General features: G+C 67.9%; 55 protein-coding genes and 1 pseudogene (2 of these 56 running past the window's edge). 30 read left to right on the forward strand and 26 right to left on the reverse strand.

The features are described 5' to 3' along the window. The 8 genes in view from nuoF to nuoN are tightly spaced (at most 16 nt apart) and all read left to right on the forward strand, a layout consistent with a single transcriptional unit that may run on beyond the window. A protein-coding gene (nuoF, locus tag H0264_RS23995) for an NADH-quinone oxidoreductase subunit NuoF (protein WP_181579630.1) crosses the window boundary here: on the forward strand, window positions 1-341 show its 3' end. The gene continues 997 nt to the left of window position 1, outside the view; the window shows 341 of its 1,338 coding nt (coding positions 998-1,338); its start codon lies off the left edge, out of view; its stop codon occupies window positions 339-341. Beyond that, entirely contained in the window at window positions 338-2,806 is a 2,469-nt protein-coding gene (locus H0264_RS24000) for an NADH-quinone oxidoreductase subunit G (protein WP_181579631.1), read from the forward strand. The genes nuoF and H0264_RS24000 overlap by 4 nt, the downstream gene beginning before the upstream one ends. Before the next feature lie 16 nt (window positions 2,807-2,822). Beyond that, complete coding sequence (gene nuoH, locus H0264_RS24005; RefSeq protein ID WP_420832106.1) at window positions 2,823-4,619, forward strand: NADH-quinone oxidoreductase subunit NuoH; 1,797 nt, start codon at window positions 2,823-2,825, stop codon at window positions 4,617-4,619. Further along, the gene (locus H0264_RS24010; RefSeq protein WP_181579633.1) at window positions 4,616-5,461 is read left to right on the forward strand and encodes an NADH-quinone oxidoreductase subunit J; all 846 of its coding nucleotides are present in this window, start codon (window positions 4,616-4,618) and stop codon (window positions 5,459-5,461) included. Before nuoH ends, H0264_RS24010 begins: the two co-directional genes overlap by 4 nt. Window positions 5,462-5,463: 2 nt before the next feature. Next, on the forward strand, window positions 5,464-5,763 hold the full coding sequence (nuoK, locus tag H0264_RS24015; protein WP_067538598.1) for an NADH-quinone oxidoreductase subunit NuoK: 300 nt from the start codon (window positions 5,464-5,466) through the stop codon (window positions 5,761-5,763). A 1-nt stretch (window position 5,764) separates the two neighbouring features. After that, a complete protein-coding gene (nuoL, locus tag H0264_RS24020; protein WP_181579634.1) occupies window positions 5,765-7,654 on the forward strand; it encodes an NADH-quinone oxidoreductase subunit L in 1,890 nt (629 codons plus the stop codon). Then, window positions 7,651-9,261, forward strand: a complete 1,611-nt coding sequence (locus tag H0264_RS24025) for an NADH-quinone oxidoreductase subunit M (RefSeq protein ID WP_181579635.1) — start codon at window positions 7,651-7,653, stop codon at window positions 9,259-9,261. The genes nuoL and H0264_RS24025 overlap by 4 nt, the downstream gene beginning before the upstream one ends. Beyond that, window positions 9,258-10,889 carry an NADH-quinone oxidoreductase subunit NuoN gene (gene nuoN, locus H0264_RS24030; RefSeq protein ID WP_181579636.1) on the forward strand — a complete coding sequence of 544 codons (1,632 nt, stop codon included), beginning with the start codon at window positions 9,258-9,260 and terminating at the stop codon, window positions 10,887-10,889. The genes H0264_RS24025 and nuoN overlap by 4 nt, the downstream gene beginning before the upstream one ends. Before the next feature lie 77 nt (window positions 10,890-10,966). Here the strand turns inward: nuoN and H0264_RS24035 are convergent, their stop codons facing one another. Further along, window positions 10,967-11,617 carry a TetR/AcrR family transcriptional regulator gene (locus H0264_RS24035; protein ID WP_181579637.1) on the reverse strand — a complete coding sequence of 217 codons (651 nt, stop codon included), beginning with the start codon at window positions 11,615-11,617 and terminating at the stop codon, window positions 10,967-10,969. 186 nt (window positions 11,618-11,803) lie between these two features. Here H0264_RS24035 and H0264_RS24040 point away from each other — a divergent pair, with 186 nt between their 5' ends. Both H0264_RS24040 and H0264_RS24045 read left to right on the forward strand, forming a co-directional pair. Further along, window positions 11,804-12,949 (forward strand): esterase/lipase family protein, encoded by a 1,146-nt coding sequence (locus H0264_RS24040; RefSeq protein WP_181579638.1) that lies wholly within the window; start codon window positions 11,804-11,806, stop codon window positions 12,947-12,949. Between the two features lie 47 nt (window positions 12,950-12,996). Then, window positions 12,997-13,911, forward strand: coding sequence for an NAD-dependent epimerase/dehydratase family protein (locus H0264_RS24045; protein ID WP_181579639.1), 915 nt, complete (start codon window positions 12,997-12,999; stop codon window positions 13,909-13,911). Window positions 13,912-13,921: 10 nt separating this feature from the next. Here the strand turns inward: H0264_RS24045 and H0264_RS24050 are convergent, their stop codons facing one another. Beyond that, a complete protein-coding gene (locus H0264_RS24050; RefSeq protein WP_181579640.1) occupies window positions 13,922-14,374 on the reverse strand; it encodes an SRPBCC domain-containing protein in 453 nt (150 codons plus the stop codon). A 156-nt stretch (window positions 14,375-14,530) separates the two neighbouring features. On the opposite strand from H0264_RS24050, the gene H0264_RS24055 reads away from it, so the two are divergent. After that, window positions 14,531-15,124, forward strand: a complete 594-nt coding sequence (locus H0264_RS24055) for a TetR/AcrR family transcriptional regulator (protein ID WP_181579641.1) — start codon at window positions 14,531-14,533, stop codon at window positions 15,122-15,124. A 73-nt stretch (window positions 15,125-15,197) separates the two neighbouring features. Here H0264_RS24055 and H0264_RS24060 read toward each other — a convergent pair whose 3' ends face one another. Next, window positions 15,198-16,418, reverse strand: a complete 1,221-nt coding sequence (locus H0264_RS24060; protein ID WP_244975926.1) for a helix-turn-helix domain-containing protein — start codon at window positions 16,416-16,418, stop codon at window positions 15,198-15,200. A gap of 163 nt (window positions 16,419-16,581) precedes the next feature. Here H0264_RS24060 and H0264_RS24065 point away from each other — a divergent pair, with 163 nt between their 5' ends. Then, window positions 16,582-16,911, forward strand: coding sequence for a hypothetical protein (locus tag H0264_RS24065; protein WP_181579642.1), 330 nt, complete (start codon window positions 16,582-16,584; stop codon window positions 16,909-16,911). Window positions 16,912-16,964: 53 nt separating this feature from the next. Continuing rightward, window positions 16,965-17,822, forward strand: coding sequence for an SMP-30/gluconolactonase/LRE family protein (locus H0264_RS24070; protein WP_181579643.1), 858 nt, complete (start codon window positions 16,965-16,967; stop codon window positions 17,820-17,822). Window positions 17,823-17,827: 5 nt separating this feature from the next. Here the strand turns inward: H0264_RS24070 and H0264_RS24075 are convergent, their stop codons facing one another. Beyond that, entirely contained in the window at window positions 17,828-18,655 is an 828-nt protein-coding gene (locus H0264_RS24075; protein ID WP_181579644.1) for an alpha/beta fold hydrolase, read from the reverse strand. 317 nt (window positions 18,656-18,972) lie between these two features. On the opposite strand from H0264_RS24075, the gene H0264_RS24080 reads away from it, so the two are divergent. Next, window positions 18,973-19,284 (forward strand): DUF6907 domain-containing protein, encoded by a 312-nt coding sequence (locus H0264_RS24080; protein ID WP_181579645.1) that lies wholly within the window; start codon window positions 18,973-18,975, stop codon window positions 19,282-19,284. A gap of 246 nt (window positions 19,285-19,530) precedes the next feature. After that, window positions 19,531-20,364, forward strand: coding sequence for an NAD(P)H-binding protein (locus tag H0264_RS24085; protein WP_181579646.1), 834 nt, complete (start codon window positions 19,531-19,533; stop codon window positions 20,362-20,364). Here the strand turns inward: H0264_RS24085 and H0264_RS24090 are convergent. From H0264_RS24090 to H0264_RS24105, 4 genes are all read right to left on the reverse strand, one after another. After that, window positions 20,319-21,518 (reverse strand): DUF418 domain-containing protein, encoded by a 1,200-nt coding sequence (locus H0264_RS24090; protein ID WP_181579647.1) that lies wholly within the window; start codon window positions 21,516-21,518, stop codon window positions 20,319-20,321. The two genes, H0264_RS24085 and H0264_RS24090, sit on opposite strands and share 46 nt — an antisense overlap. A 246-nt stretch (window positions 21,519-21,764) precedes the next feature. After that, the gene (locus tag H0264_RS24095) at window positions 21,765-22,049 is read right to left on the reverse strand and encodes a hypothetical protein (protein ID WP_181579648.1); all 285 of its coding nucleotides are present in this window, start codon (window positions 22,047-22,049) and stop codon (window positions 21,765-21,767) included. Between the two features lie 5 nt (window positions 22,050-22,054). Next, on the reverse strand, window positions 22,055-22,705 hold the full coding sequence (locus H0264_RS24100; RefSeq protein ID WP_220139829.1) for a hypothetical protein: 651 nt from the start codon (window positions 22,703-22,705) through the stop codon (window positions 22,055-22,057). A 17-nt stretch (window positions 22,706-22,722) separates the two neighbouring features. Then, window positions 22,723-22,941 carry a hypothetical protein gene (locus H0264_RS24105; RefSeq protein ID WP_181579650.1) on the reverse strand — a complete coding sequence of 73 codons (219 nt, stop codon included), beginning with the start codon at window positions 22,939-22,941 and terminating at the stop codon, window positions 22,723-22,725. Between the two features lie 76 nt (window positions 22,942-23,017). Between H0264_RS24105 and H0264_RS24110 the strand changes: the two genes are divergently transcribed. Next, window positions 23,018-23,638, forward strand: coding sequence for an alpha/beta hydrolase (locus H0264_RS24110; protein WP_181579651.1), 621 nt, complete (start codon window positions 23,018-23,020; stop codon window positions 23,636-23,638). Between the two features lie 3 nt (window positions 23,639-23,641). Here the strand turns inward: H0264_RS24110 and narI are convergent, their stop codons facing one another. The 7 genes and pseudogenes from narI to H0264_RS24145 form a co-directional block, all read right to left on the reverse strand. Continuing rightward, entirely contained in the window at window positions 23,642-24,373 is a 732-nt protein-coding gene (gene narI, locus H0264_RS24115) for a respiratory nitrate reductase subunit gamma (protein ID WP_420832107.1), read from the reverse strand. A gap of 8 nt (window positions 24,374-24,381) precedes the next feature. Next, on the reverse strand, window positions 24,382-25,038 hold the full coding sequence (narJ, locus tag H0264_RS24120) for a nitrate reductase molybdenum cofactor assembly chaperone (protein ID WP_181579653.1): 657 nt from the start codon (window positions 25,036-25,038) through the stop codon (window positions 24,382-24,384). Then, window positions 25,035-26,699, reverse strand: a complete 1,665-nt coding sequence (narH, locus tag H0264_RS24125; protein WP_181579654.1) for a nitrate reductase subunit beta — start codon at window positions 26,697-26,699, stop codon at window positions 25,035-25,037. The genes narJ and narH overlap by 4 nt, the downstream gene beginning before the upstream one ends. After that, complete coding sequence (locus H0264_RS24130) at window positions 26,696-30,382, reverse strand: nitrate reductase subunit alpha (protein WP_220139830.1); 3,687 nt, start codon at window positions 30,380-30,382, stop codon at window positions 26,696-26,698. The genes narH and H0264_RS24130 overlap by 4 nt, the downstream gene beginning before the upstream one ends. A gap of 153 nt (window positions 30,383-30,535) precedes the next feature. Continuing rightward, a complete protein-coding gene (locus H0264_RS24135) occupies window positions 30,536-31,099 on the reverse strand; it encodes a DUF308 domain-containing protein (RefSeq protein WP_181579656.1) in 564 nt (187 codons plus the stop codon). A 99-nt stretch (window positions 31,100-31,198) separates the two neighbouring features. After that, window positions 31,199-32,415 (reverse strand): annotated as a pseudogene (locus H0264_RS24140) (MFS transporter). 157 nt (window positions 32,416-32,572) lie between these two features. Next, on the reverse strand, window positions 32,573-33,352 hold the full coding sequence (locus H0264_RS24145; RefSeq protein ID WP_244976281.1) for a DUF4253 domain-containing protein: 780 nt from the start codon (window positions 33,350-33,352) through the stop codon (window positions 32,573-32,575). A gap of 236 nt (window positions 33,353-33,588) precedes the next feature. On the opposite strand from H0264_RS24145, the gene H0264_RS24150 reads away from it, so the two are divergent. Continuing rightward, window positions 33,589-34,080, forward strand: a complete 492-nt coding sequence (locus H0264_RS24150; RefSeq protein WP_420832108.1) for a peptidoglycan DD-metalloendopeptidase family protein — start codon at window positions 33,589-33,591, stop codon at window positions 34,078-34,080. A gap of 40 nt (window positions 34,081-34,120) precedes the next feature. Here the strand turns inward: H0264_RS24150 and H0264_RS24155 are convergent, their stop codons facing one another. Beyond that, window positions 34,121-34,522, reverse strand: coding sequence for a nuclear transport factor 2 family protein (locus tag H0264_RS24155; RefSeq protein ID WP_181579659.1), 402 nt, complete (start codon window positions 34,520-34,522; stop codon window positions 34,121-34,123). 133 nt (window positions 34,523-34,655) lie between these two features. Here H0264_RS24155 and H0264_RS24160 point away from each other — a divergent pair, with 133 nt between their 5' ends. The 3 genes from H0264_RS24160 to H0264_RS24170 all read left to right on the forward strand — a co-directional run bounded on the left by H0264_RS24160 (window position 34,656) and on the right by H0264_RS24170 (window position 37,388). Beyond that, on the forward strand, window positions 34,656-35,276 hold the full coding sequence (locus H0264_RS24160) for a TetR/AcrR family transcriptional regulator (protein WP_181579660.1): 621 nt from the start codon (window positions 34,656-34,658) through the stop codon (window positions 35,274-35,276). 85 nt (window positions 35,277-35,361) lie between these two features. Then, window positions 35,362-36,006, forward strand: a complete 645-nt coding sequence (locus H0264_RS24165) for a maleylpyruvate isomerase family mycothiol-dependent enzyme (protein WP_181579661.1) — start codon at window positions 35,362-35,364, stop codon at window positions 36,004-36,006. A 485-nt stretch (window positions 36,007-36,491) separates the two neighbouring features. Continuing rightward, window positions 36,492-37,388, forward strand: coding sequence for a ketopantoate reductase family protein (locus H0264_RS24170; protein WP_181579662.1), 897 nt, complete (start codon window positions 36,492-36,494; stop codon window positions 37,386-37,388). A 56-nt stretch (window positions 37,389-37,444) separates the two neighbouring features. Here the strand turns inward: H0264_RS24170 and H0264_RS24175 are convergent, their stop codons facing one another. Continuing rightward, window positions 37,445-38,581: an epoxide hydrolase family protein gene (locus tag H0264_RS24175; RefSeq protein ID WP_181579663.1), complete on the reverse strand. Its 1,137-nt coding sequence runs from the start codon at window positions 38,579-38,581 to the stop codon at window positions 37,445-37,447. 61 nt (window positions 38,582-38,642) lie between these two features. Here H0264_RS24175 and H0264_RS24180 point away from each other — a divergent pair, with 61 nt between their 5' ends. The 4 genes from H0264_RS24180 to H0264_RS24195 all read left to right on the forward strand — a co-directional run bounded on the left by H0264_RS24180 (window position 38,643) and on the right by H0264_RS24195 (window position 42,335). Continuing rightward, on the forward strand, window positions 38,643-39,602 hold the full coding sequence (locus H0264_RS24180; RefSeq protein WP_181579664.1) for a helix-turn-helix transcriptional regulator: 960 nt from the start codon (window positions 38,643-38,645) through the stop codon (window positions 39,600-39,602). 99 nt (window positions 39,603-39,701) lie between these two features. Beyond that, on the forward strand, window positions 39,702-41,039 hold the full coding sequence (locus tag H0264_RS24185) for a cytochrome P450 (RefSeq protein ID WP_276514558.1): 1,338 nt from the start codon (window positions 39,702-39,704) through the stop codon (window positions 41,037-41,039). A gap of 66 nt (window positions 41,040-41,105) precedes the next feature. Then, window positions 41,106-41,495, forward strand: coding sequence for a hypothetical protein (locus tag H0264_RS24190; RefSeq protein WP_181579666.1), 390 nt, complete (start codon window positions 41,106-41,108; stop codon window positions 41,493-41,495). A 12-nt stretch (window positions 41,496-41,507) separates the two neighbouring features. Beyond that, window positions 41,508-42,335, forward strand: coding sequence for a class I SAM-dependent methyltransferase (locus tag H0264_RS24195; RefSeq protein ID WP_181579667.1), 828 nt, complete (start codon window positions 41,508-41,510; stop codon window positions 42,333-42,335). Here H0264_RS24195 and H0264_RS24200 read toward each other — a convergent pair. Continuing rightward, window positions 42,313-43,185 carry a beta-keto acid cleavage family enzyme gene (locus tag H0264_RS24200; RefSeq protein ID WP_276514511.1) on the reverse strand — a complete coding sequence of 291 codons (873 nt, stop codon included), beginning with the start codon at window positions 43,183-43,185 and terminating at the stop codon, window positions 42,313-42,315. The genes H0264_RS24195 and H0264_RS24200 overlap by 23 nt on opposite strands. A 286-nt stretch (window positions 43,186-43,471) precedes the next feature. After that, window positions 43,472-45,031 carry an FAD-dependent monooxygenase gene (locus tag H0264_RS24205; protein ID WP_181579669.1) on the reverse strand — a complete coding sequence of 520 codons (1,560 nt, stop codon included), beginning with the start codon at window positions 45,029-45,031 and terminating at the stop codon, window positions 43,472-43,474. A 74-nt stretch (window positions 45,032-45,105) separates the two neighbouring features. Here H0264_RS24205 and H0264_RS24210 point away from each other — a divergent pair, with 74 nt between their 5' ends. Beyond that, window positions 45,106-45,756, forward strand: coding sequence for a TetR/AcrR family transcriptional regulator (locus H0264_RS24210; protein WP_181579670.1), 651 nt, complete (start codon window positions 45,106-45,108; stop codon window positions 45,754-45,756). Window positions 45,757-45,921: 165 nt separating this feature from the next. Continuing rightward, window positions 45,922-46,995, forward strand: coding sequence for an esterase-like activity of phytase family protein (locus H0264_RS24215; RefSeq protein ID WP_244975927.1), 1,074 nt, complete (start codon window positions 45,922-45,924; stop codon window positions 46,993-46,995). Here the strand turns inward: H0264_RS24215 and H0264_RS24220 are convergent. After that, a complete protein-coding gene (locus H0264_RS24220) occupies window positions 46,973-47,398 on the reverse strand; it encodes a MerR family transcriptional regulator (protein ID WP_181579671.1) in 426 nt (141 codons plus the stop codon). The genes H0264_RS24215 and H0264_RS24220 overlap by 23 nt on opposite strands. A gap of 101 nt (window positions 47,399-47,499) precedes the next feature. Between H0264_RS24220 and H0264_RS24225 the strand changes: the two genes are divergently transcribed. Genes H0264_RS24225 through H0264_RS24235 form a run of 3 tightly spaced genes read left to right on the forward strand, consistent with a single transcriptional unit; the run spans window position 47,500 to window position 49,514 of the window. Continuing rightward, a complete protein-coding gene (locus tag H0264_RS24225) occupies window positions 47,500-48,483 on the forward strand; it encodes an MBL fold metallo-hydrolase (RefSeq protein ID WP_181579672.1) in 984 nt (327 codons plus the stop codon). Continuing rightward, a complete protein-coding gene (locus H0264_RS24230; protein ID WP_244975928.1) occupies window positions 48,483-48,854 on the forward strand; it encodes a DUF4913 domain-containing protein in 372 nt (123 codons plus the stop codon). The genes H0264_RS24225 and H0264_RS24230 overlap by 1 nt, the downstream gene beginning before the upstream one ends. Window positions 48,855-48,905: 51 nt before the next feature. Continuing rightward, window positions 48,906-49,514: a GNAT family N-acetyltransferase gene (locus H0264_RS24235; protein WP_181579673.1), complete on the forward strand. Its 609-nt coding sequence runs from the start codon at window positions 48,906-48,908 to the stop codon at window positions 49,512-49,514. Between the two features lie 3 nt (window positions 49,515-49,517). Here H0264_RS24235 and H0264_RS24240 read toward each other — a convergent pair whose 3' ends face one another. Next, the gene (locus H0264_RS24240) at window positions 49,518-50,897 is read right to left on the reverse strand and encodes an FAD-binding oxidoreductase (protein ID WP_181579674.1); all 1,380 of its coding nucleotides are present in this window, start codon (window positions 50,895-50,897) and stop codon (window positions 49,518-49,520) included. Between the two features lie 87 nt (window positions 50,898-50,984). On the opposite strand from H0264_RS24240, the gene H0264_RS24245 reads away from it, so the two are divergent. Further along, on the forward strand, window positions 50,985-52,049 hold the full coding sequence (locus H0264_RS24245; protein ID WP_181579675.1) for a helix-turn-helix transcriptional regulator: 1,065 nt from the start codon (window positions 50,985-50,987) through the stop codon (window positions 52,047-52,049). Window positions 52,050-52,118: 69 nt separating this feature from the next. On the opposite strand, the gene H0264_RS24250 is transcribed toward H0264_RS24245, so the two are convergent. The 5 genes from H0264_RS24250 to H0264_RS24270 all read right to left on the reverse strand — a co-directional run. Beyond that, window positions 52,119-52,922 (reverse strand): SAM-dependent methyltransferase, encoded by an 804-nt coding sequence (locus tag H0264_RS24250; RefSeq protein WP_220139831.1) that lies wholly within the window; start codon window positions 52,920-52,922, stop codon window positions 52,119-52,121. Between the two features lie 427 nt (window positions 52,923-53,349). Continuing rightward, window positions 53,350-54,216, reverse strand: coding sequence for a coiled-coil domain-containing protein (locus H0264_RS24255; protein ID WP_244975929.1), 867 nt, complete (start codon window positions 54,214-54,216; stop codon window positions 53,350-53,352). Between the two features lie 925 nt (window positions 54,217-55,141). Further along, window positions 55,142-55,468 carry an LppU/SCO3897 family protein gene (locus H0264_RS24260; RefSeq protein ID WP_181579677.1) on the reverse strand — a complete coding sequence of 109 codons (327 nt, stop codon included), beginning with the start codon at window positions 55,466-55,468 and terminating at the stop codon, window positions 55,142-55,144. Window positions 55,469-55,588: 120 nt separating this feature from the next. Then, window positions 55,589-56,014 (reverse strand): tautomerase family protein, encoded by a 426-nt coding sequence (locus H0264_RS24265; RefSeq protein ID WP_181579678.1) that lies wholly within the window; start codon window positions 56,012-56,014, stop codon window positions 55,589-55,591. A gap of 23 nt (window positions 56,015-56,037) precedes the next feature. Next, window positions 56,038-56,289: the 3' portion of an SDR family oxidoreductase gene (locus H0264_RS24270; RefSeq protein ID WP_181579679.1), read on the reverse strand. It continues 447 nt past the right edge of the window; the window shows 252 of its 699 coding nt (coding positions 448-699); its start codon lies beyond the right edge, outside the window; it ends in the stop codon at window positions 56,038-56,040.

Consider the following 56,289-nt stretch of genomic DNA (forward strand, 5'->3'; position numbering starts at 1 on the left):
ACGACACCACCTGCGTGGTGCGTGCCGTGCTGCGCTGGACCGAGTTCTACGCCCACGAATCCTGCGGCAAATGCACCCCCTGCCGCGAAGGCACCTACTGGCTCGTCCAACTGCTCGAGCGGCTCGAGAACGGCCAGGGCCACTTCACCGACCTCGACAAACTCGCCGACATCGCCGACAACATCAACGGCAAATCGTTCTGCGCCCTCGGCGACGGCGCGGCCAGCCCGATCTTCTCCTCCCTGAAGTACTTCCGTGACGAGTACGCCGACCACATCACCGGCGGCGCCTGCCCGTTCGACCCGGCCCGATCCACCCTCTGGGCTGAAGGAGAGCGATGACCAGCACAGTCAGCTCCAGCACCAGCGGCGGCCTCACCCCGGCCGAGCTGGTCAGCGTCACCATCGACGGCACCACGGTCTCGGTGCCGCCGGGCACCCTGCTCATCCGCGCCGCCGAACTCATCGGCATCCAGATCCCGCGCTTCTGCGACCATCCGCTGCTCGACCCGGTCGGCGCGTGCAGACAGTGCCTGGTCGAAGTGGAGGGGCAGCGCAAACCCGTCGCCTCCTGCACCATGACCGTCGCCGACGGCATGGTCGTCAACACCCAGCTCACCTCACCCGCCGCCGAAAAGGCGCAAGAGGGCGTGATGGAGCTGCTGCTCATCAACCACCCCCTGGACTGCCCGGTCTGCGACAAGGGCGGGGAATGCCCGCTGCAGAACCAGGCCATGTCCAACGGGCGCGCCGAATCCCGCTTCGACGGGGTGAAACGCACCTACCCGAAACCGATTCCGCTGTCCTCGGCCATCCTGCTCGACCGGGAACGGTGCGTGCTGTGCGCGCGCTGCACCCGGTTCTCCCAGCAGGTCGCCGGTGACCCGTTCATCGAGTTGATGGATCGCGGCGCGCTCCAGCAGGTCGGCATCGCGGCCGGGGAACCCCTGGATTCGTACTTCTCCGGCAATACCGTGCAGATCTGCCCGGTGGGCGCGCTCACCGGCAGCACCTACCGATTCCGGGCGCGGCCATTCGATCTCGTATCCAGCCCGGCCGTGTGCGAGCACTGCGCCTCCGGATGCGCGCAGCGCACCGACCATCGGCGCGGGAAGGTCATGCGCCGGCTCGCCGGTGACGACCCGCAGGTCAACGAGGAATGGAACTGCGACAAGGGACGATTCGCCTTCGCCTACGCCACCGAACGCGACCGGCTCACCACCCCGCTGGTGCGCAGCTGGAACGGGCAGTTGCAGCCCGCCTCCTGGTCCGAGGCCATCGCCGCCGCGGCCCGCGGGCTGGCCGCCGCACGCGGTAATGCCGGTGTGCTCGTCGGCGGACGCGTCACCCTCGAGGACGCCTACGCCTACTCGAAGTTCGCGCGAGTCGCATTGGACACCAACGATATCGACTTCCGGGCGCGTGATCACTCGGCCGAGGAAGCCGACTTCCTGGCCGCCCGCGTCGCCGGACAGGGCATCACCGTCGACTACGCGGCCCTGGAACGCGCACCCATCGTGCTGCTTGCCGGATTCGAAGCCGAAGAGGAATCGCCGATCATCTACCTGCGGCTGCGTAAAGCCGCGCGCAAGAACGGGATCGGGATTCTGTCGCTCGCGCCCTACGAGACGCGCGGCCTGCAACGAATGAACGGCACCCTGGTGCCCACCGCACCCGGCGCCGAACCGCACGTGCTCGAAGCCCTGCGCACCGGCGACACCAATGCCGCCGCACTGGATCCGGCCTGGCTCGCCGACATCAACGCCCTGCTGCGCTCGCCCGGCGCGATCATTCTCGTGGGTGAACGGCTCGGCGGCATCCCCGGTGGTTTGTCCGCCGCCGCACGCCTGGCCGACGACACCGGGGCAGCGCTGGCCTGGGTGCCGCGTCGGGCCGGGGAACGCGGCGCGCTCGAGGCCGGCGCCCTGCCCGGGTTGCTGCCCGGTGGGCGCGTCGTCACCGATTCCGTTGCCCGCCACCAGGTTCGCGACGCCTGGGGTGTCGAGGAACTGCCCGCCGAACCCGGCCGCGACACCGCCGCCATCCTCGCCGCCGCACCCACCCTCGGGGCCATCCTCGTCGGCGGCGTCGAAGTCGGCGACCTGCCCGACCCGCACGCCGCGCTCACCGCCATCGACGCCGCCAGCTTCGTCGTCTCGATGGAACTGCGGCGCAGCGACATCAGCGACCGCGCCGACGTCGTGTTCCCCGTCGCCTCCGCCATGGAGAAGACCGGCACCTTCCTCACCTGGGAAGGCCGCCACCGCCAATTCGACGCCGCCCTGCGCGATTCCACCGTCCGCCGCGAACCCGCACCGCTGGCCGAATACCGGGTCCTCGACGCCATCGCCCACGAAATGGGTGTGCGCCTGGGCCTGCCGGACGCCGCCAGCGCCCGCGCCGAACTCGCCGACCTCGGCGTATGGGACGGACCGGCCGTGCCGACACCCCAGCACCGCCCGCACCCTATCGCGCAACCCGCCTCCGGCACCGCGGTGCTCTCGGCCTGGCGCATGCTCATCGACCGCGGCCGCGGCCAGGACGGCGAACCCAACCTCGCCGGCACCGCCCGCACCCCCGTGGTGCGCCTGTCCCCGGCCACCGCCGCCGAAATCGGCGCCACCACAGGCGATCCCGTCACCGTCGGCAACGACCACGGCCACATCACCCTGCCGCTGGTCATCACCGAGATGCCCGACCGCGTGGTGTGGCTGCCCATGAATTCCCCCGGCTCCGATGTGCTGGTGCAACTGGGCACCACACCGGGCCACATCGTGCGCATCCGACGGGAGGACCACCGTGAGTGACCTGGCCCTGCAACTCCTGGCCGCCCAGCCCGGAGACTACGGCGGGCTCGGCGTATTCGGGCGCGACCCGTGGTGGCTGATCCTCGTCAAATCGATCGGCATCTTCGTGTTCCTGCTGCTGACCCCCATGCTGGCCGTCTACGCGGAACGAAAGATCGTGGCGTTCATGCAGATGCGCGTCGGCCCCAACCGGGTCGGGCCGCGCGGCACCCTGCAATCCATCGCCGACGGCGTGAAGATGCTGCTCAAAGAGGACATCATCCCCGCCATCGTCGACAAGCCCATCTTCATTCTGGCGCCGATCATTTCGCTCATCCCGGCCGTCATGGCCTTCGCGGTCATCCCGTTCGGGCCCGAAGTGTCCATGTTCGGGGTGCGGACACCGTTGCAGCTCACCGACATGCCCGTGGGTGTGCTCTACATCCTGGCCATGGCCTCGGTCGGCGTGTACGGCATCGTGCTCGCGGGCTGGGCGTCCGGGTCCACCTACCCGCTGCTGGGTGGACTGCGCTCCACCGCCCAGGTCATCTCCTACGAGATCGCCATGGCCCTGTGCTTCGCGGCGGTGTTCCTGCTCTCGGGCACCATGGCCACCTCCGGCATCGTCGAAGCCCAGTACGGCACCTGGTACGTCTTCCTGCTGCTGCCCTCGTTCCTCATCTACGCGGTCTCCATGGTCGGTGAAACCAACCGTGCGCCTTTCGATTTGCCCGAGGCCGAAGGTGAGCTGGTCGGCGGTTTCCACACCGAATACTCCTCGCTCAAATTCGCCATGTTCATGATGGCCGAGTACATCAATATGGCGACCGTGTCGGCGCTGGCCACCACACTGTTCTTCGGCGGCTGGCACGCGCCGTTCCCGATCAGCCTGTGGGCGGGCGCCAACTCCGGCTGGTGGCCCATGCTGTGGTTCACCGCCAAGGTGTGGCTGTTCCTGTTCGTATTCATCTGGCTGCGCGGCACCCTGCCGCGACTGCGCTACGACCAGTTCATGAACCTGGGCTGGAAGCTGCTCATCCCGGTCTCCCTCGCCTGGGTCATGTTCGTGGCCACGCTGCGGGTGCTCGAGAACGAGGGCTACCACGTGCAGACCCCGGGCATGGTCATCGGCGGCATCGTGGTCGCACTGCTGTTGCTGGGCATGGTGATTCGCGCCGGGCACGCCGGAGACGACCGTACCAAGGCCGCCCCCGACGCCACCGCGACCACCATGTACTCCGACTTCCCGGTCCCGCCCATGCCCACCGAACCGGCCAAGGCGAGCGCGAAACCGGGACTGCTGGAGCCGCTCGGCGGATTCTTCGTCACCTTCATGACGATGTTCAAAAAGCCCAACACCGAGCTCTACCCCGAGGTGAAAACCCCCACCGCGCCGCGCTATCACGGCCGGCACCAACTCAACCGGCATCCCGACGGGCTGGAAAAGTGCATCGGCTGCGAGCTGTGCGCATGGGCCTGCCCCGCCGACGCCATCTACGTCGAAGGCGCCGACAACACCGAGGAAGCCCGCTTCTCGCCCGGCGAACGCTACGGGCGCGTCTACCAGATCAACTACCTGCGCTGCATCGGCTGCGGCCTGTGCATCGAAGCCTGCCCCACCCGGGCGCTGACCATGACCAACGAATACGAACTGGCCGACGACAATCGCGCCGACCTCATCTACGAAAAGCAGGACCTGCTCGCCGACCTCCAAGCCGGCATGCTCGCCCCGCCGCACGCCATGTACCCCGGCGCGGACGAAGGCTCCTACTACCGCGGTGAAGTCCCCGGCGCGACAACCGAGTTGGCCGCATCGGAAGGCGGGCAGCGATGATCGACCATCTCGCCCAACAGGGCCAGCAACTCATCACCCACACCGGCACCGGCGAAGCCGTCCAATTCTGGATCCTCGCCGTCGTCGCCGTCGCCGGAGCACTCGGCATGGTGTGCGCCCGCAAAGCCGTGCACTCGGCCCTGTGCCTGGCCGCCACCATGATCACCCTGTCGGCGTTCTACATCGCCCAGAGCGCCCTGTTCCTGGGCATCGTGCAGATCGTCGTCTACACCGGCGCGGTCATGATGCTGTTCCTGTTCGTGCTCATGCTCGTCGGCGTCGACTCCGCCGAATCATTGAAGGAGACCCTGCGCGGGCATCGGCTCGCGGTGCTCATCGTCGGCATCGGCTTCGGCATGCTGCTCATCGCCGCCATCGCGCGCGGCATGAGCGCCGACAGCGTCGCCGACACCGGCGGCATCGGGCTCGGCGGCGACAACACCGTCGCCGCCCTGGCCGAACTGATCTTCGTGCGCTACGTGTGGGCATTCGAACTGACCGGGGCGCTGCTCATCACCGCCACCATCGGCGCCATGGTGCTCGCCCACCGCGAACGCTTCGGCCCGCCCACCGATCAGCGCGAACAGTCCAAACAGCGCTTCCGGGAAGGGAAACGGGTCACCCCGCTGCCCACCCCCGGCGTGTACGCCCGCCACAACGCCGTCGACACCCCCGCCCGGCTGCCCGACGGCTCCTTCGAGGAACTGTCGGTCTCCACCATCCTGCGGCACCGGCGCAACCGCGCCCACGAACAAGCCGCGGTGCTGTCGGTCGGCAACGGAAACAGCAACGGGCACAACGGCAACGGCAAGACCGGCGACCACTCTCACGAGGAAGGCTAGCGGTGAACCCGGACAACTATCTGTATCTCTCGGCGCTGCTGTTCACCATCGGCGCGGCCGGTGTGCTGGTGCGCCGCAACGCCATCGTGGTGTTCATGTGCATCGAGCTCATGCTCAACGCGGTCAATCTCGCCTTCGTCACCTTCGCCCGCCTGCACGGCAACCTCGACGGGCAGGTGTTCGCCTTCTTCACCATGGTCGTGGCCGCCGCCGAAGTCGTGGTCGGACTCGCCATCATCATGACCATCTTCCGTGCCCGCCGCTCGACCTCGGTCGACGACGCCAACCTGCTGCGGTACTGACATGGATACCGCACAGATGATGCTGTGGCTGCTGCCGGCCCTGCCGCTGGGTGGGGCCGTATTCCTGCTGCTGGCAGGACGATTCAGCGATGCGTGGGGACACCTCGTCGGTGTCGTGATGGCCCTGGCCTCCTTCGGGGTGGCAGCGTGGGCGTTCTTCGACATGCTCGACCGCGCCGACGGCGAACGCGCGGTGAGCCATTCACTGTTCAGCTGGGTGCCCGTCACCGGACTGCAGGTGGACTTCGCGCTGCAACTCGACCAGCTGTCGATGTGCTTCGCGCTGCTGATCACCGGCGTCGGATCGCTCATCCACATCTATTCGGTCGGCTACATGGCCCACGATCCGGGACGGCGGCGCTTCTTCGCCTACCTGAACCTGTTCCTCGCGGCCATGCTGGTGCTCGTGCTCGCCGGGAACTACCTGGTGCTCTACCTGGGCTGGGAAGCCGTCGGCCTGGCCTCCTACCTGCTCATCGGGTTCTGGTACCAGAAGCCTTCGGCGGCAACGGCAGCCAAGAAAGCCTTCATCGTCAACCGGGTCGGCGACATGGGATTGGCCATCGCGCTCATGGTCATGTTCGCCACCTTCGGCAGCATCGACTTCGCCACCGTGTTCGGGGCGGCCGGCGCGGCAGGCGAAGGGACGCTCACCGCGATCGGGTTGCTGCTGCTGTTGGGTGCGTGCGGCAAGTCCGCGCAGGTGCCGCTGCAATCCTGGCTCGGCGACGCCATGGAGGGTCCGACGCCGGTGTCGGCGCTCATCCACGCCGCCACCATGGTCACCGCCGGTGTGTACCTGATCGCGCGCTCGAACCCGATCTTCGATCTGGCGCCCGGTGCACAGGCCGCCGTGATGGCAGTCGGTGCAATCACTTTGCTGTTCGGTGCGATCATCGGCTGCGCCAAGGACGACATCAAGAAGGCGCTGGCCGCCTCGACCATGAGCCAGATCGGGTACATGATCCTGGCCGCCGGACTCGGCCCCGTCGGCTACGCCGCGGCCATCATGCACCTGCTCACCCACGGGTTCTTCAAGGCCGGACTGTTCCTCGGCGCCGGCTCGGTCATGCACGCCATGGACGACGAAACCGATATGCGACGCTACGGCGGGCTGCGCAAACTGCTGCCCATCACCTACGTCACCTTCGGCTTCGGCTACCTCGCCATCCTCGGCGTGCCGCCGTTCGCGGGCTTCTTCTCCAAGGACCGCATCATCGAAGCCGCCTTCGCACACGGCGGATTCGCCGGCATCATCACCGGATTGGCGGCGTTGGTCGGCGCCGGTATCACCGCCTTCTACATGACCCGCGTCATGATCCTCACCTTCTTCGGTGAGAAGCGGTGGAAGGACGGCGTGCACCCGCACGAGGCTCCCGCCTCCATGACCGGCCCGATGATCCTGCTGGCCTTCGGTTCCCTGGCCTCGGGCGCCCTGCTCGCCTGGGGCAGCGCCCTGCAGAACTGGCTGGAACCGGTCGTCGGCTACCACCACGCCGAACCCGTCATCCCGGTGTGGGCGGTCACCTTCTTCGCCCTCGCCGTCGTCGCGGCCGGAGTCTGGGTCGCCTACGACCAGTACGCCAAACAGGCCATCCCCGAAACCGCGCCCGCCGCAACACCTCTCATCGAAGCCGCCCGCCGCGACCTCTACGGCGACGCGGTCAACGAGGCCGCGTTCATGCGCCCCGGCCAGCACCTGACCCGCTCGCTGGTGTTCGTCGACAACCGCGGCATCGACGGCCTGGTCAACACCACCGCCGCCGTCATCGGCGGCCTGTCCGCCCGAATCCGCCGCGTGCAAAGCGGATTCGTACGCTCCTACGCCCTGTCCATGTTCACCGGCGCGGCCCTGGTGGCCGCCGCCCTGCTGGCGGTGAGGTTGCTTTGAACGACTTTCCCTGGCTGACAACGCTGTGGGCGGTTCCGCTCGGCGGAGCGCTACTGGCACTGCTGTTCCCGGCCCGCTGGCGCACCGCGGTGCGGGCCTGGGCGCTGATCGTGTCCCTCGGGACACTCGGGGTGGGGATCTGGCTGGCCTCGCAGTTCTCGCCCAAGGGTGAGCACTATCAGTTCATCGAATCGCACCAGTGGATACCGGCTTTCGGGGCGGGGTACACCCTCGGGCTCGACGGGATCGCGCTGGTGCTGGTGCTGCTCACCGCCGGGCTGATTCCGCTGCTGCTGCTTGCCGGATGGCGCGATGACCGGGAAGTCGGGTCGGGGCCGCGGGTGGTGCACTACTACGTGGCACTGACCTTGGTGGTCGAGGCCATGGTGCTGATCTCGTTCGTGGCCTTGGACATTCTGCTGTTCTACGTGTTCTTCGAGGTCATGCTCATTCCGATGTATTTCCTCATCGGCGGGTTCGGGCCGCGCGGCGAGGACGCGGCGCTGCGGGCGCAGCGGTCGCGGGCGGCGGTGAAATTCCTGCTGTACAACCTGTTCGGCGGGTTGATCATGCTCGCGGCGGTCATCGGACTGTATGTGCTGACCGCGCGCGAGAAGCTCGGGCCGAACGGGGGCGGCACCTTCGACTTCCGCACCGTCATGGAGGCCGCCAACTCCGGGCAGCTCGGCGCCGGGCCGGTGGTGTTGAACGCGCTGTTCCTCGGATTCATGTTCGCGTTCGCGGTGAAAGCGCCGCTGTGGCCGCTGCACACCTGGCTGCCCGATGCCGCCGTGGCCGCGACACCGGCCAGCGCGGTGCTCATGATGGCCATCGTCGACAAGGTCGGCACCTTCGGCATGCTGCGCTACTGCCTGCTGCTGTTCCCCACGGCCGCAGCCGATTACGCGGCGGTCATCTGCGTGCTCGCGGTCATCGGGATCATCTACGGGGCGCTGCTGGCCATCGGGCAGACCGATGTCATGCGCCTGATCGCCTACACCTCGATCTCGCACTTCGGGTTCATCATTCTCGGCATCTTCGCACTCACCACCCAGGGCGGGACCGGGGCGACGCTGTACATGGTCAACCACGGCATCTCCACCGCGGCCCTGTTCCTCATCGCGGGATTCCTGGTCTCGCGCCGGGGAACCCGGCTCATCGCCGACTACGGCGGGGTGCAGAAGGTCGCGCCGATCCTGGCGGGCACGTTCTTCATCGCCGGTCTGGCCACCCTGTCGCTGCCGGGCCTGGCACCGTTCATCAGCGAATTCCTCGTGCTGATCGGCACCTTCACCCGCTACCCGGTCGCAGCGATTCTCGCCTCCACGGCTTTGGTGCTGGCGGCGCTGTACGTGCTGTGGATGTACCAGCGGATGATGACCGGTCCGGTGAAGTCGGGCAACGAACGCATCTACGATCTGCTGCCGCGCGAACTGCTGGTGGTGGTGCCGCTGCTCGGGGCGCTGCTGTTCCTGGGCTTCTACCCCAAACCCGTGCTCGACGCGGTGGATCCGGCCGTCACCCACACCCTCACCACCATCGGACAGCATGATCCGGCGCCGGCGGTCAAGCCGGAGGCCTCGCCCACAGGAGGTACGCACAAGTGAGCGGCACACCCCTGATCCTCGCTGCGGCCACCGTGCCCGCACCCTCCATCGAATACCGGCAACTCTCGCCCATGCTCATCGTGTTCGGCGTCGCGGTGGTCATGGTGCTGGTGGAAGCGTTCGCGCCCAGGCGATCCCGATACCCGCTGCACCTGATCCTCGGGCTCGGCGGACTCGGGGTCGCGCTCGGCGCGGTCATCGGATTGCGCGGCATCAACAACACCGTCGTCGTCGGCGCGGTCGCCATCGACGGGGTGACCCTGTTCCTGCAGGGCACCATTCTCGTGGTGTCCATCCTCGGACTGCTGTTCATCGCCGAACGCCGCGCCGACCGCATGCCCATGCGGCGCGAAGGACCCGGCACCTGGAGCCTGGCCGCCGCCGAAGGCGAAACCCCGCGCGGGGTGGACGCGTTCACCCCGCAGGCCGCCTCCATGCCCGGCAGCTCCGACGAACGCGCCGCCGCCCGAGCCGGAATCGCCACCACCGAGGTCTTCCCGCTCACGATGTTCGCGGTCGCCGGGCTCATGCTGTTCCCGGCCTCCAACGACCTGCTGACCATGTTCATCGCGTTGGAAGTGCTGTCGCTGCCGCTGTATCTGCTGTGCGGGCTCGCCCGGCGACGCCGGCTGCTGTCACAGGAAGCGGCGCTGAAGTACTTCCTGCTCGGCGCGTTCTCCTCGGCGTTCTTCCTCTACGGCATGGCACTGCTGTACGGGTACGCGGGCAGCATCCGGCTGTCCGGCATCGCCGATGCCGTTGCGCGCGACCAGAGTTCCTCGCACACCCTGGCCATCCTCGGGGTCGCCATGCTCGCCGTCGGCCTGCTGTTCAAGATCGGTGCGGTGCCGTTCCAATCCTGGGTGCCCGACGTCTACCAGGGCGCACCCACCCCGATCACCGCGTGGATGGCCGCCGCCACCAAGATCGCGGCAGTCGGTGCACTGTTGCGCGTGCTGTACATCGCCGTGCCCGGCCTGCGCGACGACTGGCGTCCGGTGCTGGCCGCCATCGCCATCGCCACCATGGTCGTCGGCGCGGTCCTGGCCATCACCCAGACCGACATGAAACGCATGCTCGCCTATTCCTCGGTCGCCCACGCCGGTTTCATCCTCACCGCCCTCGTGGCCGCCAACACCGCCGGTGTCTCCTCGGTCCTGTTCTACCTGGCCGTCTACGGCTTCGGCACCCTCGGCGCGTTCGCCGTGGTCAGCCTGGTCCGCGACGAACACGGCGACGAGGCGACAACCCTGTCCGCCTGGGCCGGCATGGGCCGGCGCTCCCCCTGGCTGGCCACCATCTTCTCCCTGTTCCTGCTCTCCTTCGCCGGCATCCCCCTCACCAGCGGCTTCATCGCCAAATTCGCGGTCTTCGAGGCCGCATCCTCCGGCGGCGCAACACCTCTGGTGATCGTCGGCGTCATCACCAGCGCCATCGCCGCCTTCTTCTACATCCGCGTCATCGTCCTCATGTTCTTCACCGACGCCCCCGCCACCCCACCCACCCTGGTCTCCCCGACCCTGACCACCACCGTCATCGCCCTCACCGCCGCAGCAACTCTGGTCCTCGGCATCTTCCCCCAGCCCCTGCTGGACCTCGCCGAGAACGCCGCCACCTTCGCCCGGTAACCCCGCACCACCGACAGGCCCGTCGTGACACACGACGGGCCTGTTCGCTGTCCGCGGGACAGCGCGGGATTGTGGCGTCAGGGTCGGGCGGTCGCGGCGGCGTATCTGGCTTCCAGACCGTCGAGCAGGGCCGTCAGGCCGGTGTCGAAAGCTGTTCGGGCGATGGCGGATTCGCGGTCGGCGAGCAGGTGGGCCTGGTTGAGGTGGGGGTAGTCGGCGGCGTAGACGGTGGTGTCGGCGGGGAAACCGGCGGCGAAGGAGCCCAGGGCCGAGCCGGTGATGAAGTAGCGCATGAGGATTGCCACCGAGGTGGCCTGGGGGCGGGGCCAGCCGGCGGCCAGGAGGCCGCCGTAGACGGCGTCGGCCATGCGCAGGGCGTGCGGGCGGCGGCCGGGGCCGCTGGCCAGGGCGGGGACCACATTGGGGTGGGCGGTGATGACGTCGCGATAGGCGTGGGCCCAGCGGTCCAGGGCGGTGCGCCAGTCGCGGTTGCCGGGGCCCAGGGCGTCGAACATGGCGGTGTCGACCTTGCTGAGGACGGTGTCGACGACGGCGTCGATGAGTTCGTCCTTGGTGCCGACGTGGTTGTAGAGCGAGGGGCCCTGTACGCCCAGGACGGTGGCCAGGCGGCGAGTGGAGACCGCGGTCAGCCCTTCGGCGTCGATGAGTTCGAGGGCGGCGGCGATGATGCGGTCACGGCTCAGGAGCGGGCGGCGGGGCCGGGCCACAGAATCGATCCTCTCGATCAGTGCTGGGTCACAAAAACCTTGCAGCGCTAGTTTAGCCGTCTTACGCTCGACCGGAAAACTTGCACTGCTAGTTTTTGCAGGTCGCCGCGCTCCGGCAGCAAATCCGCACCGCCACAAGGTGATTCGAGAATCGCGCGCGGGCGGCCACGAGACGAAAGGCTGTCCATGAAGGTCACCAAGCACAGCGCAGCGCTGCTGGCCACCACCGTCGCGGCGATCACGGCACTGACGATGGCATTCGGCGGCGTCGCCGCGGCCACGCCCGCCGAGATCCCGCCCACCGCACAGGGGCTCGCCGACGCCATCACCGCCGGGCTGAACCCGCTGCCCGGCGGTCGGCGCGCGACCGCGATCGTGGACACCGGCAGCAGTTCGGGCTCCGCCGGCGTCAGCCACGCCTCGGCCGCGGTCGGCGAAGGTCCCGAGCAGGATGCGTTCCTGGCCGCCTTCGGCTACAGCCTGCTGCACCCCGACGCCGCCCCGCCCGGCGCCAACCGCTGGGACTGCAAACCCTCCGCGACGCACCCGGAACCGGTGGTGCTCGTGCACGGCACCTGGCTCAATGCCTACGACACCTTCGCGTATCTGTCCCCGCAGCTGGCCAAGGCCGGATACTGCGTGTTCACCTTCAACTTCGGGCGCTCGAATCTGTTGCAGGGCGGCGGCATCGGCTCGATCATGCCCGGCGTCTACGGCGTCGGACCGATGGAGGACTCCGCGGCGCAGCTCGCCGATTTCGTCGACCAGGTGCGCACCGCCACCGGCGTGGCGAAGGTCGACGTGGTCGCCCACTCCCAGGGCGGGCCGGTCGCCCGCCAGTACCTGAAATTCAACGGCGGCGCCGAAAAGGTCGACCAGCTGGTCACTTTCGGCGCCACCCATCACGGCACCTCGCTGCTGGGCTTCGCCACCATCGGCCGCATCATGACCAATATCGGACTGGACATCCTCGGCTTCTATCAGCCGATCATCGGCCCCGCCAATATCCAGCAGGTCGTCGGAAGCTCCTTCTATGCCAAGCTCAATGCCGACGGCGACACCCTGCCCGGCATCCGCTACACCGCCATCGCCACCACCCACGACGAAGTCTCCAACCCCTACGAGTGGACCTTCCTCACCGCCGGGCCCGACGCCACCGTCGACAACATCACCGTGCAGGCCGGTTGCGAACAGGACATCTCCGACCACCTGACGCTCATGTACTCCCCGCGCGCGACCGCGCTGGCACTGCAGGCCCTGGACCCCGCCACGCCGCGCACCATCCCGTGCACCTTCAACCCCTGGTTCTTCGGCGGCGGCGGACACCTCTGACCGGGACGCCCGCTCGAGCCGAAATGCCCACCTGCGAGGATCGACGCGTGCGCGTTCTCGTCACCGGTGCGGCCGGATACCTCGGGCGGGCGGTCGTGTCCGCGCTGGCCGCCGAACACGAGCCGATTGCCCTGGTGCACAGGCCCGCCGAACCCATCGCGGGCGCGGCGGAGATCCACGTCGCCGATCTGCTCGACCCGGCGGCACTGCGGCGCGCGATGACCGGCGTGCAGGCGGTGTGCCATCTGGCGGGCCTGGGCAACGCCCGCCAATCACTCGCGCACCCGCTGGCCTACTTCCGGGTCAATACCGCGGGCACGACGGCCCTGCTCGAAGCCATGGCTGCCGAACGCGTCGAACACCTCGTCTTCGCCTCCACCGCAGCCATTTACGCCACGACCGAGCACACGCCGCTCGACGAATCCGCGCCCGATGATCCCGCCAACCCGTACGCGAGCAGCAAACTGGCCGCCGAATGGGCGATCGAAGCCCAGGCCCGCACCGGCGCACTCGCGGCAACCGTGCTGCGGCTGATGAACCTCACCGGCGGTCACGACCCCAACCCCACCCGCCTGATTCCCCGCGCCCTCGCCGCCGCGGCGGGCGCCGGCGCACTGGCGATCAACGGCGACGGCACCGCCCGACGCGACTATCTGCACGTGGACGACGCGGCCCAAGCCGTCATCGCCGCCCTGCACCCTGCGCCCGCACCCGGCACCGCCCGCCGCTACAACATCGGCAGTGGCTGCGGGACAAGCATTCTCGACATCGTCGCAGCCGCCGAGCGAGTAACCGGCCGCCCGGTCCCGCTGACATACCGGCCCGCCGCGCCCGAACCCGCGGTCCTGATCGCCGATCCCGGCAAGGCCAAGGCCGAACTCGGCTGGGCACCACGCTATTCGGACATCGACGCCCTGATGCGCGAAACCTGGTCGAGGATGATTCAGAACCCCTCGGTGTGATCTACCGGTCTCAGCGGTTGGCCTGCAGCCGCACCATGCGTTCGGCGCGCTGCTTGAGCGCCACGTTCAACCGCGCGAAAGCCGTGCCGGAGTTGGTGATCGCCTCACGCGTGCACCACACGAACAGTCCCGAGAAGCGGGCGCTGTGCTCGAGGCGGGTGCGCCGGCCGGGCAGCGGGGTGAGGGCGAAACGGTGTTCGCTGTCGAACAGGCCCGGCAGCAGCAGGCGATTGAGCCAGCGCAGTTCGCGGCAGGGGTCGGCGGTGAGGACCTCGGGTTCGAAGGTCAATTCCTTGCCGTGGACGGGCACCATGCGCAGTTTCAACCGGGAGCCGGCGCGCAGATCGCCGAAGGCTTCGACGATGAAGGGGTTCCACCGCGGGTACTGATCGAGGTCGGTGAGGACCTGCCAGACGTAGTCGGGAGACGCGTCGATCTCGATCCAGGTGCTGATCTCACGCATTGGGGGACTTCAACTTTCGAGGAGGGGGTGTGCGATGCGGTGAGGCCATCGCCTGCCCACCCCGGCCAATAAAACGAGACGCGCGTCTCGTTTGTCCGAGTATGCGCCGCTCATACCCACTTGTCAAAACGCAACGTCTCGTTCTTAGAATGACTCATGCCGACGCATTCCACGCCGAAACCGCGTACTGCCCGCTCCCGCAAGGAGATTCTGGACGCGGCCTTCGAACTGGCGATGGCCCACGGCTACGCGAAACTCACCATGGAGGGTGTCGCCGCGCGCGCCCGCGTCGGAAAGCAGACCATCTACCGCTGGTGGCCCTCGAAAGCCGCACTGGCCCTGGATGTCCTCAACGACCGGATCGGCGCGACCACCGACTTCCCCGACACCGGTGATATCGCCGCCGACCTCACCACCCAGATCACCGCCGTCGCCAACCTGTTCAACAGCCCGATGGCGCCGATCTTCCGGGGAGTCATCGCCGATGCCCAATCCGATCTCCGTGTCGCCGAAGCCGTCGCCGCCACCTTCCTCGGCCCCCGCGCCGATGCCTGCGCCACCCGCCTGGACCGCGCCGTCGCCGCAGGCCAGATCCGCGACGACATCCCCACCGCCGACATGGTCGAACTGCTCTACGGCCCGCTCTACTACCGAGTCCTGCTGCGCGGCCTGACCCTGACCACCGACCACGCCATCACCGCCCTGCACTCGGTCCTGGAAGGGCTGGCCCGCAAACCGAATCCGGCCTGAGCGCACACAAATCGCGCTCACAGCGTCGAAATGGCGGATTCGGCGTCGATAGTGTGCGCTCAGGCCGGATCGGCTACAGGCTGATGCCGAGCCAGCGGGCGAACGCGCCGAGACTGTCGGTGCGGCGGCGTTCGGCGGCGGCGATGGCATAGAGAGTCTCGCGGACGGTGGGGTGCAGGCGAGTCTGCTGGGGGGCGGTGCGGCGGGCCAGGGTCAGGGCGCGCAGGGCCTGGTCGGGGTGGCCGGCCAGGACCCAGGCGCGGGCATTGTCCTGCCAGTGGTGGCCGGCGCGGGGCGGGGCGATATCGGGTGGCAGCAGCAGGGTCGCGCCGTCGCGGGCCGCCCTGCCGGGGTCGCCCGCTTCGAGTTCGACGGCGCAGGAATGGATTTCGACATTGCCGGGACCGAACAGGGTGCCGTAGAGGTCGGATTCGCGGGGCATGGGCGCGGCGAGGTCGCGGGCCTCGGTGATGTGGGTGCGCGCCAAGTCGAGGTTGCGGGCGCGGGCGGCGACGATGGCGGCGCGCAGATGGCCGTAACCGCGCAGGACGCACTCGGATTCGCTGTCCCCGCGAATCAGGGCCAGGCCCTGCTCGACCAGTGCCATGGCGACCTCGGTGGAGCCGTGCGTCATGAGCAGCCGGGCCCGCTTCATCAGACTGCGCACCGCGAACAGCGGGTCCTGGGTGTGCGCGGCCGCCCAGTCGAGGCGGTCGAGTACCAGCGCGGTCAGCGAGGTGTATCCCAGTCGCCCGCACGCCCCTTCGGCCACGATGTAGGCCGCGCAGAGCATAGTGAACGCCTGCTCACGCTCGCGGTCGTCGCGGGCCGCCTCCAGCGTGCCGTGCAGTTGCCGGATCAGGATGGGCAGCAGGGCCAGTGCGTGCCGGGTGCGGTCGCCACGCAAGGCCGTCTCGATATCGGAGAGGTCGCTGCGCAGCCGGGCCGGCTCGGGCGGGTCGAGCGCGCGCACGAACGCGCCTTCGGCCAGCACCGCCCGCAGATCGGTCAGTCCCTCGAGCGGGCCGTCCTCCTCGAGCGTCGCGTAATACGGCGTGCCCATGAGATATTCGGGCTCGACCCCCAGTGCCCGCGCGGCCGCGGCCACGAATCCGGGTGAGGCGGGCTCGCGTCCCTGCTCGACCGCGCGCACCATGCTCGCGCTGTATCCCGCCCGATTGGCGAGCTGAGTCTGGGTCAGGCCCGCCAACTTTCGTTCGGCACTGATCCGTTCGCCCACACTCACAAACGCCATGGTGAAGCCTCGATCCGGGCGGGCTGCGGCTGCTCCCACGCATCGAGCGTATCGGCAATCGGTGCGGCCCGCGCGGGAAACCGGGCTTGCCGCAGGCTTACTGGCACCGAACTGTCACTCCAGCCGCACTCATTGTGTGAGGCTCTATACCCGCTGAGTTCGTCCCTGGTTCGCGGTCACCCCGTCAGGAGAGCTACCACGTATGCGACCACAACCGGCCGCCATCGGATTCCTCCGCCACGACATCTCCGGAGCGCAGCAGCAGTGGGATCAGGTGCAGATCCAGCAGCTGGCCCAGCGCCTGGGCTACGACCTGTGCAAGACACTGGTTTTCGGCCCCGACACCGACCGGCTGATCCAGCGGGTGCGGACCACGGTGTCGCGGCTGGAGGCGGACGCGGTGATCACCCCGAGTCTCGCGCATTTCGGCGGGGAGGTGCCCGAGGAACTGGTGCGGGTGGCCGACCTGATCACGGTGAGTCCCGAGAACACCTACGCGCGCTGGCTGATTCCGCCGGTCGACGGGCGATGAATTCCGCGCCGCCGCCCCGTCTGCACTGACGACTCGACATTCGGAGGTGCAGCATGCCCGCGAACTCTGCCATCCAGCCGACGGTGCTGATCGAGGGCCTGGCGCTCGGTGAATCACCGCGCTGGCATGAGGGGCGACTGTGGCTCGCGGATTGGCCGGCGGGTGAGGTGCTCACCGTCGAGGCCGACGGCACCAGAACGGTCCAATTGCGCATGGAGGGCATGCCTTTCTGCTTCGACTGGCTGCCCGACGGACGCCTGCTGATCCTGTCCAACAGCGACGGCCGCAGACTACTGCGCCGCGAACCCGACGGCACGCTGGGAACCCACGCCGACCTCACCGCCCTGTCGGACCACCCGTGGAACGAGATCGTGGTCGACGCGCACGGCAACGCCTACCTCAACAGCATCGGCTTCGACATGATGTCCGGCGAACCGCCCCGCCCCGGCCTGCTCGCCCTGGTCACCCCCGATGGCGCCGCCCGCACCGTGGCCACGGGCCTGCACTTCCCCAACGGCATGGCCATCACCCCCGACGGCAGCACCGTGATCGTCGCCGAATCCCACGCGAAACGCGTGAGCGCCTTCCCCATCCGGCCCGACGGCACTCTCGGCCCCCAGCGCCTCTGGGCCGAGGTCGACGGCTACCCGGACGGTATCTGCGTCGACGCCGAGGGTGCGGTCTGGACCGCCGCCATGGAACGCTGTGTGCGCGTGCACGAGGGCGGCGAGGTCACCGCCGAGGTCGTCCTGGATCGCAGCCCCTTCGCCTGCATGCTCGGCGGCCCCGACGGCACCACGCTGTTCATCGTGGCAGCGGAATGGACCGGCGCCGAAGGGATGTCGGCGACCCGGCGCACGGGCCAGGTTCTCACCGCCCGCGCCCCGGCACCCCACGCTGGTCGCCCCTAGGCGGTTCAGCTGTCCTGCAACACTTCCCGCAGTTTCTTGGCGAACGCGTCGGGCTGCTCCATGAACCCGCCGTGCCCGCCGGGGAACAGCACCGGCTCGATGCCGAGCAGAGTGCCCAGCCGGCGGGAGGTGCGGTCGCACAGCTGCCCGGCCGATTCGTCGCCGATGCCGATCACGATCTCGGTCGGCACCTGGCGTAGGCGTTCGGTGTCGGGCACCCATTTCGTGGTGGGACCGAACTCGTGCAGGAAGAAGCGCCGATCCGATTCCAGTGCGCGCGCGTCGCGTTCGCCGCCGAACATCTCCTGCAGCATCGGCTCGGGCAGGTGCAGTTTCGCGATGGCGAAGAACTGTTTGAACGCGCCGAGGGTGTCACCGGCCTGATAGGTGGCGATCATCTGCGCGCCGGCGGCGTGGATGGCCGCACTGTCGTCGAGCAGTTCCGACAGCGGCGGCTCGTGCGCGATGAGCGTGGAGACCAGCTCGGGCCGCGACTGGGTGAGCGCGAGCGCGGTCACCGCACCGCCACTGGAGCCCAGCACCACCGCGGGCCCGGCGTCGACATGGGTGATCAGCCGGGCGAGATCGTCGGCGCGCGACTCCGGCGTCGAATCCTGGTCGGGGTCATCGAGTTCGCTGCGGGCCTGGCCGCGCGGATCGGCGGTCAGCACCGTGTACTCCGCGGCCAGCAGATCGGCCACCGGCGCGAACGGCCCCGAATCCATGGGCGAACCCACCAACGCGAGCAGTGGGCCGCTACCTCGCACTTCGTAGTAGAGACGGGCGTCGGGCACGGTCAGGATGCCGGAGGTGACGGGTGCGGTCGAGGTCATTGCTTCTCCCAGCGAGCAGGCGACGTGGTCACCGTTATAGACGGTACGGCCGTCAGAAAATCACCGTCGCGGATCGACCGGATTCGGCCCGCCTCGACCGTTTGTTCCGGAGTGGCCGCACGCGCTGTCGCACCGCGGCGCCGTTACCCGGCCACGTTCGAGACAAACCCGGGCAGGTGCTACAAACTGGATCGGCGAGTCGGATTGTTTCTGTTGCGCGCGTAGGGAGTACCGTCCATACCGGGTGGTCCGATCCAACTGCAGGGACGCGGCGGACCGCCTCGACGCACTATCCACGATCGAGGAGCAACACCCCGGTGAGCACCACCTACACACCGCCCAGCGCGCCCCCACGTCCCTGCCCGCCCTGGTGCGTGGAAGACCACGCACCGGACGAGCCGGACAGTCGCTGGTCGCATTACGGCAGCCGGATTCCGGTCGCCCTGTCGCTGGAACATTCCGATGCGACGATATTCCTCTACGGCGCAGACGCTTTCGACAACGATGTGCCACGCGACCATGACATCACCATCACCAGCAAAGGCTGGAGCGTGACCCTGAGTCCCGCCGAAGCCCGCGACCTCGGTGCACTGCTGACCGCCATGGCCGCCAACGCGGAGGAAGCCTGACCCCGTCCGATCCCCACCGCCGGTACATCCTGTGCCGGCGGTGCTTCACTCCCCGCCGCCGTCCCGGCCCGGCATCGCCTGCGCCGCGGCTCTTTCCCTCCGCCGCGCCGCCCGCCGGACCACCCGCGCCCGCAGCTTTGTGATCTTGAACAGATCGGCGGCAAATCCGTTCTCCCCATTGCGTTCTGGTGTATTCCTGGACGCGGGACGCCCGGCGTGCGGGCGAGATCGACGAGGGGATGGCCCATGATTCTCGTGACGGGCGCGACCGGCAATGTCGGTGCGGAACTGGTGCACACACTCGCCGGAGCCGAACCGGTCCAGGCCCTGGTCCGAGATCCGCACACCGTCGTGCCACCGGGTGTGCAGGCCGTCACCGCGGATCTGACCGCGCCGCAAACACTCTCCTTCGACGGCGTGCGCGCGCTGTTCCTGCTGCCCGGCTATCCGGGCGTCGCCACCGCCGCGGCCGCGGCCGGTGTCGAGCACATCGTGCAACTCTCGGGCGTCTCGGCGGCCACCGGCGACACCACCAATGCGATCACCCGCTACATGCTGGCCTCCGAACGCGAGGTCATCGAATCCGGAGCGGCCTGGACGATCCTGCGGCCCAGCGCCTTCGACTCCAACGCGCTGCGCTGGCGGCCGCAACTACGCGACGGCGACACCGTGCGCGCGCCGTTCCCGACCGTGGCCACCGCCTGCCTGGACCCCTACGACCTGGCCGCGGTCGCGGCGGCCGCGTTCCGGGAGGAAGCGCTGCGTGGGGAAATCCTGTGGCCCACCGGCCCCGAAGCGCTGCGCCCCGCCCAGCAGGTCGCCATTCTCGGCGAGATCCTCGGCCGGGCCCTGCACTGTGAGGAACTCACCGACGCGCAGGCGCGCGCGGACCTGTTGCGCAACACGCCCGTCGAATACGTGGACGCCTTCTTCGACTTCTATGTCGAGGGAGCCATCGACGAATCGGTGGTGCGCGCCACCGTCGAGGAGGTCACCGGCCGGGCGCCACGCACCTTCGCCCAGTGGGCCACTGTTCACGCCGACGATTTCCGCGACCGCCAGGCCGGCACCGACAGATAGGTGGCCGCGCGCAGCACCCACTCGATCGGGCCGTAGGCGAAACGGCCCATCCACCACGCACTCCACCACAGCTGCACGGCGAAGGTCGCCACCGCCAGCACCACGACCACCGCCGGCGGCACCCGATCCGCCAGCGCCGCACCGTATCCCGTGTACAACAGCATGAAGATCACCGACTGGGCGAGGTAATTCGACGCCGCCATCCGCCCGGCCGGGGCCAAACGGGCCATCGCGGCGGCGAAACGCGAGCGCGTCAACCCTACGACAGCGGCCACATAGCCCAGCGTGAGCAGCGGATTCACCAGCTGCTGCAGGCCCGTCCAATACCAGGGCAGCGCACCGTGCGCCGTCCACACCACGATGGTCACCAGCGACACGGGAAGTCCCACACCGAATCCCAGCCACAGCGCCCGCGGCGTCCACCGGCGCAGCAGTTCCTCGTCCTCGAACACGCGACGCTTGCCGGCCGCCATACCGATCAGGAACATGCCCATGCTCGGAATGCCCTGCCCGACCCAGATGAAGATCATGAACAGCGGGCCCAGCCACAGCTGCGTGCTCAGCGTGTCGCCGAAACCGCCGGTCATTCCGGCGTGGATGCGCGGCATGTCGAACAACTCGCCCAGTCCCACGAACCCGCCCTTGCCGGGAATGAACGCCAGTGCCGAGAACAGCACATACAGCGTGACCCCCGTAATCAGCGCGGTGCGCGGCCGAATCTTGCGCAGCAGCACCAGAATTACGCACAGCGCGGCATAGAGCGTGAGAATGTCGCCGATCCACAGCAGCAGCACATGCGCCAGCCCGATCAGGAACAGCGCGCCACTGCGCCGCAGCAATCGCGGCACCGGCGCGGCCCCCGCCCGCTGCGCCGCGGCGATCTGCAGGGTGAACGAATACCCGAACAGGAACGCGAACAGCAGATAGAACTTGCCCAGGAACAACCCCTCGAGCACCGCGTACACGAACCGATCCAGACCGCCGTCATAGCGCAGCGCCAGTGTGTCGCCGCTGCCGGTGAACGAGAACAGCAGTGTCCCGACAAGGGTATTGGTGATCAGAATCCCGAACAGCGCGAACCCGCGCACAATATCGATCTCACCGATGCGCCGCCCGGCGGCAACCGGAACCGGCGACCCGGCCTGCGTGGACATACCGCCACGCTAGATCCCGCACCCATGTGCCCACATCCACCGTCAGCAGGCACTTCGACGGAACCTCAGCGGTATTGACAGTGCTACCCGGGTCGGACCCGCAGACCATCCCGGGGTGATTGCATTCGCTGCATAGGCGCAGTCGGCGTACAGAATCCATGCTCACCATGGCTTTTCCGAGCTCCCCGGAGGACTTCTGTCCAGCGGACGGTTTCGAGTTCGGGCCGGCGTGCCTGCTCGATGGGGTCAGTCGTGCGGCTCGTGGGCCGCGGTGAGTAGTCGCGCCAGTTCGTCGCCGTGGCCGGTTCTTTCGGCCGCTTCGGTGACGGCGGTGAGCTTGTCCGCGTTCCAGATGTCGAGGTCGGCCATACGACGGAGGTTGTCGGCGGACATGGCGGCGGCCATCGGCATCAGTTCTGCCCAGGCGTTTTCGCGGTGACAGGAATCGACGAGATGGGTCAGGACGTGCGGGCCCATCTCTGCCACGGCGTCGGCGACGCGGCCGAGGGTCTCGGTGGTGAGGAACTGCATGAATGTCAGGCCTCGGCGAAGCGGTCGTGGGTGTGCATCGCCTGCACGATCTCGCGGATGAGGGGGTCGGGTAGGCCGGCCAGCACCACTTCGAAGCGGTCCGCGACGGTGTCCAGCTCGGCGTTGAAGGCCACCATCAGCAGGTCCTCGCCGGTGTCGATGTGCGGGATCACGTCGAGCAGCTGTTGATCGGTGGCCGCGACCAGGAAGCGCGCCAGGGTGACATAGTCCTTGCGCGCCATCATTTCCCGCATGACCGGGATCAGCACGGCACTGTCGAATTCCCGCACGATGGGTCCGGCCGCATCCGCGTCCACGTGCACCGACACCTCCGCGAGGAAGTTCACGTCCACATGGCCGATCAATGCCGCGGCGCGTTCCGGGCTCAGTGAGGTGGCGATCATTCCGCACAGCATCGGGCCGTAGAACCGAGTGGCAATGGCCACCGCCAGCGAATTGGGTACCAGCGCACTGACCTTCGCCACCCGATCGAACATGGGCCGGTGCCGCGCATCCAGCGCGTGATGCATTCCCCGTCGAACCCGCCGGATGGCCGACGCATCACCATCGAGCAGAAACGCCAGCTCCTCCACCGAGGTATGCAACTCGCGGGCGAGCTTCACCACCTCGGCCCGTGCCGCCAAATCGGTCACCATCGCCCCCCGGGAAATCGTCAGGAAAAGAGCATTCGCCGCACTGCCGGGCGCACCAGCCGAGGCACCATGGTCAATCCGCCATCGATCGCCTCGTCCAATTCCCGCTGCCGGGTCTCTTGCGCGCGTTCGAACGCCTGCCGCAGCACCCGGTACTGATCCTCGTCCAGCTCCCCCAGCGCTTCGAGCTCGCCCCGAGCCACCCCGCTGAGCGCACTCAACCGCTCAATCTCGGACATACCGCCCACGCTATCCGAAACCACCTCGCAGAAAAGGCGATTCAGTCTTCGCGATGTCCGGTTAAGGTGACATCCCATGGCGGAACCGCCGCACACGCACCTTTTCCGTCCGGGGACCGGCACCACCACACCGCCGTTCGTCCTGCTGCACGGTTCCGACGGCACCGAATCGGACCTGCTGCCCTTCGCCGACGCCTTGGCGCCGGACGCATCGACACTCGCTGTCCGCGGCGCAGTGGCCCTGCCCGGCGGATACGCCTTCTTCCATCGCTTCCCGGATCGCCGGCTCGACGAGACCGATATCGCGGCCAGGGCGCCGAGACTGGCGAGTTTCATCGAAACATCCTGCGCCGCTCACAACCTCGCCCAGCGGCCGATCGCGATCGGCTTCTCCAACGGCGCCATCATGGCCGCCGCCCTACTGATGACCCGGCCGAGTCTGCTCTCCGGAGCGATCCTGCTCCGCCCCCTGTCCCCCTTCACAGACGATCCCGCCTTTCGTCTGGACGGGACACCGGTCCTGATCATCGACGGTGAAAAAGACAGCCGTAGATCGCCCGGAGACGGTCTACGGCTGGCCGAACGGCTGCGTCCCGCAGGAGCCTTGCTCACCCATCATGTTCTGCCCGGCGGGCATTCGATCACCGACGGCGACCGTGACATCGCGCGGGAATGGCCTGCGGGCACACGGTTTTGACGGCTACTGCACGCGTTCCCAGCCGCGCGGCGGCTTGTGCGCACCGGGACCTGCCACGGCGCGCGAGCGGTAGACGATGTAGGGGCGGGTGAGATACCAGACGGGGGCGGAGAAGACGTGCACCAGACGGCTGAAGGGCCAGAAGGCGAACAGGGCGCAGGCAGCCAGGGCGTGCAGCTGGAAGAGCAAGGGCGCGGTGGTCATCAGCTCCGGCTTGGGGTGGAAGTAGAAGATGGAGCGCAGCCAGGGGCCGATGTCCGCACGGTAGTTGTGCGGGTGGCCGGTGATATTGCCGTAGAGGGTGGCGGTGAGACCCAGCGCCAGGGTCACGCCCAGCAGGACGTACATGATCTTGTCGTTGCGGGTGGTCGCGGAGAAGACCGACCCCACGCTGCGGCGACGGTAGATCAGGATGAGCAGACCCACGACGGTGGCGACGCCGGCCGGAGCGCCCATGCCGAAAGACACCGCGTGATAGGTGCTCTCGCTGATCCCGATGGCGTCGGTCCAGGACTCGGGAATGGCCAGGCCCAGCACATGTCCCAGGAAGACGAAGATGATGCCGTAGTGGAACAGCGGGCTGCCCAGGCGCAACAGCCGGTTCTCGTAGATCTGCGAGGAGCGGGTGGTCCAGCCGAACTTGTCGTAGCGGTAGCGCCAGATCAGGCCGACGACGAAGGCGGCCAGGGCGGCGTACGGGATCGCCACCCACAGCAGGATTTCCGAGGTGCTCACCGTCTGTGTCATCGTCGGCCTCCTGCGACTGTCGGCATTCCCAGGTCCGCGGGCATGTAGGTGGGTGGGGCGAACGGTTCCAGGCCCACGCCCTCGTCGGGTGGGCCGGCGGCGACGAGTTTCGCGATGGCGGCCTGCTCGTCACCGCGCAGCGGCGGCAGCGTGGCCGACACCGACTCGAGCACACCGGTCCACGCAGAACCGGCCTCGCGCAACGCCAGTCGCATGACCTCGAGTCCGGCCCGATGCTCGATCAGCAACCGCTGTCCCGGCCCGGGATGCGCGGACGCGAATTCCAGGACCACCGCGAGGTGGTCGGGCAGCTCACCCTCGTCGAGCAGCAGGCCGTGATCGCGATACACCTGCTTGAACCGCAGCAGCGCCATGCCCCGCTTGCGGGTGTCCCCGTGCGCGAACCAGGTGAGATACGGGCTGAACCGCTTGCGATGATCGAAGGTGTCCACGAATTCGGTGGCCAGCGCGAGCGGTTCACCGGTTTCGAGGTGGATCAGCAGCGGCTGCAACGGTGCACCGAGTGCATCCGGTAGCGCGGCGGCCGAACGGCGCAGCAGCGGAAGCCAACCCAGCAGGTCGGCATCCGGATAGCTGAGCAGCAGCGACTGCACCTGCCAGGCGGTACTGCGCTGGGTGTCGGTCAGTTTCATTTGCGATGCTTCCCGCCGTTGCGTTCGGGCATGAGCCCCTCGGTCGTGCCGCGCCCGTCCCAGTTGAGCAGGTTCACCCGCCCGCCGCCCTTGACCGAGGAGCTCGAATCGGCGGTCTGACGGTTCTGCAGCATGCGGAAGTTCTCCACCGCCACCGGTGTCGGCGCGCCCGAGGTCTCACCGAACGGCCCCCAGCCGCCCATGCCCGGCCCGCCGTCGTAGTCGAGGCTGCAGTCGGTGGCCAGCTCCTCGAGCCCGTGCGCCTGCTCGGTGTGCGCGGGCGGAATCACATAGCGCTCATCGTATTTGGCCAGCGCCAGCAGCCGATACATCTCGTAGACGTCCTCCTCGGACATCCCGACCCGGGCCGCGATCTCGGGCTGGGTGTCACGGCCCATATTGATATCGCGCATATAGCTGCGCATGGCGGCCAGCTTGCGCAGGACATCGTTGACCGGCCCGGTGTCCCCGGCGGTGAACAGTTCCGCCAGGTATTCGACCGGAATCCGCAGCGCCTCGATGGCGGCGAACAGGTTCCCGTGATCCTCCGCGTCGTGCCCGGTGTCGCGCAGCGCGTCCACCACCGGCGACAGCGGCGGGATGTACCAGACCATGGGAACAGTCCGGTATTCCGGATGCAGCGGCAACGCCACCCGATACTTGTTGATCAGCGCGTACACCGGAGAGTTCTGCGCCGCCTCGATCCAGTCCCGCGGAATCCCGGCCTTCTCACATTCGGCGATGACCGCCGGATCGAACGGGTCCAGGAACGAATCCCGCTGCGCCGCATACAGATCCTTATCATCGGGCGTCGCGGCGACCGCGGCCACCGCGTCGGCGTCATAGAGCATGACCCCGATGTAGCGCAGCCGCCCCACACAGGTCTCCGCGCACACCGTCGGCAGCCCGACCTCCATGCGCGGGAAGCAGAACGTGCATTTCTCGGCCTTGCCGGTCCGATGATTGAAATAGATCTTCTTGTACGGGCAGCCCGACACGCACATGCGCCAGCCCCGGCACTTGTCCTGATCGACCAGCACGATCCCGTCCTCGGTGCGCTTGTAGATCGCCCCCGACGGGCACGAGGCCATGCACGCCGGATTCAGGCAGTGCTCACAGATGCGCGGCAGATAGAACATGAACGTCCGGTCGAATTCGAACTTCACCTTGTCCCCGACCTGCTTCAGCAGCGGATCGTGCTGCGCCAGTTCGGGTGCGCCCGCCAGATTGTCGTCCCAGTTGGCCGACCAGGTGATCTTCGTGTCCTCACCGGTGATCAGCGATTTGGGCCGCGCCACGGGCGTGTGCTGCTGCAGCGGTGCGGTGGTGAGCGTCTCGTAGTCGTAGGTCCACGGCTCGTAGTAGTCCGACAGTTCCGGCAGGATCGGATTGTCGAAGATGGTGAACAGCTTGCGATAACGCCCGCCGCCCTTGAGTTTCAACCGCCCCTTGCGATCGAGGGTCCATCCGCCCTTCCACTTCGACTGATCCTCATACGTGCGCGGATAGCCTTGTCCGGGACGGGTTTCCACATTGTTGAACCACACGTACTCGACTCCGGCCCGATTGGTCCAGGTCTGTTTGCAGGTCACCGAGCAGGTGTGGCAGCCGATGCACTTGTCGAGGTTCATCACCATCGCCAGCTGCGCCATGGGTTTCATCGGTACTGCACCTCCTGGCTGCGACGGCGGATGACCGTCACTTCGTCACGCTGATTGCCTGTCGGGCCGAGATAGTTGAACGCGAACGACAATTGGGCGTAACCGCCGATGAGATGCGTCGGCTTGATGAGCAGCCGGGTCAGCGAATTGTGCATGCCGCCGCGCTTGCCGGAAGTCTCCGACAGCGGGACGTCGATGAGCCGGTCCTGGGCGTGATACATGTACACCGTGCCCTCGGGCATGCGATGGGTGACCACCGCGCGCGCCACCACCACGCCATTGCGATTGACCGCCTCGATCCAATCGTTGTCGGCGATACCGAGTTTCGCGGCATCGATATTCGACATCCAGATGTTGGGCCCGCCACGCGAGAGGCTGAGCATGAACAGGTTGTCCTGGTATTCGGAATGGATCGACCATTTGTTGTGCGGGGTCAGATACCGCAGCGTGAGCCCTTGCGCGCCTTCGGAACCCAGCACGGGTTCGGCGAACAGCGCCGTCATGTTCAGCGGCGGCCGGTAGATCGGCAGCTGCTCGCCGACCTCGGCCATCCAGTCGTGATCGAGATAGAAGTGCTGGCGGCCGGTGAGGGTGTGCCAGGGTTTGTGCCGTTCGACATTCACCACGAACGCCGAGTAGCGACGACCACCGGTCTCCGAACCCGACCATTCCGGTGAGGTGATCACCGGCTGCGGCTGCGCCTGAGTGTCGGCGAAATGGATCTGCTTGCCCTCGTACTCGGCCGCCAGATCCGCAAGCTGTGTGCCCGTGCGCTTTTCGAGGGTCTTGAAGCCCTGCGTCGCCAGATGCCCGTTGGTGGTGCCCGAGAGCGCCAGAATCGCCTCGCAGGCATCGATATCGCGTTTGAGCGAGGGCCGCCCGTCGGCCGGTCCGCCGTGCACGACGCCATTGGCCGCCTTGAGATACTCGATCTCGCGGCCCACCTCGAAGGTGATGCCCTTGGTGGTCGCGCCCAGCGTGTCCAGCAGCGGCCCCAGAGCGCGCATCTTGGCCGACACCGCGGTGTAGTCGCGTTCCACCACCGTCAGCCGCGGCATGGTCACGCCCGGAATCGGCTCGCACTCACCGGCTTTCCAATCCCGCACCACGCCGTGCGGAGTCGCCATCTGATCGGGGGTGTCGTGCAGCAGCGGGGTCGCCACCAGATCCTTGCGCACATTCAGATGCCCGCGCGCCAGCTTGGAGAACACCTCGCCGATGGTCATGAACGCGTCCCAGTCGGTGCGGGTCTGCCACGGCGGCGAGATCGCCGGGGAGAACGAGTGCACGAAGGGATGCATGTCGGTGGAGGACAGATCGTGCTTCTCGTACCAGGTGGCCGCGGGCAGCACCACATCGGAGAACATGGTGGTGCTGGTCATGCGGAAATCCAGGGTGAGCAGCAGATCCAGTTTCCCGGTCGGGGCCTCCTCGCGCCAGACGACGTCGCGGGGCCGCTGATCGGCGGGGGCTTCCTCGGCGCGCAGTGAATTGTCCGCGCCCAGCAGGTGTTTGAGAATGTACTCGTTGCCCTTGCCGGAGGAGCCCAGCAGGTTGGAGCGCCAGATGGTCAGCGTGCGCGGGAAGTTGCGCGGGTTGTCGGGGTCCTCGCAGGCGAACCGCAACTGACCCGACTTCAACTGCGACACGATGTGATCGGCCGGGGCGACGCCTTCGGCCTCGGCCTCGTCGACCAGATCGAGGGGATTGCGGTCGAAGGTCGGGAACGAGGGCATCCAGCCCATGCGCGCCGACTGCGCCAGCAGATCCGCGGTGGACTTGCCCGCGAACGACCCGGATCCCGTTGTCGTAGTGAGGGTGTCGGCACTGAACGGGTCGTAGCGGAACTGATCGGTGTGCAGATACCAGTAGGCGGTCTGGATCATCTGCCGCGGCGGACGCGTCCAGTCCAGGGCATTGGCCACCTGCGCCCAGCCCGTCACCGGCCGGCACTTCTCCTGCCCGACGTAGTGCGCCCAGCCGCCGCCGTTCACGCCCTGACAGCCGGTGAGCGTCGTCAACGCCAGAAACGCCCGATAGATGGTGTCGGAGTGGAACCAGTGGTTGGTGCCCGCACCCATGATGATCATGGACCGGCCGTTGGATTCCTCTGCGTTGGCGGCGAATTCGCGTCCGATGCGCGCCGCCATGGCCGCCGGAACACCGGTGATGGTCTCCTGCCAGGCCGGTGTTCCCGGCTGCGTCGCATCCTCGTAGCCGCTGGGCCACTGCCCCGGCAGGCCCGGCCGCTCCACGCCGTACTGCGCCAGCAGCAGATCGAATACCGTGGTCACCAGATGCCCGCCGATGGTGCGCGCCGGCACCCCGCGCACGATCTCCGCGGCCGCGCCGTCGCCGGTGTCGAAGCGCGTCAGCCGCACCGCGACCGCGCCCTGCTCACCCATGCTCAGCAGCGGCTCGACCCCGTCGAGCAGCAGATTCCATTTGCCCGCGCCTGCTTCGCCGTAGCGGAAACCCAGAGATCCGTTGGGCACCACCGGCTTTCCGTCCGAACCCAGCAGCACGGTCTTGAACTGTGCGTTCGGTTCACTCGCGTATTCGGGCAGATCGGCGGCGGTGAGGAACTTGCCCGGCCGGAATCCGTCCTCGCCCTTCTCCAGTCGCACCAGGAACGGCAGATCGGTGTACTTGCGCGCGTACTCCTGGAAGTACGGCACCTGCCGCTGCACGAAGAACTCACGCAGAATCACATGCCCCATGGCCATGGCCAGTGCGCCGTCGGTGCCCGGATGCGGCGACACCCACTCGTCAGCGAACTTCACGCTATCGGCGTAGTCGGGGGCGACGGAGATGACCTTCTGCCCGCGATAGCGCGCCTCGGTCATCCAGTGCGCGTCCGGCGTGCGCGTCACCGGCACGTTCGAGCCCCACATGATGAGGTACCCGGCATCCCACCAGTCCCCGGATTCGGGCACATCGGTCTGATCGCCGAACACCTGCGGGGAGGCCACCGGCAGATCGGCGTAGAAGTCGTAGAACGACAGCATCGCCCCGCCCAGCAGCGAGATGAACCGCGACCCGGCCGCGAAGGACGCCATCGACATGGCCGGAATCGGCGAGAACCCCGCCACCCGGTCGGGCCCGTAGGTCTTGATGGTGTGCACGTGCGCCGCCGCGACGAGCTCGACCGCCTCGTCCCAGCTGGCCCGCACCAGCCCGCCGCGCCCGCGCACGCTCTTGTAGCGGCGCGCCCGCTCCGGGTCGGACACGATCGATTCCCACGCCCGCACCGGATCTCCGGTGCGCGCCTTGGCCTCTCGATACATCTCCAGCAGCACCCCGCGCACATACGGATACCGCACCCGGGTCGGCGAATAGGTGTACCAGGAGAACGCCGCCCCGCGCGGGCAGCCGCGCGGCTCGTAATCGGGGCGGTCCGGGCCCGGCGAGGGATAGTCGGTGGCCTGGTTCTCCCAGGTGATGATGCCGTCCTTGACGAACACCTTCCACGAGCACGATCCGGTGCAGTTGACCCCGTGCGTGGACCGCACCACCTTGTCGTGCGCCCACCGGTCCCGGTAGAAGTCGTCGGATTGCCGTCCGCCGCGCAGGTATTCGCTGCGCAGATCCGGCGAGATCTCGGCCCGGGTGAAGAATCGCCTGCTGCGGATCAATGCCTCGGTGAGCTCACCATCGATCCTGGTGCCGTTGCCTCGCGCCATCAACCCCACCTTCCGATGTGATCGGCGCGGCATGCGTGTCGCGCGATCGTCTGCCCGAATACACGAACACCGGCGACGCTACCGGCAAATATTTGGCAATTGACTGATTTGGGGAGTGTCGCTTTCATTCCAAGTCCGCAACTCCGCGCCGGGTCAGACGGTCTCCGGCACCACGCGCTCGAGCCGGACCGCCGTGCACACCTCGGTCACCCCGAGCGCGATCACCAGCAGACCGATCCACACCGAGAATGCCGTGGGCGACTCGAACGGCCCCACCGCCACCACCAGCCCCACCGCCGTGGTGCCCAGCCCGATCATTTCCTGCCGCCACGCCCCCGGAAAGTCCGTCCACGCCGCGACCACCGCCTGCAGCACGCCCCGGATCATCCACCCCATCCCGATCCACAAGGCCAGCAGCAGAATCCACTGCCCGCTCCCGAACGCCCAGATCGCCAGCAGCAGCGCCACCACCCCGCTGAAGAACTCGAGCACCCGCAGCCCACCCGCGATATTCGCCCCGAACGCCACGATCAACTGCACCGCGGCACTGGCTGCCAGCACCAGCCCGCACAGGGCTCCTTCGAGCGGCTCCGACTTGTTCGGCCACACCGCGAGTGCCACCCCCAGCAGCACCGAACACACTCCGACCACCAACAGAGCCTGCCAGGCCCAGTCGGCGAACACAGCGGTACGCCCCTCGATCCGATTGGTGGGCATAGCCTCATGATATGACCGATTAGTCCAGCTCCCCGCAGCTTTGCCGCATCGGCATGTCTGCAGCGTGTGCACCGGGCGGGTCCGCCGATGCGGCGAGGCTCACCGGGATCGGCGCGGCGCACCGGCCAACGCGGCCACCGGAACGACCGCCACCGCGAGCAGGCCACCGGCGACGGCGAGCACGGGATACCCGGCGGCGGCGACCACCAGCCCCGAACCCATCCCGCCGGTGGCGCCCGCCAGGGCGATCGAGACATCGACGGCGCCTTGGGTTTTGGCGCGGGTGGCCAGCGGCACCGTATCGGTGATGATGGCGGTACCGGCGACCAGTCCCAGATTCCAGCCCAGTCCGAGCAGAGCCAGCGCGACGGCGAGCAGCACCACCGAGTCGCCCGGCGCGGCGGCGGCGAGCAGACCCGCGGCCAGCAGCGTCACCCCGGACGCCGCGGCGACCGGTAGCCGCCCGAAGCGGTCCACGGCCCAGCCGGTCAACGGCGACGGCAGATACATGGCGCCGACGTGGACGGCGATCACCAGTCCCGCGGCGGCGGTGCCGTGGCCGTGCTCGAGGATGTGGATCGGGGTCATGGTCATGATCGCCACCATGACCAGCTGCGTCAGGGCCATGACGAAACCGCCTGCGGCAATGCCTTTCCCGGACCCGTCGACCGGGTCGGAGCCCGGTGCGGTGGCCGTGGGGTCCGCCGAACCGAGTTCGCGGGCCAGCAGGAGGGGGTCCGGGCGCAGCCATACCGCCAGCACCAGCGCGGCCAGGGTGTAGGCCGCCGCGGCGAGCAGGAACGGCCCGGCCAGGTGCGGAATGCCGATCGCGGTGGCCAGCTGACCGGTCGGCGCAGCCAGATTGGGCCCGACGACCCCGCCCAGCGTGGTGGCGACCAGCACGGTCGACACGGCGCGGCCACGGTGCGAGGCCGTCGCGAGATCGGCTCCGGCATAACGCGCTTGGAGGTTGGTGGCGGTACCCGCGCCATAGACGAACAAGGCGAGGAACAGCAGCGCCGGGTTGTCGAGCACGGCCGCGGCGATGACACCGAGACTCCCCACCGCGCCGGTCAGATATCCGGCCGCCAATCCGGGCCGGCGACCCCGCGCCTGCGACAGCCGCCCCACCCCGACAGCCGCGACCGCGGACCCCGCGGTGAACAACGCGCTGGGCACCCCGGCCAAACCGGTGGACCCCAACATTTCCTGCGCCAGCAGCGCACCCACAGTGATCCCGGCAGCCAGCCCCGCAAACCGCTGAGGATCTGCGCCGAAACCAGAACAGTCAGCGCACGCCGTTGCGCGCGAGCCACATCGGATGACCGGAGTTCAGACGTCGTTCCGGCAGCACTGAAGATCACGAGAGCTTCTTTCCACAGTAGACTCGCAGCATGCTGCCTTATTCCAAGAAATCATGGAATACAATATTCCAAGCAGCATCGGAGATGCAATGCCCGTGGCCGCTCTCCTCTAGTCCCACCAGAAGCTCCAATGGTCGCGGCCCACCAACCACGCGGCATAGGACTCGAGCGAGGCGTGACTGAAGTTGTCCGGACAGAACGCACGGTGCTCGGCCGCTACTTGCAGGGCGTGATCCCGATTGGCAGGCGGCGCGGCGACCGACAGGTCCAGGGTGTCCCAACCCACCTTGATCACGCGGACACCGAACCGCTGCTCCCAGGATCGGACGACCGCGGAGATCTCTTCGGTGAAGTTCGTGTGATTGATCGGTCCCCGCCATCCGCTCAACGACAACGCGTCGGCGCCCCGCGCGGCCGGGACCAGGCCGAGGAGCCGATCCGAAGCGCCGGCCAACCGCCGAGCCAAGTTTCCGGCCGCGAGCCCTGGATCGGTGTCGCAGGTGCTCGGCACGGCGAGACCCGGCCAGCGCGAAGGCATTTCGCGTGGGTCCGGGTAATCGTCGCCGTAGTCCGGCCACATGCCCCGCAGCACATCGTCGGGGTCGAGGGCGTCGATCTTCTCGACGGGGACGAAACGCAGATCATCGTGGTGCCAGGGCCGGCACTCGCCCTGCAGGACGGCCCGAGGCGAACTGTCGAGGGCATCGAGCAACAGCGGATACAACCCGGTGCGGGCGTGCAGTGCGTACAGCCGGGCCCAGAGCGCACCGGCACGGCGCTCGCGCAGGCCGGTCACCCACAGCACCGCACGGCCTTCCGAACGCCTGGCCGTGACATACCGCCCCGACGGCACACCGTCGGGCAGGGCGGGAAAGACGAAGGAATCCATCACGGCGCGAAACCTACGGGTAGGCACCGACACCGCGAAGGGGCCTCGAATCAGCCTCCGGCAATGGCGAATTGGCCGGGGCCGAGCGGCGCGGAGCCGGAATCGTGTGCGGCACTCATCCGTTCGGCCGACATCGCTGGTTCGGGGACGTTGTTGTAATGGGCGGGTGGTCGTTTCTGTCAGGGCAGCGGCCTACGGGGTAGGCGGGGAGTATGGCGTACAGCAGGTATTGGCCGATGGCGGTGGGGCGGGTTGTCACTTCCGGATTCGGGCCGCGCGGTGGTGGATTCCATTGGGGTGTGGATTTCGGGCGGGTGGGTGGTGCCGGGAACGAACCGGTTTACGCGTCGCAGGGTGGGACGGTCGTGTATTCCGGGGCGGCAAGTGGTTTCGGCGGGCCGGATCCGGCGGGGTGGCTGGTGGTGGACCATCCGGCCGAGGATGGCGGGGGGACCACTGTGTACGGGCACATCATTCGGGAGGTTCCACACGGCAGCCGAGTGGAGGCGGGGCAGCGTATCGGGCGGGTCAATCCCGATCCCGCCACCAATGGTGGTGTGGCGCCGCACCTGCACTTCGAATGGCATCGCTACAGTTGGGCGCCGCCCGGTCCGAATCGGCTCGACCCGCTCGTCATGCTCGAGGGGGCCGCCGAACCGAGGATGCCATCGATTGCCGAGGACCGAGGCCGGTTCACGCGTTCTTGCGACAGACCGCCTCGGGCATGAGCCCGTCGTAGCCGGGTTCGGGCGCGGAATCTACTGCATCTCAGCTGATTTCAGCGTTGGCCGGTGGGGTCAGCGCGGCGGCCATGGCCACGCCGTCGACGTAGGAGTGCTTCTCCTTGACCGCGCCGTTCTCGACGAACACCACATCGGCCAGATCGACGTCGACCGCACCGCCCGTGGCCGAGGTGCCCGACAGTTTCCACTGCACGACCCAGAAATCTTCGCCGACACGCAGATTCACCAGTGTGAAGGTCAAGTCCGGGACCAGGGCGAAGGTGTCGGCGGCGGAGGCGCGGATCTCCTCGCGGCCGTGCGCGGGCTTGCTTCCGGAGTGCAGGTGGAAGATCGAGTCGGGGGTGTGCAGTTCGGCGATGCGGTCGGGGTCGTGGTCGGCCCAGCACGCGTGATAGCGCTCGAACAGGTCCATGGTGGCAGCAGACATGAGCGGAAACTTTCTCGAGAATCAAAACTTACAAACAGGTTGACTGTATGTATGAGGATGGTAACACCGCACCGCCCTCGAAATGCCTTGTATCGAAGCCGAATTCGGCGCTGCCCTAGAATTCACCGTCGAGATGAACGCTGACCGCCGCACCCAAGCCGAACGCTCGGCCGCCGCCCGCGCTGCGGTCGTGCGCGCCGCACGAGAGCTGTTCGGGCAGTACGGATACGGCGGGGTGAGCACCATCGCGGTCGCCGCAGCCGCCGGAGTCAGCCGCGGCGCGCTCTATCACCAGTTCGGCGAGAAGCGCGACCTATTCGAAGCGGTCTTCGAGGACCTCGAACGCAGCCTGGTCCAGGTGATCGGTTCCGCCGTCGCGCAATCCGCCTCCGCCGATCCGATCGCGAACCTGATCGTCGGCTGCCTGGCCTGGCTGCGGGCCTCCACCACCCCCGAGGTGCGGCGTATCGCCCTGCTCGACGCACCCGCCATCCTCGGCTGGAAACGCTGGCGCGAAATCGAATTGCGGCACACCATCGGCCTGGTCGAGACGGCCCTGGCCGGTGCCATCGCGGCCGGGCGGGTGCGGCCCCAGCCGGTGCGCCCGCTGGCGCTCATCGTCGTCGGCGCGCTCGACGAGGCGGCCCAGTACCTCGCCGACTCCGAAGACAGTCCCGAGAACACGGCGGCCGTGCGAGCCGTCATCGAACAACTCATCACCGGCCTCGCCATCGACGCGCACCCGCCCCACTGAACGGTGGTCTGGGTCACTCGGGCTTGAATCTCCACCCGGGTGGAGTTCGTACGGTTTCGGCACCGATCCCGAAGGAGCCGAAACCATGTCCACCTCACCGCAGACCGAAGCCGTCTGGAATGCCGTTGCGAGCGAACGCGAAGCCCTCGCGGGAATGCTGGAGCAATTCGACGACAACGACTGGAATCACGACACCCTGTGCGCGGGCTGGCGCGTGCGCGACGTGGTCGCCCATCTGATTCAAGCCACCCACGCCACCCTGCCGTGGATCCTGCGCAATGTCGTGCGGGCACGCGGAAATCTCGGGAAAGGCGCGCACGAGACCGCCATCCGCTACGCCGACAGCACGCCGTCGCGAACACTTCTCACCCAGCTGCGCGCGTGCGCGGATTCTCGTTTCACCCCCATCGGGACCACGCCGGAGGATCGATTGATGGATCTGCTCGTGCACATCCAGGACATCGCACTCCCCCTCGGCCTCGACCGGGAAATGCCCGTCGAGGCCGCGCGCACATCCGTCGATCGCGTCTGGACCATGGGCGCGCCGTTCCACGCGCGCAAGCATTTCGGTGATTACCGATTGATAGCCACCGACAGCGAATGGACCGCGGGCACCGGCGCGGTCATCGAAGGCACGACAGCCGATCTGCTCCTGCTGCTGACCGGCCGCACCGCGACCCGATACCGACTGCGGGGCCCGGGCGCGGATATCCTACCGGCAACGCGCTGACCAGCGCTTCGTCAATCGGAACGGCGAATTCCTGTCGAACCGTGACGCTGACGGACGCGAATCAACGACGATTCCGGCTCCGCCTGCGCACCCAGCGACGGGAAGTTCCAGCCATTGCGGCGGCATAGCTCGAGTAGAAAGGCGCGGCGCCCACAGCATTCCGCGGTGTCGCCGTCGCCTTCGAGGCAGTGGCGATGCGTCCAGAGCATGGACTCGACTGTGCCGGCGTGCTCCATGGCTTTGTGGAACTCGCCGCGATCGTGTCTCAGTACGGATGGTTCAAAAGTCATCAGTATTCACGCTGCCCGGTGCCGGCCCCGATCTCATCATCCCATACTCGCGTTCGCATGCCTGCGTTACAGCGGTTGCGTTGATACATCAATCGTCCGCACTTGGGAAGATTCGTTGGGCCTCAATGTCTTCCATATGATCTCAGGCAGGCGGCCACCTGTCTCGGGGCCGACCTACCGAAAGGAAGAATCGTCATGACGAATGAGAGGCCGACCGTGGCCGTGCTGGGACCGGGCGGAGTGGGCGGACTGCTGGCCGCCCTGCTCGTGCGGGCCGGGCACCGGGTGATCTGCCTGGCCGCAGAGCCTACGGCGCAGACACTGGCCGCGCAGGGAATTCGGGTGCGCAGCGGGCAGTTCGGGGAATTCGCGGTGCCGGTCGAGGCCGATACCGTGCTGCGGGAACCGGTGGACGCCTGCCTGGTGGCGGTCAAGCAGACCGCACTGGCGGACAGCCTCGCGCGCGTCCCGGCCGAGGCGCTCGGCGACGGGTTGATTGTTCCGCTGCTGAACGGGGTCGAACATCCGGGTCTGCTGCGGTCCCGGTATCGGCCGGATCGGGTGGCGCCCGGCATCATTCGCGTGGAATCCACGCGGGTGGCGCCGGGGGTGATCGAGCACGGCAGCGCATTCGTCGACATCGATCTGACCGGCGATGCGGTGCCGAAGGAACGACTGGTGGCCTTGGAGTCGGCGTTTACCGCAGCCGGTGTCACCACGCGCATCCTGGCCGACGAGACGGCGGCGCTGTGGGCCAAACTGTCGTTCCTGGCCCCGTTCGCCCTGTTGACCACGCGATACGCACTTCCCTTGGGCGAGGTGCGGATTCAGCATCGAGATGAGCTGACCGCCCTGGTCGCGGAGGTCGGGGCGGTGAGCCGCGCGAGCGGCGGTCCCGACGACTCCGCTCAGGTGCTGGCCCGCTACGACTCGTTCGCACCGCAGGCGAAGTCGTCGATGCAGCGTGATGCCGAGGCGGGACGGGCGCTGGAATTGGAGGCGATCGGCGGCGCGGTGCTGCGTGCGGGTGCTCGTCACGGAGTTCCGACGCCGGTGACCGCGCGCCTGGTGACCGAGTTGCGGGCCTGCTGAACCCGTTCTCCCCCAAGCCCGGCGGGGCTCCCGGACAGGAGCCCCGCCGTCACCCGTTACCGCAGCTTGCGGAAGAACTCCCGCACATCGGCGGTGAGCAGATCCGGTGTCTCCATGGCCGCGAAATGCCCACCTCGATCGAACTCCGACCAGTGCACGACGGTGTTCTGTTTCTCGGCGATCCCGCGAATCACGCTGCCGCCGGGGAAGACCGCCACACCGGTCGGTACGCCCGAATTGGGAAGATCCGCACCCCACTGCTCGGATTCCTTGTACAACCGCATGGAAGATCCGGCCGTATCGGTGAACCACAGCACCGACAGATTGGTCAGCAGCATGTCCCGATCGATCGAATCATCGGGCCGCGCGGCCGACGGATCGCAGAAGGTGTGCACGACATCCACGATCCAGGCCAGCATCCCCGCCGGCGAATCCGACATGGCGGGCGCGAGGGTCTGCGGGCGCGTGGAATGCATTCCGGCGTATCCGGAGGTCTCGTTGCTGCTCCAATCCTGGAGCGCCGCAAGCTTCTCCTGATCGCTCGCGCTGTACCCGGAACCGTCGTCGTCCCAGGCCGGAATGGTGATGGGGTCGTTGAGATGCACGCCCGCCACATGCGCGGTGTCGATGCGGCCCAGCTGCGGGGCCACGAACGATCCGGCATCACCACCCTGCGCGCCGTAGCGCTCGTATCCCAGCTCGGCCATGAGCTCGGCGATCAACTCCGCACCGCGCTCGGTGGCCGCCACCCCGCGCGTCTGCGTCGGCCCGGAGAACCCGCAGCCCGGCAGGCTCGGAATGACCAGATGGAAGGCGTCTTCCGGATCTCCGCCATGGGCGCGCGGATCGGTCAGCGGCCCGATCATCTCGGTGAAATCCTCGAACGGCCAGCCGTGAATCAGGACCAGCGGCAGAGCATTCGGCTCCGGGGAGCGCACGTGCAGGAAGTGCAGGCGCTGCCCCTCGATCTCGGCGACGAACTGCGGCAGGCGATTCCAGGCCGCCTCGTGCGTCCGCCAGTCGTAGGTGGTGCGCCAGTAGTCGGCCAGTTCGCGAACGTAGCTGGTCGGAATGCCGTAGTCCCAGCCGACACCGGGCAGCTCGGACGGCCAGCGCGTGGCGGCGAGACGCTGGTTCAGATCGTCGATCTCGTGCTGCGGGATGTCGATTCGGAATGGCGCGATAGTCGTCATATGTCCACGGTAGAAAGCCCTTAGGCCAACTTCCGTCCTAAGCAGATGGCAGTCTGGGGACATGCTCGAAACCTCCGCCCGCCTGCTGCGACTGCTGTCGCTGCTGCAGACTCACCGCGACTGGTCCGGCGGCGAACTGGCCGACCGCCTGGGCGTCAGCACCCGCACCGTCCGTCGCGACGTCGACCGGTTGCGCGAGCTCGGCTATCCCGTCGATGCCGTGCAGGGCACCGCGGGCTATCGACTGGCAGCCGGTGCCACACTGCCACCACTGCTCCTCGACGACGAAGAGGCCCTCGCGGTCGCGGTCGGCCTGCGCACCACCACCGGCGGCACCGTCACCGGCATCGAGGAGGCGTCGTTGCGGGCGCTGGCCAAACTCGAACAGGTGCTGCCTTCGCGGCTGCGGCATCGGTTGCAGGCACTGCAACGAGCGATGGTCCGGGTCGAGCCGAACGCGCCACGCATCGATCCCGAAGTGCTCATCGCCCTGTCCGACGCCTGCCATCGCCGCGAACGGCTGCGCTTCGACTACACGAATCACGCGGGCCGCCAATCTCGTAGGGAGGTCGAACCGCAGGCGGTGGTGAATTTCAGCCGGCACTGGTATCTGGTGGCCTGGGATCCGGCGGCCGCGGATTGGCGCAGCTATCGCGTGGATCGGCTGCACCCGCGCATTCCGACCGGTCCGCGCTTCCCGCCGCGGGAACCGCCCGACGGCGATGTCGTCACCTACCTGTCGAATCGGCTGTCCACCGACGCCTGGCCGTATCGCGCCACCGTCACCCTGCACCGCTCGGCCGCCGAACTGGCCGAACGCATCTGGTCCGGCATGGGAGTGCTGGAAGCCGTGGACGAGCACAGCTGTCTGCTGCACGTGGGCGCGGATTCGCCGTGGGCGCTGTCGTGGATGATCACCTCCATCGACACCGACTTCACGGTCACCGAGCCCCCGGAACTTGTCGCCGAGATCGAGAATCTGGCGCGCCGGTGCGCACAGGCGGTGGCCGGTCCCCGCTGACGCGCCCCGCTCGGGATGACCGCATTTCTCGGTCTCGGGAGCACCCCCGCGATCTACGCTGGTACACAAGCGTTCCGCCGCCGCGACCCCCGCGAAGGGATCTCCCCCGTGACCACCGCACTTCCGCCCGGTCCCGCACTGCCCCGGTTCCTGCAGACCGTCATGTACGCGAAATACCGTGGGCTACTGCTCGATCGGGCCCAACGCCGCTACGGCGACACCTTCACCCTGCGCATGGTGGCACCGTATGCAGAACAGGTCGTGATCTTCACCCGGCCCGAGCACATTCGCGAGATCTTCGCCGCCGACCCCGCGGATCTGCATGCGGGCGAAGGCAATCGCCTGCTCGTGCACATCATGGGCGAACATTCGCTGCTGCTCACCGACGAGGCCGAGCACGCCCGCGCCCGCCGGCTGCTCATGCCCGCCTTCGCCGGTTCCTCCCTGCGCGGCTACCGCACCCTGGTGGAGGCCATCGCCAAGGCGCACGTGGACCGCTGGCCAACCGGCACCACCGTGCACACCCTGGATCGCATGAACGAGCTGACACTCGATGTCATCATGCAGGTCGTGTTCGGCCTCACCGACGAATACCGGCGCAGCGCCCTCGCACCCCGGCTGCGCCGCATCGTCAATGTCAACCCGCTCATCTTCTTCGGCTGGAAATATCCTCGCCTCGAGCAGTACGGCCCGTGGAAGCGCTTCCGCGCCAATCAAACCGCCATCAGCGACCTGCTCTACGCCGAGATCGCCGAACGCCGCGCCCACCCCGACCTGGACCAGCGCGCCGACGTGCTGTCCCGGCTGCTGGCCGTCGGCTCCGGCGACCACCCCACCGACACCCCGCTCACGGATGCCGAACTCCGCGACCAGCTCATCACCCTGCTGCTGGCCGGCCACGAGACCACCGCCTCGGCCCTGTCCTGGGCCTGCCACGAACTGGCCGCCCACCCCGACCTCCAGCACACCGCGCGCCGCGCCGCCCACGACGGCGACGACAAATACCTGGAAGCGGTCCTGAAGGAGGCCATGCGCCACCGCACCGTCATCGCCGCCACCGGCCGAAAACTGACCCGCGACATGCGGATCGGCGGCCTCGACCTCCCGTGCGGCACCATCGTCTCCACCTCCATCCTGCTGGCCCACCGCAATCCCGCCACCTACCCCGACGCCACCGTCTTCCGCCCCGACCGCTTCCTGGACGGCTCGGTGGCGCCCAACACCTGGCTGCCCTTCGGCGGTGGCGTGCGCCGCTGCCTCGGCGCCGGGTTCTCGCTCATGGAAGGCATCGCGGTGCTGCGGGAAATCCTCACCCGCCACACCCTTTCGCTGCCGCCCGATGCCCGCCCCGAACACTCCCGCATTCGCAACATCACCCATGTCCCCGCCCACGGCGCCCCGATCCGGCTCACCCCCAACGACTCCCTCGTGAGCTGACGGGGTTACGATCCGCCGCACATATCGGATTCGGTCGAGGGGGGACACACCGTGTTCAAACCTGGTGTGGCTGTTGTTATCACTATTGCCGCCGCAATCGCGCTGGCGGGCTGTGCGAAGGAGGCGGACTCGTCAGGCCCGGTCACGGCCTCCACGGCCGTCTCCCTATCCGGTGCGGCCACGACGCCCGCGGCAGCCACCAGCACCCTTCCCGGCGGCGTACCCGCCGACCCGACGGCGCTGCGCGCGAAGACCTGCAAGGATTGGATCGACTTCTTCACCGCCGCCAAAGTGTCCGCCCCGCAACTGGATCCGAACTGGACCCCCGACTTCGCGGTCAAGGGCATCGTGAAGGAAATGGGCGAATCCCCTGATTTCTCCGCCATGTCCAAGGCTCAGCAGGACGCCGTCGTGGCAGGCGTAGGCGACGCCGCCAAGGGCGCCTGCACCAGCTAGCGAATCCCCGCCATGACCGCGTCCGCGCCACAGCCTCCGCACTACACCCTGCCCAACGAATGGGACCTCGCCGACGAACGCCTCGCCCTGCTCGGCGCGGCCTACGACCCCGAAAGCATCGCGCTCGCACAGCGATTGGGCGTCGGCCCGGGCTGGCGCTGCCTGGAAGCCGGAGCCGGCGGCGGCTCCTTCGCCCGATGGCTGTGCGACGCCACCCTGCCGGGCGGCCGAGTCCTCGCCGTGGATGCCGACCCCCGCCACCTGACCGACCTCCCCGACCTCGGCGGCGAAACAGCCCGCATCGATCTGGTCACCGGCGAACTCCCCGAATCCGCCTTCGATTTCGTCCACACCCGCTTCGTCCTGCTGCACATCGCCCAGCGCGATATCGTGCTGCGACGCCTGATCCGCGCACTGGCCCCGGGCGGCCTGCTCCTGCTCGAGGAAGGCGACGGACTCGGCGTCCACCACGAAATGCCAGGCGCATTCGGCGAAGTCTGGCGAGCCTTCGCCCGCGCCACCGAAGCCGCCGGCGCGAACCAATCCTGGGCCCGAAACCTACCCGCCCACCTGCAATCACTCGGCCTCACCGACATCCACGCCGAAGCGACCATCCCCATGTTCCGCGGCGCATCCCCGCCGGCACGCATGTGGCGCCTCACCTGGACGAAATCAACCGAAACCCTGATGGCACAAGGACTCTCACCCACCGTCATCGCCGCCGCCCAAGCCGAACTGAACGACCACCAGCGCTGGTTCCACGCCCCGCCCACAGTCCGGGTCTGGGCCCGAGCCGCCCGCACGAACGAGCCTGGAACTAACCCCACAGTGCGCCCGTAACCTCGCCCACCCCGGCCGGAGGACGACCGAGCCGCACACCCAACTCGGCCGCCCCCGCCACCAACTCTTCGTTGGTTGGCTGCCCGGCCCCCGCGTAATCCTCGAGGCCGACTCGAACATGGCCACCCGCGCGCACGGCCGCCTCAGCGAGCCCCGAGCCGAGCACGTCTCCCCACGGCACTCCCACCATCCAGGGAAGTCCTGTGCCGCTGAGCATTTCGACGTAGGCATCGAGACCGGCCCGCGTCGGCGGCAGACCGAACAGTGCCGCTTCTCCCCCGAAATACAACTGGATCTTCGTCCGCTCCGGCAGCCGCCCCGCCCTGTGATGCGCGAGCGTGAGCCGCAGGAATCCCGGCTCGAAGATCGACACATGCAGTGGCAGATCGGCCTCACGACACCAGCCGAATATCCAGTCGACATCGTCGGCCGAATTACCGAAGGCGGGCAATGGCATCGGTCCTCCGGGGCTGTCGAACGCCAGCGCGAGGCATCCCGCATCGGCAGTGGTCATGGTCAGGGCACCGCGTCGATGCAGTTCGGCGATATGTGAGAAGCGATCACTGATCGCGCACGACCGCTCACCGGATGTCGTCGGGTGCATCAGCAGCCCGGGATGGTGCGCCCAGATCCTGCTCCACGCTTCGTGGTAGGGATGGACCGAATGCACGCTGGGCTCACCGACATTCGGCTCGTCATTGTGGTGGTGCACGATGGACGCACCGGCCTCGACACAGGCGAGCGCCGTCGCGACAATCTCCTCCACCGACCGAGGCACATTCGGATTGACATCCTTCGACATCGACCCATTGATCGCGGCCTCGATCACCAACGGCCCACCTGAACTCACGCGCCCCCCAGATTCCGGTTACCCACGGGCGCAAGCATTATGGGAATCGAAGCAGCGTGCAAGACCGCCGTTCAGGCGTCGTTTCTGGAAGCTGATACCGCGCTGAGCTTGCATGAGACGTGCTGTCACAGTGCAAGGAGGTTGCGGAGCAGATGGGCATCGAGCTGTCCGCATTCGTCGAGTCGGCACTACGCGACAAACTGCTGGCCAACTCGGCTCGGATTGCCGCCGACTACGAACGCGCGCAAGGCCGGGAAATTGCCGAGCATTTTGCTGCGGCCGAGGGTCACGGGTGGGCGGGGTCGGTGGGGCGGAGCCAGCGGTGCAGTGCAGCGTGGAGGGCCTGTCGGTCCGCTGCGTCGGGGTGGGGGGATGCGGTGGCCCAGGCGACGTAGCAGTCCGGGCGCAGGAGCAGGGCGGCGGGCGATCCTGGTTGCGGGTGCGCGGCGACGATATCGAGGTGGTCGTGCCATTCGGGAAACGCTTCCGCCAGGCTGGTGTCGGCGGTCAGATCGAGTAGCAGGGGCCGTGCGGTCCTGGTCAGTTCGGCCAATCGGAGTGGACCGTTCGGGGTGAGCAGGTCCATGTCCGGGGCGAAACGGCCGATGAGCGGGTGGGTTTCGGGTCCGCCCATGTCGTAGCGAATGTCGGCGCCTGCGGTGAGGGCGGCCAGACGCTGCACGGTGTCCTGGTCCAGCAGCAGTTCGGTGAACAGGGTGCGCAGGGCGGTCACATCGCTGCCGGGTGCGATCAGCGCGGATTGCGCCTGGGCGTAGGTGACCATGCGCGAGGCCGCTTGGCGGCGTTCGGTTTCGTAGCTGTCCAGCAGCCCGGCCGGGGCGTTGCCGAGGATGGCGGCGGCGAGTTTCCAGCCGAGGTTGGCCGCGTCCTGCAGGCCGAGATTGAGTCCGGGACCGCCTCCCGCGGTGTAGATGTGGGCGGCGTCGCCGATGAGGAAGACTCGACGGTCGCGGAATCGGTCGGCGATTCGGGTGTTGCCGCCGCGGAGCCGGCGCAACACGTGCGGGCCCTGGCCCGAGGGTGGATCCAATGGCAGCTCGGCGGCGAGGACCCGGCCTACGCTCGCCTGGAGCTCGTCGAGACTCATGGGAACGTCGGTGTCGGGCTGGTCCCACTCGGTGGTGCTGATCAGGGGCGGCTGCCCGGGGAACGGTGCGTAGGAGAAGCCTCCGCGTTCGGTGCGCAGCGGCAGGAACGGCTGGATGGTCCCGTAGCCGGGCACGGTCAGCGCGCCGGTTGCCGGGTCCACCCAGTCGGACGGGATGGTTGCGTGTGCGGCCCGACCGGTCGTGCGGTCGTAGCTGACGCCGGGGAATTCGATGCCGGACAGTTTGCGGGTGAGACTGTGCGCGCCGTCCGCGCCCACGAGATAGCCGGCCCGCAGGCGGTAGGTTCCGTCCGGGCCCGCGACCTCCACGGTGACCGCGTCGTCGTCTTGTGCGAGGCCGAGGACCTCGTGCCCGCGCCGGATCTGCGCGCCGAGTTCGACAGCGCGCTCTTCCAGAACCCGCGTGATGTGGTGTTGCGGGGCGGCCAGACCGTAGATCGGGCTGTCCTCGAGCAGGCTCAGGTCCAGCGCCATCGCGGCGAACATGAAGTAGGTCGAATTCGGTTGCGGCGCAACCGCACTGCCGCTGAGCGACGCGTACAGGCCCCGCCGGTCCACCAGTTGCACGACCTGGCCGAGCAGTCCGTTGGCTTTCGGTTCGGCGCTGGGTGCGGCCAGCCGCTCCAATACGAGCGGCCGCACCCCGGCCAGGCTCAGCTCGCAGGCCAGCATCAGCCCGGCCGGGCCGGCTCCATTGATCACAACATCGACGGTCATGGACGCCAGGCTAGGGCGAAAAAGTGCGTGCGCGCAAATTTGCGTGCGCGCACCTGCAATGGGATGCTGAGACCGTGACGACACGACGGAGTGGGTTCCGCGAACAGAAGAAGCAGGCCACCCGGGAGGCATTGCGCGAGGCGGCACTTCGGCTGGCGCTCGAGCGCGGGCCGGAGAATGTGCGCGTCGACGACATCGCCGAGGCCGCCGGCGTCTCACCGCGGACCTACAACAACTACTTCTCCAGCCGCGAGCAGGCCATCGTCGCCGCCGTCACCACCGAGCGGGAAACACGGGTCGCGGCCGCGGTGGCCGCTCGGCCCGCCACCGTCCCGCTCGCCGACGCCGTCATCGACGCGATCGTGGATCAATACACCACGCAGAGTGAGTCCGGGCGCGACGCGCTGCTGCTGATCACTACCCGCCCCGCACTGCGTGACGCATTCGTCCACGCCGCCACCGCGATCGAGCATCCCCTCACCGACGCGATCGCCGGGCGCCTCGGCGACGCCGACCCGCACACCGCCCGCGTGCTCGCGGCCGCTGTCACCGCCGCGGTCCGCATCGCCCTCCAACAATGGCTGCAACCCACCGCGCTTTCCCTGGCGGCCGGCGGACTCGTGGTGCCGTCCGGCGCGTTGCCGGAGCTACTGCGCACCTGCCTCGCACCACTCGCCCCCGCACTCGATGCCGCCGAGAAACGATCGGACCACCGGCATCGGTGAGCTCCGCGCCCTTCGGCGAACAGTGACCCGGCCAGCAGAGAACCGACGAATCATGCAGTCCCTGAATCTGATTGGGGCTGTGTCAACTTCAGGATTCCGGGCCGTCAGCAAAGGTTCATCGCAGGCTACCGGCCGGGTGGGCGGGGGTGGCGATACGTTGTGATCATGATCCGGGCTGGGTTCGCGTGCATGGTCGCGCTGTCGGCGGTCGCTGGCGGCATTGCTCCCGCGTCGGCGGAGGAGCCGTCGGGGGTGCGGTTGCTCGGGGAGCGGGTGGTGCCGTTCGGGGCGCAGTTCCACGGGACGACGGTGGGCGGGTTGTCGGGGATCGACTACGACTCGCGGACCGGGGAGTACGTGCTGATCAGCGACGATCGGTCGGCGAAGAATCCGGCTCGATTCTACACGGCGCGGATTCCGGTGGACGGCAACGGGATCGGGGCGGTGACGTTCACCGGGACGCACGCGTTCCGTACGGTCGACGGGGGCACGTATCCGGTGAACTCGGTGGATCCGGAAGAGATTCGGGTGGATCCGTGGAGTGGGGACTATTACTGGACGCTGGAGGGTGAGCGGGCCGACGGTGCGCTGGTGGACCCGTCGGTGCGGGTCGCGCGGGCGGATGGGTCGTTCGCCGGGGAGCTTCCCATTCCGGATAACGAACGGATGCGGGCAGATTCGGGACCGCGACGGAACGGGGCGCTGGAGGCGGCCACCTTCGCGGCGGGTGGGGCGCTGTTCGTGACGGCAATGGAAAGTCCGCTGCTGCAGGATGGCCCGGAAGCCACCGTGGAGGCGGGGGCGCTCACGCGGATCACCGTGCAGGCACGGTTCGGGCCGGTGCTGGCGCAGTACGCGTATCCGCTGGAGCCGGTGTTCGCGGCGGGGAACGGCGGGAACGGGGTGGCGTCGATCCTGGCCGCCGATGCGGTCGATCCGGCGAAATATCTTGTGCTGGAACGGGCTTTCGTCGAAGGGGCCGGGAACAGGATACGGATTTTCGAGGCCGACCTCACCGGAGCGACCAATGTGCTCGACGGTTCGGTGGCCGGGGCGCGGCCGGTGAGCAAGCGGCTGGTGGTGGATCTGGCCGATGTCGGGCTGGGCGCCATCGACAATGTGGAGGCGATGACGTGGGGGCCGCGGCTGGCCTCGGGCGAGCGCACGCTGGTGCTGGTGAGCGACGACAACTTCGCCGAGAAGCAGATCACTCAGGTCATCGCGCTGGCTGTGCGCTGAAACCGTTGTCCTGGGCGTATTCCCGGGTCGTGAACTCCAGGCAGTCCGGGCATTCGGCGACAATGCGGTGGCTGCAGGTGAGCAGGTGGGTGAGGAATCGATCGGTGGCTTGCAGTAGGTCGATGCGTTCGCGGATCTCGGCGCGCTTGCCGTCGACCAGGCTGAGACGGTCGGCCCGATCGCTGATCGCGAGTTGACGGATCTGATCGAGCGAGAGCCCCGTGCGCTGCAGGATGCGAATCATGCGGGCGCGGTTGAGCGTCTGCTCGTCGTAGACGCGGTGCCCGGAGGCGCTGCGCGGCGGATGCAGCAGCCCCATCGATTCCCAGTGGCGCAGCACATGCGCCTCCAGGCCGAGCACGGCTGCCGCGTCACCGATGCGCATCAACGGCGCTGTGGTCATGATTTCACCCTTTACTTCATGTCGACGTGAAGTATTAGGGTTCCACCGATCACGGCGGCCGTGCAAGCCGCTCGAGCCCGAAACCGATCGGAGAGTGCACCATGTCCGAACGAGCACACGCCCCCAGCCTGCTCCAATGCTGTTCCGCCGCAGTGGGTCTGGTCCGCGGCCTGGTGCGCCCGCGCCCGGCCGACCAACGGTTCCTGCGCTCGATCACCGATGCCGGACTGCCCACGCCCCGGCGCACCGTCCGCGTGACGGCCCTCGAACAGCTGGCCCGCCCGGTCCCCACCGCCATCGTCGTCGAGGGCGTCTTCACCCCGCGGCACGTCGGCAACGCCCTCACCACCTTCGTGGTCGAGCATCCGGACGCGACCTTCCTCGTCGACCCGAGCGTGTGCCACGACGCCGTCGAGCGCGCCGTCGCGCAACTGCCGGCGGTGCTGCGCGCGGTGGTCAGCCCGCCCCCGGGCACCCTCGCCACGGTCACCGCCCTCGCCAACGAAACCCACATTCCCGCACCGGATTTCGCGCTGCCCACCCATGCGCACTGGGATCACGTCTGCGGCCTGCTGGACCTGCCCGGCCTGCCCGTGCACCTGCACAGCACCGAACACCGCTGGGTCACCACCGGTGACGTCGCCCCCGTCGGCGGCGTCCGCGACGCCCTGCGCGACCGTCCCATCGTCCACTACGACCTCGACGGCCCGCCCGTGCTCACCTTCACCCGCAGCCACGATTTGTTCGGCGACGGCAGCGTGGTCCTGGTCGACCTGCCCGGCCACACACCCGGCAGCATCGGCGTGCTGGCCCACACCGATCGCGGCTGGGTGCTGCTCGCCGGTGACGCCGCCTGGCACCACCTGCAGATCGACACGATCCGCCAGAAGTCCGCCTACCCGGGCGGTTTCGCCGACGACGACCGCGAACTCACCTTCAAGACCCTGCACCGCCTGCACCTGGCTCGCCACACGGTGACCATCGTGCCCACCCATGATGCTCGAGCCGCCGCGCCCTTGCGAACCTCATTCGCCCACAAGGAAATTACAAGCCTCGCCTCAGAGGCGACCGCTTCAATGGAGTAATGAAGGGCCAAAACGGGCAGACCATGGTCTACGCGTCCGTGGTGGAATTCGTCGAAAACTATCTGAGCCTGGTGTACCGGCGCGATGTGAGCGAGCATTCGCGCCGGGCCTGGTGCCCCGAATGGTGGAAACACGCGGAGGGCGTCGTGCGGCTCGAATGTCTGTGGCGCAGTTGGGAACACTACCGGCTCGACACCAGAACCGGTCTGAGCGTGTGGTTCCTCGATCACGCCGACCCGCACATGCGCGAACTGTTCGACCCGGGCGGACCGTTCAAGCACTGCTCGGTTACCAAGGGGCACAGCGATTCTCTGCAGCCGCTGCCGCTGCGATCCCCCGCGCACGGATTGTTCACCGAACCCATCGGGTAGCCGCGGGCCGAGTTGTCTCCGGTCGGCGATCATGCCGCGTACCGTGGGTTCATGGATGTCACGGTTCGCCCGGCACTGTCGTCGGATATTCCTGAATTGGGCCGAGTTCTCGGTATCGCCTTCCAGGACGATCCCATTCCCATGTGGTTGATCCCCGACGAGGCGGCCCGCGCTCGGCGCAATGCCATCATGTTCGCCACCCTGACCCGGCATCAATTCCTGGACGGCGGCGGCGTCGAGGTCGCGCTCGACGACACCGGGGCCATGGTCGGCGCGGCGGTGTGGGCGCCGCCCGGGCTGTGGCAGACCTCGAAACTCACCCTCCTACGCTGCCTACCCGGGCTGGGCCGCGCCTTCCGCACCCGGCTGCCGCAGGCGGCCAAGATGTCGGATCGGATGGCCGAACACCATCCGCGCGAACCACACTGGTATCTGGCCTTCATCGGCACCCTGCCCTCGGCCCGCGGCAAGGGCTTCGGTCAGGCGCTGCTCCATTCCCGGCTGGAACGCTGCGACGCCGAGGGCGTCCCCGCCTACCTGGAATCGAGCAAACCGGACAACGTGCCGTACTACGAGCGTTTCGGGTTCGAGAAGAACGGGGAGCTCGACGCCACCAATGGCGGGCCGCTGCTGTGGCCGATGTGGCGCGCTCCCCGCTGATCCTCACCCCTCCGGCGGGATGTTCTGATTGAGCTGGAACACATTCGCCGGGTCCAGACGGCGTTTGAGCGCGACCAGCCGCAGCCAGGTCGCCGCGCCGTACGCCTCCCGGACCCGGCCGATGCCGTCCTCGGCGCCGAACAGATTCACGTATCCGCCGCCCGCCGACCAGGGCTGGATGCTCTCCCAGGAGCGGCGCGCCCACGCCCCGTGCTGCTCCCCCGGATCGGCCGGATCGGCCCAGGCGCCGACGAAGTTCACCGCCGAATCCACATCGCGGAATCGGAATGCGGTGTCCTGCTCGGGAACTCGCGCCACCGCGCCACCCAGTACGCGCACCAGCACCTGCGACAGCGGCGACGTCATGGCCGAGGCCGCCGCGATGAGCGCGTCGATGCCGGCGTCGTCGAGCGGCCGCAGCCACTCCGCGCGGGCATGGCAGGCCAGCCCGTGCGGCGCGCCCGCATCGACCATCGACTGCAAGGCCGTGTAGGGCATCGGGCCGAACAGGTCGACGCCGTCGGCGGCCACCGTGCGCAAAGGCTTGGTCAAGGCCGCGCCCTCGTCGAGGGCTCCGGTGTAGGCCGCACCCAGGGCGATCACGAGCCGACCCCGCAGCGGCTCGGGAATGAAGGGCGCGGGTGGTGCGGTGATGAAGGCGGCGCTGAGCCCCAGCGCATCCGGAGCCTCGGCGGCCAGCTCGACCAGGGCGCGCAGTCCCGCGCGGGCGTCCTCGATCGGATAGATGGCCATGCCGGCGTACATCGGCACCGGAATCGGATTGAGCCGGAAGGTGAACCGCGTGACCACTCCGAAATTGCCGCCGCCCCCGCGCAATCCCCACAGCAGTTCCGGATCCCGCTCGGCGTCGACCTCGAGCACCGCGCCCTCGGCGGTGACCAGTTCGGCCGCGAGCAGATTGTCGCAGCTGAGCCCGTACTGCCGGGACAGCCAGCCGATTCCCCCGCCCAGCGTGAGCCCGGCGACCCCGGTGTGCGAGATCTCCCCGCCGGGCACCGCGCGCCCGTGTGCCTCGGTGGCCGCGTCCAGTTCGCGCCACAGCACCCCGGGTTCGACGTGCACGACCTCGCCGTCCACTCGGATGGATTTCATCGGCGACAGGTCCACCATCAGCCCGCCCTCGCACACCGAATGCCCCGGAATGCTGTGCCCGCCGCCGCGCACGGCGATGGGCAGCTCGTGCCGCACGCCGAAACGCACCGCGCTCGCCACATCCGCGGCCGTGCGGCAGGCGGCGATGAAGGCGGGTCTGCGGTCGATGGCGCCGTTCCAAATGTGCCGGGCCTGTTCGTATTCCGCGTCGTCCGGGCGCAGCAGGCCGCCCGCGAATCCCTGCAGCGACGCGTCTCCGGTGATCGTCATGGTTCCACGGTGCGCGCGGTCGCCGGTGCGTCACCATCCCCGGAATCGGGGATCGCGGGTGATCGTAGCCGGGGGGATACTGCTTGCATGGCCAAAGCGTCGCTCGCTGCGCTGACCGGCGCGATCGAGGAATTGTGCCGCACGACCTCCGGTGCGATCGCCCTGGAACGCGCGGTCGCCACCCAGCTCGCCGAGGCCGTGCCGTTCGATGCCTGGTGTGCGCTGACCATCGACCCGGCTTCTCTCCTGCCGACCGGCGGGTATCACGAGTCCGGGGTGGCGCTGCATCTGATTCCGCTGCTGCTCGAGATCGAGGCGCGCGGACAGGACGCGCTGACCTGGCCGGCCATGTCGCGGGCCGGGCTGCGGGTGGACACGCTGGATCGGGCCACCGACGGCAAACGGGAACGCAGCCAACGCTTTCGCGAAGTGCTGACACCCGGCGGCATCGGCCACGAGCTGCGCGTCACCTTCACCACGTCCTCAGGGATCTGGGGTGCGCTGGTGTTGCTGCGCGGCACCGATGTCGGCGACTTCACCGCTACCGAGATGCGCATGATCGAGGAGTCCACCGCGGGGGTGGCCGGCGCGCTGCGGCGCGAGATGGTGCTCACCGATATCGCCACCGCCGATCGGCCCGCCGGTCCGGGTCTGGTGCTGCTGGACGAGTCGCTCACCGTGCTCGACGCGACGGCGGGGGCGGCGGCGTGGCTGGCCGAGATAGACGACGGTCTCGATGCCGCACATCGCATTCCGTACGCGGTGACGGCGGTGCGCAGCCGCGTGCGCACCCGTACCGGGCGGTGGCTGACCTTGCACGCCGAGCGGCTGCACGCCGATCCGCGGCGCATCTCGGTGATCGTGGAACCGGCGCGGCCGGTCGAGATCGCCGAACTGGTGGCGGATGCCTACGGGCTCACGGCCCGCGAGCGCGATGTGGTGCGGCTGCTCTCCGGCGGGTACACGCGGCGCGAAATCGCCCGTGCGCTCGCGCTTTCCGCGCATACGGTGGACGATCACATCAAGCGGGTGTTCGCCAAGCTGGAGGTGCGCAGCCGCGCGGAGCTCACCGCGAAGCTGTACTTCGATCAGCATGCGCCCCGCATCGACGCCGACGTTCCCGTGGGCGCGACGGGGTGGTTCGTGCACTGATTCGCTGTGTGGGGGTTACCGTGCTGCCCGCGAGGGTGGCGGGAACCGCCCTCGCGGTGAATCCGGCGTTCAGGCCTTGCGGGCTATCGCGGCGACGATCAGCTCTTCCCAGCTGGTGAGTTCCTTCTCCTCGGTGGTCGGCATACCGGCTTCGGGATGCCACTGCCGGCACGGGAGCAGGCCCTCGTCGAGCAGCTCGAGACCGTCGAAGAACGCGAGGATGTCGGCGCTGGAGCGGAAGCGACCGCCGAAGGCCTCCAAGATCTTTCGTTCGGTGGCGGCGGCCTCGCGGGTCTCGCCGGGACGGAAGTGCGAGATGTAGACGTAGCTGCCGGGCGCGACCCGATCGGTCCAGAAGCGCACCACGCCTGCCGGGTCCTCGTCGTCCTCGACGAAGCTGAGGACCGCGCTGAACAGCAGGGCGACCGGCTGATCGAAGTCGATGAGCCGCTGCACCTCCGGCTCGTCGAAGATCTTCTGCGGTTCGCGGGCGTCGGCCTCGAGCATGGCGATGTTGTTGTCGACTGCGAGCAGCGCGCGGCCGTGCGGTGCGACGAATGGGTCGTTGTCGAGGTAGACGATGGTTGCGTCCGGATGGTATTGGCGCAGTACCTCATGCACATTGGGCTCGGCGGGCAGGCCGCAGCCCATATCGATCACTTGCCGCACGCCTGCCTTCGCTACGGTGCGTACCGCCCGGATGACCGCCGCTCGGTTGGTTATCGCCAGCTGCTCGGAACCGGGCAGGTCTTCCTTGAAGGAATCGCCCAGATCCTTGTCGGCCCCATAGTTGTCCCGGCCGCCCAGTATGTAGCTGTACGTACGAGCGACGCTCGGCCGGGATTGCCGTGCGCGCATGGCGTTGATATTCACCTGTCACCCTTACCTTTCGGTGCACCAGCGGTCGGTGATCGCACGGGCTGTCCGCGGTCCGGCCGAATCACGATCGAAGATCATTCCAGATCGCCCCCGGGCGGTGGAGTGTTTCCACTGACGATACCGGTTTCCGCCCAGCAAGCGGAACGGTCTGGCGCGTTCTTTGCAAATGAAATCGCGCCCTCACCACCGTCGATGCAGCTCGCTACAACTCGCGCTACGACGATCGTCATCACCCCTTCACCGAAATGCCCCTGCGGATTTCGGCCAACCCAGCATCCGGTTGCTTGCGGTCACGAAGGTTTCGTGACCGCTTACAGCCTGCCGTACCAGCGCGCCCCTGGGAATCCCTTCGGCGGCAGCCGTTTTCCGCGCGCGGAACCGCCTGCTCACCCGGCATGCGATTTCCGGCCGCCGAAAAACCTCACGAACCGGACAGCTCGGCCTCCGCTGTACGCGCAGCGAACAGTGCGTCGAGCTGTCGCTCCGCCCGCTCGGCCCGGGTGAGCGTCTGCGCCCGCGCATCGTCGAGCGCGGCGATCCGCTGCTCGGCATCCTTGCGCATCTTCTCCAGCGCGGCAGCCCCTTCCGCCCGAACCGCCGCCACATCCGCGGCCGCCACCCGCCGCACCTCCGACAGTTCGCCGCGCACCGCATCCAGCTCCGCCCGCACCCGCTCCAGCTCGACCCGAGTCTCGGCCACTACCTGATTGCGTTCGGCCACAGCCTGTTCCGCCCGTTCGATGGCACGCTCGGCATCAGCGGCCCGCTGCACCGCCAGATCCCGTTCCGCCCCGGCCGCGGTGATCCGCTGGCCGGCCTCGCGCCGCACCTGCTCGATCTCGGCCGCCGCCTTCGACCGCGCCAGCTCGATCTCCTCCCGCGCCTGCTCCCGGATCCGCTCCACCTCCTCCGCGGTTTCCCTTCGCACCGTACGGATTTCGGCCTCCGCCTCACTGCGCGCCGCGAACACCTCATCGGCCGCCTGCTTGGTCACCCGCTCGAGTTCCCGCAGCGCGTCATCCCGCGCCGCCAGCGCCTCCGCGATCCGCGCATCCGCTCCCTCGGCCACCCCCACCGCATCCTCCGCGGCCTCCTCGGCCGCCGCCCGCGCGTCCTCCGCTTCCCGCCGCCGCTGCTCGGCCGCCACGGTGGCCATCTCTGCCTCGGCAATCCGCCGAGCCGCATCGGCCTGCACCGCCTGCACCTGCGCCTCGGCCACCGCCGGATCCGCCAGCGTCGACAGCTCCGCCACCGCAGCCGTCAACGTCGCCCCCAGCTGATCAGCCACCCCCCGAAACTGCACCAGCAACTCATCGGCCCGCAGCCGAGCCGCAGTAACCGGACCCTGTTGCGTCACAGTGACGTTGGCAACCGTCTCCTCACCCTCACTCTGCAACCGCCGCTGCCGCTCCCGCCACGCCCTCCACCGCGTGTGGTCCGGATGATCGCAGTACTCCGAAGGCCGCCCCGGCCCCCCGCCACGAGTAATCGGTTTCGTACACCCCGGGTAGTTACAAATGCTCGCCACACCGCAAATCGTAGCGTTGGTTCCGTCATTCCCAACGCAACAACACGAAACGAAACCCTTTCCACCCAAATCCCTTTCCTGCCGTCCTAACCTCCGATAAGTGAACCTTATCGGAGGTCAGCCTCTCTCCTTCCCTGATGCGACGCCGCAAACTAATCGTTTACGTTTGGTCGCACTCAACGAAACGAAACCAGAACGAATCTCTCGAAAAACTGGGCTCGCATGTACGCCCGTACCACTCTTGACTGTCAGTGTCAGCTCTCACCCAATCTGGCGAGGATGGGTGCGGGAGGCCGATGTGGGATTGACCAGGATGTCGGTCATGACGTGTGCACGCGCGGCATCGGTGACCGCAATGCCCCGGCGGCTCAGAATCCGCAGAATCGCCTTGGCTTCCCCTGTGGCCTCCCCCTCGGCGCGCCCCTGCGCGAGGAGTTGTTCGGCGGTTGTCAGTTGCGTCGGGTAGCTCCACGAACTGCGGAAGGTTGGCGCGCAACTCTCCCTCGATATCCTCGCGGCGACCCAGGATCTTGCGGAACAACGCGTCGTGCGGAGTCGACGGTCCGTCAGGCACGAGACGTGCGAACTACTCCGAGACCCCGTGTGACACACCGATTTCGACTTCGGCGGGGGTTTCGTGAGAAGCCCATTTGAGATGACCGCGAAATTGGGTCGTTGCTGCGGGCTATTTCTTGCTGAGGCAGAGGGTGTAGCCGCCGCCGCTGCCGCCGGTGTAGTAGGCGGAGTAGAACTTTTCTGTGCTGGGGTAGGCGTCGCAGGCGCCGAGGCCGATGATGGTGGCGTGGTCGAGTTCGCCTACTACTCGGTATTGGGCTTCTGAGGAGGTGCAGTCGACTTTTTTGACCGAGTCTTCGCCTGTTTCCTTGACACAGTCGCCGACTCGGGCGACTCGTGACGGGCCGGATTCGTTGTCGTCGCAGCCCTGCCAGATCAGTACTCCGACAACGGCTATGACCGCCCATGACAGTATGGCCTTCAGTCGTTCAGACATCCCCGCTTGCACCTCCTCGCCCAGGCTAGGCCGCGGACGGGGGTGGGCGATCTCTGTTTCGACCTGCGCCGAATGTGGCGGGTGAACCTTCAGACTCGGCGCACGTGACGAAACGCGGGCCTAGTATTCGGACGTCGAATTCTGTTCCGCCCAGCGCTTTTCGGCGTCGGAGCCACCCGGGGGCGGGGCGAAGCCGTTGATCATCCAGAGGTCTTCGCTGGTTTCGTCGGCGTGGAATTCCCAGTGCAGGTCGGGCAGCTGCTCGAGGTGGGGTTGCAGGATGGATTTGATCCACGCGGCGGTGCGGCGACGACTGGCCTGGTCGGGGTTGCGGCGGGCGATGTGGTCGATGGTGATGCGGACGCCGGCGGAGGTGGGTTCGCCACCGACGTAGAAGTTCTCGGGGTGGGTTTCATGGAAAACGGTTACGACGTAGAAGCGCGGCAGGCCGACGTTTTCGTAGTGGTCGGCGATGCGGGCGGCGAGCTTGTGCTTTTCGTCGGCGGTGAAGGTGCCGGGGGTGTGGTGAATTGTCCAGAGCGGCATGGTGGTTCGGTACTCCTGGTTGGTCAGGCGGCGGAGAAGGTCAGGCGGTCGACGGGGCCGGACAGGGCTGATTTCACTTGGATGCTGATCTCGTCGGCGAGCACTTCGGGCTGGTCGGCTTCGAGGCCGTCGAGGATTTGGGCGGCGATCCGGGCGGGGGTGGCCTTGGGCCGGTCGATGGCGGCGACCATGTCGGTGTCGATGAATCCCGCATGCACGCCGACCACCTGCGTGTTCTGGCGCAGCAGTTCGAGCCGCAGCGAGTTGGTGAGGGA

Origin of the sequence: Nocardia huaxiensis (assembly GCF_013744875.1) — a bacterium.
GTDB classification, from domain to species: Bacteria; Actinomycetota; Actinomycetes; order Mycobacteriales; family Mycobacteriaceae; genus Nocardia; species Nocardia huaxiensis.

Excerpts from the sequence above, each read along its gene's own strand:
- H0264_RS24265 (WP_181579678.1), bottom strand. The coding sequence starts at position 56,014 with ATGCCGCTCTGGACAATTCACCACACCCCCGGCACCTTCACCGCCGAC.
- H0264_RS24165 (WP_181579661.1), top strand. The coding sequence starts at position 35,362 with ATGTCCACCTCACCGCAGACCGAAGCCGTCTGGAATGCCGTTGCGAGC.
- H0264_RS24010 (WP_181579633.1), top strand. The coding sequence starts at position 4,616 with ATGATCGACCATCTCGCCCAACAGGGCCAGCAACTCATCACCCACACC.
- H0264_RS24230 (WP_244975928.1), top strand. The coding sequence starts at position 48,483 with ATGAAGGGCCAAAACGGGCAGACCATGGTCTACGCGTCCGTGGTGGAA.
- H0264_RS24150 (WP_420832108.1), top strand. The coding sequence starts at position 33,589 with ATGGCGGTGGGGCGGGTTGTCACTTCCGGATTCGGGCCGCGCGGTGGT.
- H0264_RS24160 (WP_181579660.1), top strand. The coding sequence starts at position 34,656 with ATGAACGCTGACCGCCGCACCCAAGCCGAACGCTCGGCCGCCGCCCGC.
- H0264_RS24225 (WP_181579672.1), top strand. The coding sequence starts at position 47,500 with ATGTCCGAACGAGCACACGCCCCCAGCCTGCTCCAATGCTGTTCCGCC.
- H0264_RS24260 (WP_181579677.1), bottom strand. The coding sequence starts at position 55,468 with ATGTCTGAACGACTGAAGGCCATACTGTCATGGGCGGTCATAGCCGTT.
- H0264_RS24170 (WP_181579662.1), top strand. The coding sequence starts at position 36,492 with ATGACGAATGAGAGGCCGACCGTGGCCGTGCTGGGACCGGGCGGAGTG.
- H0264_RS24245 (WP_181579675.1), top strand. The coding sequence starts at position 50,985 with ATGGCCAAAGCGTCGCTCGCTGCGCTGACCGGCGCGATCGAGGAATTG.
- H0264_RS24175 (WP_181579663.1), bottom strand. The coding sequence starts at position 38,581 with ATGACGACTATCGCGCCATTCCGAATCGACATCCCGCAGCACGAGATC.
- H0264_RS24090 (WP_181579647.1), bottom strand. The coding sequence starts at position 21,518 with ATGTCCACGCAGGCCGGGTCGCCGGTTCCGGTTGCCGCCGGGCGGCGC.
- H0264_RS24155 (WP_181579659.1), bottom strand. The coding sequence starts at position 34,522 with ATGTCTGCTGCCACCATGGACCTGTTCGAGCGCTATCACGCGTGCTGG.
- nuoL (WP_181579634.1), top strand. The coding sequence starts at position 5,765 with ATGGATACCGCACAGATGATGCTGTGGCTGCTGCCGGCCCTGCCGCTG.
- narJ (WP_181579653.1), bottom strand. The coding sequence starts at position 25,038 with ATGAAACTGACCGACACCCAGCGCAGTACCGCCTGGCAGGTGCAGTCG.
- H0264_RS24050 (WP_181579640.1), bottom strand. The coding sequence starts at position 14,374 with ATGCGTGAGATCAGCACCTGGATCGAGATCGACGCGTCTCCCGACTAC.
- H0264_RS24195 (WP_181579667.1), top strand. The coding sequence starts at position 41,508 with ATGACCGCGTCCGCGCCACAGCCTCCGCACTACACCCTGCCCAACGAA.
- H0264_RS24135 (WP_181579656.1), bottom strand. The coding sequence starts at position 31,099 with ATGCCCACCAATCGGATCGAGGGGCGTACCGCTGTGTTCGCCGACTGG.
- H0264_RS24145 (WP_244976281.1), bottom strand. The coding sequence starts at position 33,352 with ATGGATTCCTTCGTCTTTCCCGCCCTGCCCGACGGTGTGCCGTCGGGG.
- H0264_RS24100 (WP_220139829.1), bottom strand. The coding sequence starts at position 22,705 with ATGGTGACCGATTTGGCGGCACGGGCCGAGGTGGTGAAGCTCGCCCGC.
- H0264_RS24040 (WP_181579638.1), top strand. The coding sequence starts at position 11,804 with ATGAAGGTCACCAAGCACAGCGCAGCGCTGCTGGCCACCACCGTCGCG.
- H0264_RS24105 (WP_181579650.1), bottom strand. The coding sequence starts at position 22,941 with ATGTCCGAGATTGAGCGGTTGAGTGCGCTCAGCGGGGTGGCTCGGGGC.
- H0264_RS24205 (WP_181579669.1), bottom strand. The coding sequence starts at position 45,031 with ATGACCGTCGATGTTGTGATCAATGGAGCCGGCCCGGCCGGGCTGATG.
- H0264_RS24070 (WP_181579643.1), top strand. The coding sequence starts at position 16,965 with ATGCCCGCGAACTCTGCCATCCAGCCGACGGTGCTGATCGAGGGCCTG.
- H0264_RS24065 (WP_181579642.1), top strand. The coding sequence starts at position 16,582 with ATGCGACCACAACCGGCCGCCATCGGATTCCTCCGCCACGACATCTCC.
- H0264_RS24110 (WP_181579651.1), top strand. The coding sequence starts at position 23,018 with ATGGCGGAACCGCCGCACACGCACCTTTTCCGTCCGGGGACCGGCACC.
- H0264_RS24215 (WP_244975927.1), top strand. The coding sequence starts at position 45,922 with ATGATCCGGGCTGGGTTCGCGTGCATGGTCGCGCTGTCGGCGGTCGCT.
- H0264_RS24085 (WP_181579646.1), top strand. The coding sequence starts at position 19,531 with ATGATTCTCGTGACGGGCGCGACCGGCAATGTCGGTGCGGAACTGGTG.
- H0264_RS24075 (WP_181579644.1), bottom strand. The coding sequence starts at position 18,655 with ATGACCTCGACCGCACCCGTCACCTCCGGCATCCTGACCGTGCCCGAC.
- H0264_RS24130 (WP_220139830.1), bottom strand. The coding sequence starts at position 30,382 with ATGGCGCGAGGCAACGGCACCAGGATCGATGGTGAGCTCACCGAGGCA.
- H0264_RS24055 (WP_181579641.1), top strand. The coding sequence starts at position 14,531 with ATGCCGACGCATTCCACGCCGAAACCGCGTACTGCCCGCTCCCGCAAG.
- H0264_RS24240 (WP_181579674.1), bottom strand. The coding sequence starts at position 50,897 with ATGACGATCACCGGAGACGCGTCGCTGCAGGGATTCGCGGGCGGCCTG.
- H0264_RS24220 (WP_181579671.1), bottom strand. The coding sequence starts at position 47,398 with ATGACCACAGCGCCGTTGATGCGCATCGGTGACGCGGCAGCCGTGCTC.
- H0264_RS24180 (WP_181579664.1), top strand. The coding sequence starts at position 38,643 with ATGCTCGAAACCTCCGCCCGCCTGCTGCGACTGCTGTCGCTGCTGCAG.
- H0264_RS24095 (WP_181579648.1), bottom strand. The coding sequence starts at position 22,049 with ATGCAGTTCCTCACCACCGAGACCCTCGGCCGCGTCGCCGACGCCGTG.
- H0264_RS24235 (WP_181579673.1), top strand. The coding sequence starts at position 48,906 with ATGGATGTCACGGTTCGCCCGGCACTGTCGTCGGATATTCCTGAATTG.
- H0264_RS24000 (WP_181579631.1), top strand. The coding sequence starts at position 338 with ATGACCAGCACAGTCAGCTCCAGCACCAGCGGCGGCCTCACCCCGGCC.
- narH (WP_181579654.1), bottom strand. The coding sequence starts at position 26,699 with ATGAAACCCATGGCGCAGCTGGCGATGGTGATGAACCTCGACAAGTGC.